Below are 57,671 nucleotides of genomic sequence, written 5' to 3'. Positions count from 1 at the left end.
TATTTTGCATTTTTTCAAGACTGATAATCGCTTCTTCTGCCATTTGACCTTTAACTGATAAAATTTCATTTTTTTGTTCAGAATTATCTAAAATTACACTACCTCGTAACAAGATAGGTAAGATTATCACCGCTGCAATCAATGATATTAATATGATACCTGTCGCAATAAAGACCAGTTGATAACGTCCATTAATTGTCATTGGAATAGATAAAACACCAGCTAGAGTGATAGCTCCTCTAACGCCAGCAAATGTTGAAATTAAAAGATCTCTGGTTGAGTATGCCCTAAATGCAAGAGGTCTCTTAGTTCCAAAAGGCATCGTTGGCATATGTTTCATTGACCATAACCAAGCAAATCTAGTTCCCATCAATACAGCAAAAACGAATAAAACAATTAAACATAGTTGCCATACCTCAATTGAGGTATCAATTTGGTTTTCTACAAAAGTATTATTAAAAATGCTTGGTAGTTGAATACCTAATAAAACAAATACAAATCCATTAAACACAAAGGTTAACATTGACCATGTACTATCTGATTGCAAACGTGCAGTTAAAGGTGCGTTTCGCATCATACCAGAATGATTGACTGTCATACCTGCGCTTACTGCTGCTAAAATACCAGAGCAATGACATTCCTCAGCAATGATATAGGCGGCAAAAGGTAGTAAAAATAGTAATACTATTTGAATAGCGGGATCATTGTGAGTAAGCTTATTTATTTTACGCAAGATACGTGCATATAACCAAGTAAATAAAACACCAATAGCTAATCCACCAATAGCAACTACAAAAAACTGGACACTAACATCAAAGATATTGAATACTGCATCACCAACGGCAATAGCAATAGCAAATTTTAAAGAAACCAAACCTGAAGCATCATTCATCAATGCTTCACCTTCGATGATTTCCATCTTTTCTTTTTCAATACGACCTTTACCTACAATTCCACTTAATGCTACGGCATCTGTTGGCGATAAAACTGCGGCTAATGCAAATGTTGCAGCTAGATCGATTCCTTTTGGTAACATCCAATAAAGTAAATAACCAACAGCTACAATTGTTATTACAACTAAAACTAGCGCTAGCCCAACAATTTCTCTAACATTGTGCACAAAATCTTTTACCGATGTTTTGCGCCCATCGGCAAAGAGTAAAGGTGGAATGAATAAAACAAGAAATAACTCTGGGTCAAATTTGACATAAACTCCAAAGGCAGCCAATATACAACCTAATAATATTTGCATTAGAGGCAATGGGATTTGTATTGGTAGCATTTTAATAACAACACCAGAAAGTGATACAATTAAAACTAGTAGTAAAATTATTGAAAAAAGATCCATAGTTCCTCTTTTATTTATCCTATAATCCTATTGTTTACATTGATTATATCGGATCTTTAACTAAATTTCAGTTGAAAATTTCATAGATTTATCTAAATTTTACTCAGATACAATTATTAACCAAAAAACAGTAGTGTAATTGAAAGGTATTTTGAATGGAAAATTGGCAAAGAGCATTTATACTACATACTCGTTCTTATACTGAAACTAGTTTATTAGTCGATCTATTTGTTGAAAATATCGGAAAAATAAAGGTATTAGCTAAAGGTGCTAAACGAAAAAGCTCTGCCTTGAAAGGTATGTTGCAACCTTTTACTCCACTTATTGTGCAATACTCAGGCCAAGGTGAAATAAAAACATTGCGTCAGGTTGAAGCTATGTCGCTTGCATTGCCATTGGTATCTGTTTTTTTGTATAGCGCATTTTATTTAAATGAACTATTACATCGAGTTTTAGTTGCAGAAGCAGAAATGCCAACTCTTTTTGATGATTATCTAAAAAGTCTGCAACAATTAGCCCAACAGGTTCCTGCTGAAAATGTGTTGCGAGCTTTTGAATTATCGTTATTAGAAAATTTAGGATATCACGTTGATTTTTTTCACTGCTGTGTAACTGGCGATGACATTGTTAAATCGATGCATTATCAATATCAATCGGAAAAAGGATTTATCAGTAGTTTATTACAAAATAGCATCAGCTTTACTGGCGAGCAGGTTTTAGCTTTAGGAAAACGTCAATTTGATAATATCGATACGTTAAAAGCAGCTAAACGCTTTACTAGGATGGCGTTGAAACCTTATGTAGGATCAAAACCATTCAAAAGCAGAGAGCTATTTCTAAAAATTTAGTTTTGCTAATTTGGCTGCTCGATTTAAAAGAGTTATTAAATTCATTTCGATGTTGAATTAAGTAATATATCAAGCTGATTAGCAAATTTTTCTCGGTCTTTGCTGGAAAATGGAGCTGAACCTTTAGATTGTATTCCACTTGCTCGCATGGTTTCCATAAAATCTCTCATAATTAATCGTTCTTTAATTGTATCTAGTGTATATTGTTCACCTCGTGGCGTGAGCACTAATGCATTTTTATTTAAAACTTCAGATGCAAGTGGAATGTCTGAGGTAATAACTAAATCATTTTTTTGAACCGACTCAATTATTTTTCTATCTGCTACATCAAATCCTTTTTCAACTAATAAAGTTTTAATATAAGGTGACAAGGGGATAGTTAAACATTGATTTGCAATTAATGTTGTATTTATTGCTTTTCGATTTGCAACTCGATATAAAATCTCTTTAATTGGGTTAGGGCAGGCATCAGCATCAATCCAAATATTCATAGCATATGTGTTCATATTATAAACTTTTATTAGTTAATGATTATAACCTTTGTTATACAAAAATAATCATTTATTTGTAAAAAAGTTTCCGGTAACTATGTGTTTTAGTATATTTATTAAGCTCATATAAATATGATTCTTTCTATTTTAAATCCAGATGATAAGTGGTAGTATATTCGACCTATTTTTTAAGTAAGCAAGTGCGCTTTCGTGTGGTGCACCACTGTTATAAGGATTTGTTATGCCAATTATTACTCTTCCTGACGGAAGCCAACGTCAATTCGATAAACCCGTTACTGTTTTAGAAGTTGCTCAAAGTATTGGAGCAGGTCTTGCTAAAGCTTGTATAGCAGGGCGTGTAAATGGTGAACGTAAAGATGCTTGTGATGTCATTACTGAAGATGCAACATTAGCTATCATTACAGCTAAAGATGAAGATGGGCTTGAAATTATTCGTCATTCTTGTGCACATTTATTGGGTCACGCAATTAAACAACTATGGCCTAATGTACAAATGGCAATTGGTCCAACAATTGATAATGGCTTTTATTATGATGTTGATTTAGATCACTCTTTAACTCAGGAAGACCTTGATGCACTAGAAAAACGCATGCATGAATTGGCTAAAAAAAATTATGAAGTAAAAAAAGAAGTGGTTAGTTGGGAGCGCGCTAGAGAAGTTTTTTGGGAGCGACATGAACCATATAAAATTGCTATTTTAGATGAAAATATTCCAAAAGATTCAAAACCAGCACTTTATCATCACGAAGAATATATTGATATGTGTCGTGGACCACATGTACCTAATATGCGTTTTTGCCATCATTTTAAATTGCAAAAAATTGCTGGAGCTTATTGGCGCGGTAACAGTGATAATAAAATGTTACAACGTATTTATGGAACAGCATGGGCAGATAAAAAACAACTTGATAGCTATTTACAATTTTTAGAAGAAGCGGCTAAACGAGATCATCGTAAAATCGGCAAGCAACTAGATCTTTATCACATGCAAGAAGAGGCGCCTGGTATGGTGTTTTGGCATAATGATGGTTGGATTATCTTTCGTGAACTTGAGGTTTTTGTTCGCACGAAATTGAAAGAATACGATTATCAAGAAGTAAAAGGTCCATTTATGATGGATCGTGTTTTGTGGGAAAAAACAGGTCACTGGGGTAATTATAAAGAGTTAATGTTTGTTACTTCTTCTGAAAATCGTGAATATTGTATTAAACCAATGAACTGTCCAGGACACGTACAAATTTTTAATCAAGGCTTAAAATCTTATCGTGATTTACCATTACGTATGGCGGAATTTGGTAGTTGTCATCGTAATGAACCTTCAGGATCTTTACATGGTTTGATGCGCGTTCGAGGTTTTACACAAGATGATGCACATATCTTTTGTACTGAGGATCAAATTCGCAGTGAAGTAAATAGCTGTATCAAAATGGTTTATGATACTTATAGTACTTTCGGTTTTAATGATATTACTGTTAAATTATCAACCCGTCCTGAAAAAAGAATTGGTAAGGATGAAACTTGGGATCTTGCTGAAAAAGATTTAGCTGAATGTTTAACAGAAAATGGCATTGAATTTGAATATTTACCAGGTGAAGGCGCTTTTTATGGTCCAAAAATCGAGTTTACCCTGCATGACTGTTTAGGTAGAGCATGGCAATGCGGTACAGTTCAGCTTGATTTTATGCTACCTGAACGTTTAGATGCGACTTATGTAGGTGAAGATAATGAACGTCATGTCCCGGTTATGATTCATAGAGCTATTTTAGGTTCTATGGAGCGTTTTATGGGTATCTTGACTGAAAACTGTGCAGGATTTTTCCCTACTTGGCTTGCTCCATTGCAAATTGCAGTAATTAATATTACCGATAATCAAGCTGAATATGCCAAACAATTAACCGCACAATTACAAAAAGTTGGCATTAGAGCAAAAGCGGACTTGAGAAATGAGAAAATAGGGTTTAAAATTCGTGAGCATACTCTAAAACGTGTTCCTTATATGTTTGTTTGTGGAGACAAAGAAATGGAATCGGGAACAATTTCAGTTCGAACTCGTCAAGGTAAAGATCTTGGTAGCTTTGAAGTGAAACATGTTATAGAATTGTTGCTTAACGAAATTCATAGTCGTTCATTAGAACAAATGAATTAATGATAAATTAATTTGGAGGAATGAGATATTAAAGTCAGTAAACGAATTCAGTCAACACGAGCACATAAAATCAATGATGAAATTACAGCTCGTGAGGTGAGGTTAACCGGCGTCGATGGTGAGCAGCTCGGTATAGTAAGCTTAGATGAAGCTTTAAAACAAGCTGAAGAAGCAACTTTAGATTTAGTTGAGATAAGCCCTAATGCAGAGCCACCTGTTTGTCGAATTATGGATTATGGCAAGTTCCTCTATGAAAAGAGTAAAGCAACAAAAGAGCAGAAGAAGAAGCAAAAGGTTGTTCAGGTTAAGGAAATTAAGTTCCGACCTGGTACAGACGAAGGCGACTATCAGGTAAAACTCCGCAGCCTGATTCGCTTTCTTGAAGATGGCGATAAAGCTAAAGTAACGTTACGTTTTCGTGGTCGTGAAATGGCTCACCAACAGTTAGGTTCTGAAATGCTTGATCGTATTAAAAAGGATTTAGCTGATTTGGCGATTATTGAATCTTATCCAACTAAGATTGAAGGTCGACAAATGATTATGGTGCTAGCGCCGAAGAAGAAATAATGGTTCAACAAGCTAGATTTTGATACTATTGAAAGCTACACCATTATTTTGTTTTTATTAACAATGCGAAGTGGAAATTAATAAAATGCCTAAAATTAAAACTGTAAAAGGCGCAGCAAAGCGCTTTAAAAAAACAGCTTCTGGTGGCTTTAAGCATAAGCAAGCTAACAAGAGTCATATCCTAACTAAAAAATCAACTAAGCGTAAACGTCATTTACGTGGTTTGACTACTGTGTCAAAAGGCGATTTAGGTTTAGTCACTGCGTGTGTTCCATACGTTTAAGTTTTGATTAATTATTAGAGGATATAGTTTATGGCTCGTGTTAAACGTGGTGTTATTGCTCGTGCACGTCACAAGAAAATTTTAAAACAAGCAAAAGGTTATTATGGAGCTCGTTCACGTGTATATCGTGTTGCTTTCCAAGCTGTAATTAAAGCTGGACAATATGCTTACCGTGACCGTCGCCAACGTAAACGTCAATTCCGTCAATTATGGATTGTTCGTATCAATGCTGCAGCTCGTCAATGCGGTCTTTCTTATAGCCGATTTATCAATGGTTTAAAGAAAGCGTCAATTGAAATTGATCGTAAGATCTTAGCTGATATTGCTGTATTTGACAAAAATGCATTTGCTGCATTAGTTGAAAAAGCAAAAGCAGCACTATAATAGCTTTATAAAAGCCGAGTTATCTCGGCTTTTATCATTCAATTTTAATATGTTAAGAGTAAATTTATTATGAATATAGTTATTTTTTGTTTCTTTTTTGGTTTCTTTAGCAATACTAACTCGTGAGGCAAAGAAAAAACAAAAAATAATTATAAAAGCCTCAAAAGAGGCTTTTTTTATGCAATAAACACAATAAGCAGGAGAACTGTATGTCTCAATTAGTTGAACTGGTGAATAACGCCAAATCCGCTATTGAAAGTGCTAATGATATTAATTCGATCGAACAAATTCGAGTGGAATATTTTGGTAAAAAAGGCTATTTTACAATGCAAATGGCTTTTTTACGTGATGTTCCTGCCGATGAACGTCCATCTGTGGGTCAAAAAATCAATGATGCAAAGCAAGAAGTTGTTCAGCTATTGAATCAAAAGCGCAATTATTTAGAGCGTCAGGCTCTTAATGCAAAACTAGCCAATGAAACAATTGATATTACATTGCCTGGCAACTCACTTGAACTAGGCGGATTACATCCAGTTACAAAAACAATTAATCGATTAGTTGATTTTTTTGGTGAACTGGGTTTTGTTGTTGAAACCGGTCCAGAAATAGAAGATGACTACCATAATTTTGATGCATTAAATATTCCTGCTCATCATCCTGCTCGTGCAGATCATGATACATTTTGGTTTGATGCAAAACGCTTATTAAGAACGCAAACTTCAACAGTACAAATTCGCACAATGGAAAATCAAAAACCACCCATTCGAATAATTGCTCCTGGAAGAACATATCGAAATGATTATGACCAAACACACACACCAATGTTCCATCAAATGGAAGGTTTGCTGGTTGATAAAGATATCAGTTTTACACATTTAAAAGGGTTATTGCATGATTTTCTACACTGCTTTTTTGAAGATAATATGGAAATACGCTTTAGGCCGGGTTACTTTCCATTTACAGAACCATCGGCTGAAGTTGATATTAAAGCTAAAAATGGTAAATGGCTAGAAGTCTTAGGCTGCGGAATGGTTCATCCTAATGTATTACGTAATGTAGGCATTGATCCTGAAGTTTATAGTGGTTTTGCATTTGGTATGGGGATAGAACGATTAACTATGTTACGTTACGGTGTCACTGATTTGCGTTCTTTCTTTGAAAATGATTTACGTTTTTTAAAGCAATTTAATTAATTCTGGAGATCAAAACATGAAATTTAGTGAAAGTTGGCTACGTGAATGGATCAATCCAGAAATTAGTAGCGAAACGCTAGCTGATCAATTAACAATGGCTGGTTTAGAAGTTGATGATGTCGAAAAAGTAGCAGGTGACTTTACAGGTGTCGTTATTGGTAAAGTCGTTGAATGTATGCAGCACCCGAATGCTGATAAACTTCGTGTAACAAAAGTTGATATAGGCAAAGAAGAATTACTTGATATCGTTTGTGGCGCGCCAAACTGTCGACAAGGTTTGACTGTTGCATGTGCTACAGTGGGGGCTGTTTTACCAGGTAATTTTAAAATCAAATCAGCTAAGTTACGAGGTGAACCGTCAGAAGGCATGCTATGTTCATACTCAGAACTGGGGATTGCTGATGAACATAATGGTATTATTGAATTACCTGATGATGCTCCTTTGGGACGAGATATTCGTGAATATTTAAATTTAAACGATGTCACAATTGATATTAGTGTAACACCTAATAGGGCTGATTGCTTTGGTATTGTTGGGATTGCTAGAGATATTTCTGCAGTTAACAATATTCCAATGCAAGCACTTAAAGTTAACAGTGTACAGGCAACAATTTCCGACACAGTATCAATAAAAATAGATGAACCCACAGCATCACCTCGCTATTTGGGTAGGGTAATTAAAAATATTAATGTTAATGCTCAAACGCCACTATGGATGAAAGAAAAATTGCGTCGTGGTGGAATTCGTTCAATCGATGCCGTTGTTGATATAACTAATTTTGTATTATTAGAAATTGGCCATCCAATGCATGCATTTGATTTATCGCAGATTGAAAAGGGCATAATTGTTCGTTATGCAAGCAAAGATGAAAAACTGACTTTACTTAATGGTAATGACGTTAAACTTAATGATAAAACTTTAGTAATTGCCGATCACCAAAAAATCTTAGCGCTAGCGGGGATTATGGGTGGTGAAAAATCTGGTGTAACACAAACAACCAAAGATATATTTCTTGAAGCAGCATTCTTCAACCCATTAGTTATAACAGGTAAAGCACGTGAATACGGTTTACATACAGAAGCGTCACACCGCTATGAACGAGGAGTTGATCCTTTCTTACAATTTACAGCAATGGAACGAGCAAGCCAATTATTAATTGATATTTGTGGTGGAGAAGCAGGTCCAGTTATTGATGTGACACATGAAGCTGAACTTCCTGCACAAGCAACTATCCAATTGCGACGTAATAAAATTGATCGCATTATTGGTTATACAATCGAAACACAAAAGATCACCGATATTTTAATTAGACTCGGTTGTGAAGTTGAATATAAAGACAATGTCTGGATTGTAAAATCACCAAGTTGGCGTTTTGATTTGCAAATTGAAGAAGATTTAGTTGAGGAAGTTGCCCGTATTTACGGATATAACAATATCCCAAATGCCAATTTGAAAATTGAATCAGTAATGAAACCGAAACCAGAAAGTCAAATCCCATTACGTAGAGTAAAGGATTTATTGGTTGATAGAGGGTATCAAGAAGCGGTGACATATAGCTTTGTTGATCCAAAAGTTCAGCAAATATTATATCCTGAATATCCAGAAATTAAATTACCTAATCCGATTTCAAGTGAAATGTCAGTTATGCGTTTATCGCTTTGGTCTGGGTTATTAGATGCGATACTATATAACCAAAATCGTCAACAAACGCGTGCCCGATTATTTGAAACTGGTTTGCGTTTTATTCCTGATGAAAATTGTGAATTTGGTGTACGTCAGGAGTTAATGTTAGCTGGTATTGTTACTGGTAATTTATACGAAGAACACTGGCAACTCCCTAAAAAGAATGTAGATTTTTATGATCTTAAAGGTGATCTTGAGTCAATTTTTTCTCTTTTAGGGTGTGGTGATCAAATACAATTTAAAAAATCTGAACTCCCAGCTTTACATCCTGGACAAAGTGCTGCGATTTATTTAAATGATGAGTTATTAGGTCATTTAGGAGTCTTGCATCCAGAAATTGAAAAAAAATTGTCTTTAAATAGTAAAACGCTTGTTTTTGAAATAAATTTAGCTAAAATTAGTAAAAAAGAGGTACCTGTAGCTCAGGATTTATCCAAGTATCCGTCAAATAAACGTGATATAGCTATTATTGTTTCAAATACAATACCAGCAGCGGATATTATTTTAGAGTGTAAAAAAGCGGGTGGTGAGCAACTTATTAAAGTTACTCTTTTTGATGTGTATCAAGGTGAAAATATCAAAGAAGATCAGAAAAGCATTGCTATTAGTTTGGTTTTACAAGATAAATCACGTACGCTTGAAGAAGAAGATATAACTAACATTGTAAGCAAATGCGTTACTGCCTTACAATATCGTTTTAAAGCCCTATTAAGAGAATAATAATATGACATTAACTAAAGCAGATATTGCAGATCGTCTTGCCGAAAAATTTAATATTGATCGACAAGAATCTAAAATCCTTGTAGAGCTATTTTTTGAAGAGATTCGGGTGGCTTTAGAAAAAGGTGAACCAGTTAAATTATCTGGATTCGGTAATTTTACAGTACGAGATAAAAATTCACGCCCAGGTAGAAACCCAAAAACAGGTGAAAGTGTTGATATTTCAGCTCGTAGAGTTGTTACATTTAGACCAGGTATAAAATTTAGAGAGCGTGTTGAGAAAAATCTAGTAATCTAATTCCTGAATTACATACTATCATTTCAAATAATGGCTTTTCTTTTGATATAGCATCTAAAGAAAAGCCGAACAGTTGTGTTATACTAAAAAGTAGTTGTAAAAAATTAATAATTCAAGTATGATACCTCCACTTCAATGGAGGCTCTATGGGTTCTCTTGCAACATTTTTTTGCTCACTAGGTCAGGTCCGGAAGGAAGCAGCCAAAGTAAAATACATGTGTGTGGGATGTAACTGATAGGGTCTCCACCAGCCTCACCAATTTATTATCAAATGTCTTATAAACATATATTATTAATATTTTTGTTTAATAAATGAGCGCATATCAAATAATATATTAAATATACTATCTATTGATAGTTGTATATATATATTATTTTTGCGATCATACGCATTTAACAATCGGGATATTGCGATTTCACTTAATTTAATCATTTGAAAATTAGTATAAATAAAGAGAGAAGATAATGATGCGAGTAGGATTATTTATTTTAACTAACTTAGCTGTTATGTTTGTATTTGGAATCATTCTAAGTATCTTAGGCGTTGATTCACATAGTACGCTAGGTTTACTTATTTTTGCAGCAATATTTGGTTTTGGAGGATCTTTTATATCTCTTCTATTATCTAAGAGAATGGCTTTGAGGTCAGTAGGGGGACAAATCATTACTCAACCTAGTAATAGTCAAGAACAATGGTTACTTGATGTTGTTCGTCGATTGTCAACGGAACTTAATATAAAAATGCCAGATGTTGCCATCTATCATGCTCAAGATGTTAATGCTTTTGCAACCGGCGCAACTAAAAATAGTTCTCTTGTTGCAGTAAGTTCTGGTTTATTAAGTACTATGACTCAAGATGAAGCTGAAGCAGTAATCGGTCATGAAATGAGTCATGTTGCTAATGGTGATATGGTCACAATGACTTTATTACAAGGAGTTCTTAATACTTTTGTTATTTTTATTTCAAGAATGTTAGCATCCGTTGTAGCTCAAGCATTGGATGATCGTAATCGTGGTTTATCACAGTTAACCTATTTCTTGATAGTTATGGTTTTTGAAACCGTATTTGGTATTTTAGCAAGCCTTATAGCTATGTGGTTTTCTCGTTATCGAGAATTTCACGCTGATGCTGGTTCGGCTAAATTAGTAGGCAGTACAAAGATGATTGCCGCGTTAGAAAAACTAAAAACTAGCCATGAACCAAGTGAAGATACTTCAATTTTAGCATTCTGCATTAATGGAGCTAAAAAAGCAAAATTTTCTGAATTGTTTATGTCTCATCCGCCATTAGAAAAACGTATAGAAGCTTTAAGGAATGAAACTTATCGCAACTAAGGCTAGATGATCTATATCAAATTTATATTCAAACACATACTTTCCTGAAAGTTTTTTACAAGTATTATTAATTTTATAATAATGCTTGTAAAATAAAAACCAAATTATTCACTAGTTAGATTTTCAAAGAGTTTATAATGTCAAATCTTGTCACCAATAATAAATTAGAATTGCTTAGTCCCGCTAAAAATATTGAGATTGCACAACAGGCTATTTTACATGGCGCAGATGCCGTATACATTGGCGGGCCAAATTTTGGTGCTAGGCATAATGCTGGTAATTCGGTTAGTGATATTGCCCAGTTAGTTGAATTTGCTCATCATTATTATGCAAAAGTATTTGTAACCTTAAATACCATTCTTCACGATAATGAACTTGAACCAGCAAGACAACTTATATGGCAATTTTATGACGCAGGTGTTGATGCATTAATTGTGCAAGATATGGGCATTTTGAGAATGGATATTCCTCCTATTGATTTACATGCTAGCACTCAAATGGATATAAGGACACCTGAAAAAGCCAAATTTTTATCTGATGTTGGTTTTTCACAAATAGTATTAGCTCGTGAGCTTAATTTAACTGAGATAGCTAAAATTCATGAGCAAATTGATGCAAAAATAGAATTTTTTATACATGGTGCGCTTTGTGTGGCATTTTCAGGACAGTGTTATATCTCACATGCACAGACAGGGCGTAGTGCAAATCGAGGAGATTGCTCCCAAGCTTGTCGACTTCCTTTTACCTTAAAAGATGATCAAGGGCGCATTGTTGCTTATGAAAAACATTTATTATCAATGAAAGATAATAACCAATCAGATAATTTGAACGAATTAATTCAAGCAGGTGTACGCTCCTTTAAAATAGAAGGACGTTATAAAGATCTAAGTTATGTTAAAAACATTACAGCTTTTTATCGTCAAAAATTAGATACTATTTTGTCAAATTCGTCTAATTTACAATCAGCGTCAAGTGGTCGAACTGAGCACTTTTTTATACCAGATCCTCACCAAACATTTCATCGAGGAAGTACAGATTATTTTGTACATGGAAGAAAATCCAATATAGGTGCATTCGATTCACCTAAATTCATTGGTTTGCAAATTGGTGAGATAACTCAAATTACACCTAAAACTATCGATATTAAATCTGAGAAAATATTAACTAATGGAGATGGCTTAAATGTACTAATAAAACGAGAGATCTTTGGGTTTAGAGCTGATAAGGTGGAGAAACTTTCGGCTAATCAATATCGAATTTATCCAAATGAAATTCCTAAGCCGCTTTTTTCAGTTAAATTACCTTATATAGTGAATCGAAATCTTGATCATGTGTGGCAACAAAATTTATTGAAAGCATCAAGTAATCGCAGAATTGGTGTGTCATTTAAACTATATAATATTGAAAAAGGTATAGAGCTAATTGCAAAAAGCGAAGAGGGCGTTTGTGTCAAGGTAGAACTTAATGGGGAATTCGAACTTGCGGAACAACCAGATAAATCATTAAAAAATATTAGAGATAATTTATCTAAATTAGGAAAAACTATATATTATCTTACTGATTTTGATTTAAATTTATCAAAAATTTATTTTATTCCAAGTAGTCAACTAAATCAGCTTCGAAGGAATGCCACTAATGAATTGACGGCTAAAAGATTAACAAGTTATTGTCGCCAAAAACGTAAACCAGAACAAAACCCAGTTCCGTTTTATCCTGAAAATCATTTGAGCTTTTTGGCAAATGTTTATAATCATAAAGCAAGAGAATTTTATACACAACATGGAGTTGAATTAATTGAAAGTGCTTATGAAGCACATGAAGTTAAAGAAGAAGCGCCCTTAATGATAACCAAACATTGTTTACGGTTTGCGTTTAATTTATGTCCAAAACAAGCAAAAGGAATTCAAGGTGTTAAAACTAAAGTTACGCCAATGAAGTTAATTCAAAATAATGAAGAATTATTGCTAAAGTTCAATTGTAAAGCTTGCGAAATGCAAGTATGGGGTAAAATAAAAAAACACATTTTAAAAAAGCCACTTCCTGGAAGTGAGATTATGTTTATGGCAAAAAAATAAGGTATTTAAAAATGGTGGTTTAAGTTCATAATACCAAATATTATTTAACATAATATACATTATGCGAACCACGATAAACGTACGTGAATTCTGTGGATGTAAGCCATAAAATCATGCGTCAATTTAAATTAAGCTACCAAACCCACTAACCCTATAATTAATCTACAAATTAATAATACATAAACAATAAAATCAATAAAATCAACATGTTAAAATAATGTATATTATGTTAAATAATATTTTTTAACGAATAAATATAAATATTAATTAATGAGCAATTGTTGTTTTATTATAAAATATGCTACTCTAATAAATTAATAAATTTTAATTATTTCCTTTCGTTAATATGCAAAATATTTTTAAGACATTACGTTCAAAAAGTTATTCCGTTCCATGTGAATTATGTAGTATGGGATCTTTCTGCATTCCCATGTTGCTTAAAATTAAACAGTATATTAGAAAGAAAAATATCTTATGTTAAAAATGAAATCCTAGCAAAATCTAATACGCCCTTTACTAAATTTTATATTATTCATTCGGGTGCATTAAAAACTTTTGTTACAACTTCTGATAATCATCAACGAGTTAATGGCTTTTATTTACCAGGAGATATTGTTGGTTTAGATTCAATTGCAACTCAAGTGTATAATAATAATATTCAAGCTCTTAGTAATACATTGGTTTGTGAGCTTTATTATGATGAGCTGATGTCGTTAGTTGATACCCAAAAAAATATTAGAGACCTTGTGTTTAATTTGTTAAGCTCTGATATTTATAATTACCAAAAATTAGTATTATGCTATTCTCAAAAAAAGGCTGATGAACGAGTAGCAACTTTTATTTATTCACTTTATCAGCGTTATGAAAAGAAAGGTCATTCTTCATTGAATATTAAGCTCATGATGAGCCGAGCCGATATCGCTAATTATTTAGGTTTAACAATTGAAACAGTTAGCAGAAATTTATCAAAGTTGCAAGAACAAAATATTTTATTAGCTAGAGGAAAATATTTATTTATCAAAAATTTAAACGGTTTAATAGATTTAGGTAATTAGATTTATTTATGTTAAAATAATCAGAATAAATTTTGTAAGGTCTTAATATATGGCAAGTTTAAAGAACACGCTTATTGTAGTTGCTATGTCCCTAACCTCTTTTTCTTCGTTTGCTGCTCAACAATTAACGGAGCAACAAGCTAAAGGTTTACAGTCATTTAAAAGTATAACTATCCGCGGAGCTTTTTATACTGATAGTGATTATATCATGGCAATGTCGAGAGCTGCGGATAAAGAAGGAGCTGCTTCCTTTTATATAACCACAACTAATATCAGTCCTTCTAATGATACTTTAAGGATTGTTTATGCGAAATTATATAAAGCCGATGCTCCTAAAGCAGAAGAACAAGCTGAAAGCCTTCGCAAGTTTGAAGGTATTTATGAATATCCAAAATCTAAAGCCATACGTTTAGAGCCTTTCAACATTGTGCGTATTCGTGGTTATTTTCCCAGTGAATATGATATTAACCAAGCAATTGCTAGAGAAGCATCAGCAAAAGGTGCTTATGCTTATTATATTGATTCACGTAGTGAATTAGGTAGTAATATACAAGTTGCTGCTTATTTGTTTAAGAAAGATGCACCTGAACGTAAACTTCAACCTGAGGATGCAATTCCATATGACTCTGAAGCTGGTCAACAAGCTCTTGCACAAGGTGGTGATGCGGCTATGCAGGTAGAAAAACCTGGCTATTATTCTCCTTCAGCTTTTAATGAAAAATTTTATGCCGATAAATTTAATAATAAAGTAAAAGTCATTAATCAAGCCACACAAAAAGCAACAACTTCTGCAACAACTAATGCTTCTGCATCTCAAGTTACGACGATAACAACTGAGCCACAACGCATTATACGTTACACTGTCACTCTACCCGATGGACGAAAGATCCAAGAATTGAATGATGCAACTGCAGCAAAAATGGTTGCGTTTGATACAATTAAATTCAGAGGTTACTATGTAACTGATCAGGAAATTTCTTATCAAGCGGGTAAACGAGCTATTGATGCTGGGGCCAAGTATTATCATATTGCTAGAATTGCCCATGATTCAAATGGTCCAAATATAACTGTTTTTGTAGATCTGTATCGATAGTTTATATAGACAATCGGGCGCATAAGCGCCCTATTTTTTTGTATGAAGCTATAGTTGTGATTTAACTACATCAATTTGCTGCTTGATGCGTTTTGCTGAAATTGGATATGATGTACCAAGCTGTTGCGCAAATAAATTTACTCTTAATTCTTCAATCATCCAACGGATATCTGTCACTTTAGTGTCCGATCGTTGATTGTTTGGTAAACTATTAATCCAATTATCATACTGATTCTGAACATCTTCTATAATACTCATTGATTGTCTATCTCTTGCTATATTTTGAAATAATTTTTCAATTCTTTTTTCAATTGCCAATAAATATCGAGAGATATCATTCAATCTTCTATAACTTGATTGAGCAACAAATCCTTTATAAACTAATCTATTAAGTTGCTGTTTGATATCTGACAAGGCAAATGCTAAAGATAAATCAACGCGCCCTTTTAACTTTTTATTAATGCTAAAATGCAAAGTTAGTATTGATTCGACTTGCTTAGCAATATCAACAACTATTTCATTAATATGAGTTTTAGTATAATTAAGTAATTGCTGATAATCATCAGTTGAATGTATTGCTTTATTATTTGTTTCAATTAAATAATCAATACCACAAGCGATACAATCATCAATAAGCATTAACACGTTACCAAACGAATTAAAATATAAACTTAATTTCGATTTATTGGGTAATTTTTCATGTAAATACTTGATTGGAGAGGGAATATTAAGCATTAATAAGCGTCTTAAACCTAATTTAGTTAATCTTTGTTGTTCTGATTGATTATCAACTAACTTTATACTTACGGAATTTTGATTATCAATAATTGCTGGATAAGCCTTAACAGTATAGTTTTTTTGTTTTTCTTCATAAACATCAGGAAGTTTTCCAAATGTCCAATCTGTCAAATTATTTTGCTCAATTGAGTTATCTTTTTTATTAATAGTAATAGATGATAAAGCTTGTTGAAGTTGAGTTTTGAGTTGCTGTTTTAGCATATCAAGATCTTTACTTGAAGCAATTTCCTTATTATTACTATCAATAATACTAAAATTCATTTTTAAATGTTCAGGGACTTGCTCTAATTGCCAATTTTCTGATGTAATTTTCACACCAGTCATTTTATGAAATTCATTTTCTAAGCATTCAAGAAGCGGTTTTTCTGTAGTATCTACCCTATCTAAAAACGCATCTGCATAATTTGGTGCAGGGACAAGGTTTCGTCGTAAAGATTTAGGCAATGATTTGATTAATGCAATTATTAAATCTTTTCTAAAACCTAGCACTTGCCAATCGAATCCCTTGTTTTTAATTTGGTTTAAGATATCAAGTGGAATTTTTATAGTGACGCCGTCACGGTTATGACCAATATCAAAGTGATAACTAAGTGCTAGCTTAAAATGATCTTGATACCAGAAATCAGGAAAATCATTTAAGTTAATTAATTGTGCTGATTGCCTGATCAGCATCTCTTTTTGTACATTAAGATAATCAGGATCAGATTTTTGTTTCTGCATCCACCATTTATCAAAATGTCTAGATGAAATAACGGATTTATCTATGCGTTTATCATAGAAATCAAATAATTCATCATCATCAATTAAAATATCCTGACGACGTGATTTATGTTCTAAATCTTCAACTTCATTAATCAATTTTTGATTTTGCTTGTAAAATTTATGACTTGTGAACCAATCACCTTCAACTAATGCATGTCGAATAAACAGAGTGCGACTTAAAATAGGATCAATTTTACTGTAATTTACTATTCTATTAGTAACAATTGGTAACCCAAATAAGGTTACTTTTTCGTTTGCTATTGTTGTGCCCTGCTTTTTAGACCACCTAGGTTCGTTATAGTCATATTTCACTAAATGTTTAGCTATAGGTTCAATCCATTCAGCTTCAATTTTTGCTGCTGTTCTTCCCCATAATCTATTTGTTTCAACAAGTTCACTAGCAATACACCATTTGGGTTGGTTTTTGAAAAGTGCTGAATTAGGAAAAATTGCAAATTTTATATTACGTGCACCTATATACTCACGCTTTTCAAGCTCTTTCATTCCAATATGAGATAGTAAACCGCTTAGTAACGAGATATGTAATGAATTATAATCAGCTTCTTTACTATTAATCGGAAACGCTAATTGCTTAATTGTTTGTCTAATTTGCGTATAGACATCTTGCCATTCACGGATTCGAAGATAATTTAAAAACTCTTTTTGGCATAATCGTCTAAATTGATTCCCTGATAATACGTTCTGTTGTTCTTTAATGTAGTTCCATAAATTAATTAAAGAAATAAAATCTGACTCCTTATCAACAAAACGACGATGTTTCTCATCCGAAGCTTGCTGTTTATCAAAAGGTCTTTCTCTTGGATCTTGAATCGATAAAGCAGCAGTAATTATCATTATTTCTTTAATGCACCCTAGGCGCCTTGCTTCAACCAGCATCCTAGCTAATCTTGGATCAATTGGTAATTGTGCTAAAATTTTACCTATTTCAGTTAAATGATATCTATTCTGTATGGTATGAATTGCCCCAAGTTCCTCTAATAAGCGAAGTCCATCACGAATGTATTTTGAATTAGGTTTTTCAACAAAAGGAAAAGCGGCAATATCTCCTAAGCCTAATGATGTCATTTGTAATATTACTGAAGCCAAATTGGTCCGCAATATTTCGGGTTCGGTAAATTTGGGGCGAGATAAAAAATCTTGTTCATCATATAAACGTATGCAGATACCATTAGATGTTCGTCCACAACGTCCTTTACGCTGATTGGCAGAGGCTTGTGATATTGGTTCAATAGGTAAACGTTGAACTTTAGTTCGGTAACTATAACGACTAATTCTGGCTAATCCCGAATCGATCACATATTTAATGCCTGGAACAGTTAATGATGTTTCTGCCACATTAGTAGCAAGGACAATTCGACGTTTAGTATGTGATTGAAAAATTCGATTTTGTTCTGATGCTGATAACCTTGCATATAATGGCAAAATATCCGTATGACGAAGTTCTAACTTATTAAGTGTATCGGCAAGATCTCGAATTTCTCGTTCTCCTGTTAAAAAGATTAATATATCCCCAAGACTTTCAGTTGATAATTCATCAATGGCATCTATAATCGGTTGAAAATCACAACTTTTATCATTATTATCATCTTCTTTCAGGATTGGGGGACGATATCTAACCTCGACTGGATAGGTACGACCCGATACTTCAATAATTGGAGCCTCATTGAAGTGTTTAGAAAAACGTTCCACATCAATAGTCGCTGATGTTATTATGACTTTTAAGTCTGGACGTTTAGATAATAACTGCTTAAGATAGCCTAAAATAAAATCAATATTCAAACTGCGTTCATGTGCTTCGTCAATAATAATAGTATCATATTGTAGTAAGAATTTATCTTTCTGAATTTCAGCAAGCAATATTCCGTCAGTCATTAATTTAATCAGAGTTGTGTCATTGACATGATCAGAAAATCTGACTTTAAAACCAACTAACTGCCCTATCTCTGTTTTTAGCTCTTCAGCGATACGATTAGCTACTGAACGTGCTGCTAATCGTCTTGGTTGGGTATGACCAATATAGCCTTTGACACCTAAGCCTAATTCTAAACAGATTTTGGGAATCTGTGTTGTTTTTCCCGAGCCAGTTTCACCAGCAATTATAACTACTTGATTATGTTTAATAGCATCATAAATTTCTTGTTTTTTTTCAATTACAGGCAAATTTTGGGGAAAATCAATTTTCTTCGGAAACGATTCTATTCTGTTTTGATAATGTAAGTTAGCTTCTTGTATGGTGGAGTCTATATCAGTTATAGTTTGACTTTTCTTAGCTAATTTTATTATTTTATGCTTATTTAAGAAAGTCATTGAATCAAGATTTTTTAATTGCTGTTGAGATAGCATAGCGTTTCAGATATTTCAATTATAGTTACATTAATACACGATTATAACAAATTTAACCTATTATTAGGAGTTCAAATGAAAAAAACGTTTTTGTTAACTGCTCTATTTATGGCTTTACTGGCTTTATCAGGATGTAATGACTCAAGTACTTTACAAGAGACCGACCTCATGCACCACCGTTTTGTACTCACTAAAGTAAATGGTCAAGATATTCCGTTAGATGATCAAGCAGAGCTTATATTTGGGGAAAATATGACAATTACAGGTAAAATGTGTAACCATTTTTCTGGTAAAGTTACTTTAGACAACGGTAGCATAAAAGGTAGTGGAATTGTGATGACTAAAATGCTTTGTAATGATGATCAATTAAATCAATTAGATTATATTATTGAGAACTTAATTACTGAAGGTACAAAAATCAATTTAAAAAATAATCAACTAACCTTGAAAAATAACAATAATGAACTAATTTATCAACTTAAAGACTTAATGTAAGCCAAATGTTTAGTTGCTATAATTTAGTATGTTATTATAAATAACAAAATATATTAAAGATAAAATACTTTATTTAAAATACTGTTAAGAATATAATAAGAAGAATTTTAAAGGGTTTAACTTATTGATGAAATTATTATATTCTTCAAAGATTTTATGTGATTTTGGTAGCCATATTGAGCTACAAATACCTTTTTTAACCAATAAAACTACCAATGCTTTGCCATTGGTTTTTTTTGCAAAAAGTTGGTTTATCGAATTTTTTAAATTGAATTAAAACATTAACCTTAACATTAAATAAATTACTAAGTAGATACTATTATGAAAAAGACAAAAATTGTTTGTACGATCGGACCAAAATCTGAATCAAAAGAAATGTTAGCAAAATTATTAAATGCAGGCATGAATGTTATGCGTTTAAATTTTTCGCATGGTGATTACGAAGAACATGGCAACCGTATCAAAAATTTACGTGAAGTAATGCAAGAAACTGGTTTAAAAGCAGCTATTATGCTAGACACCAAAGGCCCTGAAATTCGCACTATTAAATTAGAAGGCGGTAATGATGTATCCCTAGTTGCAGGTCAAACATTCACGTTTACTACAGACAAAAATGTTATCGGAAACAAAGACCGTGTAGCCGTAACTTACGATGGTTTTGCGCATGACCTTAAACCAGGTAATCGTGTTTTAGTTGATGATGGCTTAATTGCTATGGACGTTAAAGAAATTAAAGGTAATGAGGTTATTTGTACTGTTTTAAATAACGGTGAACTCGGTGAAAATAAAGGTATTAATTTACCTGGAGTTTCAATTAAATTGCCAGCACTAGCAGAAAAAGATAAAAATGACCTGATTTTTGGTTGTGAACAAGGTGTTGACTTTATTGCTGCATCATTCATTCGGAAACGTTCTGATGTAGATGATATTCGTACTCACTTAAAAGCTCATGGTGGTGAAAACATTAAAATTATATCTAAAATTGAAAACCAAGAAGGTTTAGATAATTTTGATGAAATTCTTGATGCTTCTGACGGTATTATGGTTGCACGTGGTGATTTAGGGGTTGAGATCGCTGTTGAAGAAGTTATTTTTGCTCAAAAAATGATGATCAAAAAATGTAATAAAGCATCTAAACCAGTCATAACAGCAACACAAATGCTTGATTCAATGATTAAAAACCCACGTCCAACTCGTGCGGAAGCTGGTGATGTAGCTAATGCAATTATTGATGGTACAGATGCAGTTATGCTTTCGGGTGAAAGTGCTAAAGGTAAATATCCGCTCGAAACTGTGAATGTTATGGCAACTATCTGTAACCGAACTGATAACACAATTCCAGCATCGTTAGAATTGACATCAAAAGAAGAAAAGTTGAGTATAACTTCAGCTGTTTGCTGTGGTGCTGTAGAAATTGCTGAGCGTTTAAATGCTCCATTAATTGTTGTAGCAACTCGTAGCGGTAAATCAGCTAGGGAAGTTCGTCATTATTTTCCTAGAGCTCGTATTTTAGCATTATCTTCAAGTCAAAAGACAGTTAATCAGTTAGCCGTGACAAAAGGTGTAGAGCCTATTTTAATTGATTCAATTAACTCAACTGACGATTTTTATCGTTTAGGTAAAGAGATGGCTGTGAAAGTATGCGGTTTACAACAAGGTGATATCATTGTGATGGTATCTGGTGCTTTAGTACCAAGTGGAACTACTAACACAACATCTGTTCACCGTATTTAAAACGACATACTTATTATTTGTCCTGAAATAAAAAAGTTAGCTACATGCTAGCTTTTTTTTTTACATAAGATATCCTGTATAAAATACTATTAATAGAATTTGAAAGATTAAAATGATTGAAGAAAAAGTATATTTACCTAAGGAACTAAGTTGGTTATCTTTCAATCAGCGAGTTTTACAAGAAGCTGCTGATAAAAGTAATCCACTTATAGAGAGGATACATTTTTTAGGTATATACTCAAGTAATCTTGATGAATTTTATAAAGTACAGTTTGCCAACTTAAAAAAATATGTACTTATTGAACAAGAACAAGCCAACTCATCTTCTAACTCTAAAAACTTATTACGCCAAGTAAACCAAAAAGTTATTCAACTAGAATTACAGTTTGACCAGCTTTATAATGAACTATTATTAGAAATGGCGAGAAATCAAATCTTTTTGATTAACGAAAGACAACTTTCTTCTTATCAAGAAGGTTGGATAAAAAACTATTATAAACAAAATCTTAGACAATATATTACCCCTATTTTACTCGATAGTCATACCGAACTTATTCAATTTTTAAAAGATGATCATGCCTATTTGGCTGTAGAAATTATTTGTGAAGATAAAACCAATTATGCGTTACTTGAGTTACCGACGGATAATATTTCTCGTTTTGTTTTATTACCGTCAGAAGTTTCAACTAAAAATAAATCGATCATTTTTTTGGATAACATATTACGTTACTGTTTACCCGATATTTTTAAAGTGTTTTTTGATGCCAAAGAATTAAATGCCTATTCTATTAATATTAATAGAGATGCTGAATACGAATTAAACACAGAATTAGACAGTTTGCTTGAACTTATGTCACAAGGTTTAAAACAACGTTTGACTGCTCAGCCAGTTCGTTTTACTTATCAAAAAGATATGCCAAAAGCATTATTTGAGTTATTGATTAATAAATTGTTATTAACTGAACAAGACGCAATGCCAAGTGGACGCTATCCTAATTTTAAAGATCTTGTGAAATTTCCTGATTTTGGTCAAAAAAAGCTATTAAATAAAAAAATTCCAAGCCTAAGCTATAATCGATTTAAACAATTTCGTAATTCGTTTGATGCGATTAAAGATCGAGATGTATTGCTTTATTATCCCTATTACTCTTTTGGACATGTATTAGAGATTATGCGCCAAGCTTCGTTTGATCCATCTGTTACGCAGATTCGCATGAATATCTACAGAGTTGCAAAAGATTCCCGCTTTATTCATGCGGCCATTAATGCTGCCAATAATGGTAAAAAGGTCACTGTAGTTGTTGAATTGCAAGCAAGGTTTGATGAAGAGGCAAATATAAAATGGGCAAAACGATTAATTAGTAGTGGAATTAAAGTTATCTATTCACAACCAAAACTAAAGATCCACGCTAAATTATTTTTGATTGATCGTAAAGAGAATAACGAAATTGTTCGTTACGCCCATATTGGTTCAGGTAATTTTAATGAAAGGACTGCAAGAATTTATACCGATTTTTCGTTATTAACTGCAGATCCTGTAATTACAGATGAAGTTAAAAATGTATTTAATTTCATTGAAAACCCATTTAAACCAGTTTCATTCCATCATTTACTTGTGTCTCCACAAAATACCCGATTGAGATTTTATGAATTTATCCAACAAGAAATAAATAATGCTAAAGCAGGTAAAGTAGCTGGTATCTATTTAAAACTCAATGCAATAACCGATAAAGATATGATAGACCAATTATACCGTGCATCTTGTGCAGGTGTAAAAATTAGAATTGTAGTAAGAGGAACTTGTGTCTTGATACCCAAAATTCCTAATTTAAGCGAAAATATTACTGTCACAAGTATTGTTGATCAGTTTTTAGAACATGCTCGTGTGTATATTTTTGAAAATGATGGGAAAAAAGATACTTATATTTCTTCTGCTGATTGGATGCCTCGTAACCTAGATAATCGTATTGAAGTAGGTGTAAAAATCTTCGATCCAATAATAAAATCAACTATCCATAATATTTTTAATATTCAATGCAATGATAATGTAAAGGCTCGTATTATTGATAAAGATGCAACTAATAATTATGTACAAAGAGGTAATAAGAAAAAAATTAGAGCACAATATGCCATTTATGATTATTTGAATCAGTTAGAAACGGTTGAATAAGGGATTTAAAGTGAATAAATTCAATGAATATGCGGTAGTTGATCTTGGTTCAAATAGTTTTCACATGGTTATTGCTCGTATTATAGATGGTGCTATACAGATCATTTATAAAAATAAAAAAAATATTCATCTTGCCACAGGGCTTAATGCTAATAACCATCTAAGTGAATCAAGCATTATGCGAGGTCTGGAATGTCTTACACTATTTTCCGAAAGATTAATTGGCTTTCCTCCCGAAAATGTTCGTGTTGTGGCAACTCATACATTACGGGTTGCAAAAAATAGATATAAATTTTTAATGGCTGCGGCTAAAGTATTTCCATTTCCTATAGAAATCATATCGGGACAAGAAGAAGCACGTCTTATTTATTTAGGTACTATGACATCAGAACCAACATCGTCAAATGATACTAAATTTGTAATAGATATCGGTGGAGGATCTACAGAAATTGCAATAGGTAGAGGAAATGATCTAAAACCGTTGATTGTTGCTAGTCGCCCTATGGGATGCATAACTTATGCTAAACAGTTTTTTCATGAAAAAAAAATTAACGCTATTTCATTCGAACAAGCAAAGCTTGCCGCCGAACAACAAATTGAAAGCTTGATTAATATTATAAAAAAACAAAATATTACTGTTGCATTTGGTACATCAGGAACCATCAAGTCTATTTATCGTATCTTATTAGATATTGGGGTTTGTGATGGAATTATTACCCAAAAAAGGCTCGATGATTTAATTAGTTATGTTTTAGAATTCAACTCTTTTCAAGATATTGACTACCCTTCACTTTCTAGTGAAAGAAAAAGTGTATTTGTCAGCGGGCTAGCTATATTTAGTGGGGTTTTTAACGCATTTGGGTTAAATACTTTACAATTTAGCCCATGCGCATTACGTGAAGGGGTGCTTTATGAGTTGGTTGGAGGTCTTAATTTCCGAGATATTAGACAAAATACCGCGCAAACTCTTTCTGAACATTACAATATAGACCAACGCCATGCTACGCAAGTCGTTAAAACTGCAAAATATTTATTTTCTCAATGGCAACAACAAGCACCAACATCTATTCCGGCAAGCCTTGAATCTATTTTATATTGGGCTGCTTTGTTACATGAGGTAGGGTTAAAAATTAACTTTTCTTCAGTTCATAAACATTCAAGCTATATTTTACAAAATAGTAATTTACCCGGATTTAACGAAGAACAGCAATTACTTTTGTCTACTCTTGTACGTTACCATAGAAAGACTATCAATATAGATACACTACCCTATTTTAGTTTGTTCGAATACAAACATATAATACCGCTAATGCAAATCCTAAGATTATCTATACTCATCAATAATCAGCGAAACACAGAAATTAATTTACAAGCATTTCGTTTAAAATTAATAAAAAATAAACTAACTAAAGTGACTATAGAAATTAATCGGGAATTTGTTGAAAATAATAAATTGATATTATTTGATTTAGAACAAGAAAAAAAATATTGGAAAGAAATTGAGGATTGGAAACTATCGATTGTAGTCTGTTAATTATAAAAGCCCCTGTAAATCAATTTATATGTAGAAAAAAACGTGTTGTTTACACTTCATAGTAAACTAAACCCACCCTAAATTTTGTATATTTGTAAGTTTGTAACTATTGTGAATACCTCAAACTTAGTACAAGATTCAAGTATAAAATATGGTAATACTGTGTGAGGTTGATAATAGTAGACACAACGACTTAATTACACAATGTGACAGCTAATGGCAATTGAGATTAATTTAGTGGCTTGTAGCTCTCTTGCCCATGTTTTTCGTTGCATTGTGGGCACTACAGCTTTTTTATGATTTCTTCCTGAGGCTGCGATTTTAGATTTAACTCGGCAAGCATTTGTTACTATAGAGAATTTTCTACTTTCTTGCTGTACTATTTTAAGGGATAGTTACAGTTACGGCTTTTGTTTTTCGTTGAAATAATTTCCTAATACCTCAAATTGATTTTTAATTTATTTGCTTTATAATTGGCAAATCTTAAACAACCATAATAAATAAAGGAAATAAAATGAAGAAGACATTAATTGCACTAACAACTTTTGCTTGTTTTTCAAATTTTGCTTATGCTGAAACAAATGAACTTTACCTAGGAGGTCAATTAGGAGCTTCTATAATAAAAGTGAAAAATATTAAGGATACCTTACATTATAATCACGGCACTGTTATCAACGATGGTATTTTTGACTCAATGCATAAAACTAAATTAGCAGGTGCTTTAAATTTAGGTTACAACTTTTCTAATTATGATATTCCTGCACGTGTAGAATTATCTCTTACCTTACGTGGCAATACAGATAAAAAAGAAAATAGATACACTGATTATGAAGAATATCGTCTTCATACTACTCAAAAAGTCAAAGCCCGCATGAATACATTAATGTTAAATGGTTATTATGATATTGATATTGACTCACCAATTACTCCATTTATTGGTGCGGGATTTGGTGTTGCCTTCACTAAACTAGAAAATAGCCATAAGGAAAAATATAACGTTTCTGTTGATGGTGTTGATTATGAACGTTCATTATCAAAAACAAAAACAAAGTTTGCATGGAATGTTGCTGCTGGCGTAGCTTATAAGTTGAATAATAATATGGTTGTTGATTTCACTGCTCGTTATGTGGATGCAGGTAAAGTAAACATCAAAAAACATAATGAATACTATCGAACTAATGCTAGTGCTGAGCTAAGTTCAATTGATTTATTAGCTGGTGTTCGCTATAGCTTCTAATTAATAAACTAAAAAAACAATGGCTCTTTTTAGTTTAGTTACCAATATTATCGCTACATTTCTTGCTACTGTTAATATGTAGAAAAAAACTGGGTTATTTACACTTCATGGTTAAGTAACCACTCCAAAACCCCATAAGGCGTTTTTTCTAAAATCACCTTATGGGGGTTAACAAAATTATAATAATTAATCAATTAAGACTTAGTCTTCACCTTTTGAATCACTATATACTTGTTGATTATGCCGTATTTTAATCCAAAGTTGGTATTACTCTTTTTACTTTTCCATTCATTTGTAAGCAGCAAGTTTAGTTGATTTTTGAAATACGGTGGTTATTATTACTGTAAACAACCCGAGTAATTCCAGCATGGCTTGCCAAAGAAACGTGTAATTGATAATAAAAGCTCTCATCTAAAATTAAATGAGAGCATTTATATTTAGCTTTTAATTAAGCAACACCTGGAATGGTGAAGTCCATAATAAGCAATAAGGTTGGTAAAATGAAGATAGATAAAACTGTTGATGCAAAGAAAATGCTTGATGCTTGTTCTTGCTCAACATTCCAATTGTAAGCCAAAATAACCGCTGTTGATGCCGTTGGCATTGCCAATAAGAAAACTAATTCTTCTGCTTCCATACCTGTTATGCCAAATAGATATACGGAAATAAGTGCAACAATTGGTGTAATAAAACTTTTCAACACAACATTAATCATTAATGGTTTAGATAATTTCAATTTAACACCATGAATACCAACACCGACCGCAATAAGTGAAATGAAGTTACAGGCATTTGACATAATATCAAAAGTGTTAAACACAAAATGTGGTAGCCATTTAGTTCCATCGGTAACGCTCACAATTAACCCTAAAATAACGGCTAAAAACATTGGCTTCATAAGTGAATTTTTTACTGCACTAAAGATCATACCACCGGTGACTTTACCACCAGACAATTTAGTATCACAAAGTTCTAATAAAAATATTGTCATTGGAATCAATGATAATGCAACAACAAAATTAGCAATCGCAACGGAAATAGTTGATGCGGCTCCTAACATTAACGTCAAGAAAGGAACACCCATCCCCCCCATGTTTGGAAAACAGCATAGCATTGCATTCATAGCTGTTGACTTTAACTCTTTATGCAAAATGTATTTATTGGTTAAAAAACAAATTATCCATAAAAATGACATAGTACAGAAAAATGCAATCATCCAAATCCCATTGAATATTTGCGATGGCTTAGCATGAGACGTATGCACAAAAAGTAAAGCAGGAAAGACAAAGTTTGATACCAGTCCTGATAATAATTTTTTAGAATCCTTCGAAAAGATCCCTTGCTGCACACATAACCAACCAAGAAAAATTAACAAAAAAACCGGAAGACAAGAACTAACAACTTGCCCAACTGCTGACCAGATCAGATTCATTTTTTAAAACTCCTAAAATAATATTACTAAAAATACAAATTCGGTAAATGGTCGGTAACTTCAGATTAGATATTATATTTATAGACCTAGCTAAAATAAGTGGGTAACAAAATCGAATATATTTATTACATGTAAAACAATATTCTTCGTTGTTGAAACTTGATATTATTAAATGCGATTTCGCACTCATTATGTTTAATTAAAGACATTCTTTAATGAAAACCTTTGTTATATTCAAATGTAAAATATAGTAACTTAGGTATTATTATACTTATTCTTTTCGATCTTGTGTAAATCAAGATCTACTAACTGTCTTAAAAACTCAAAAAAACATTAAAACTTTGCTCTAAACTTGTTAATAATAGAGTTTTATTTCTTTAAAAAACAATCAATAAGAAAATATAAAACATGAGTGTTAAATTATAGTAAAAATTAATATTGCACTAAAATTTCTTAAATGCTGTTTTTTTATAACGTGTTATTCATTATAAAAAAACATACCTATTATAGATAATAATTTGATTTACTTTATTTATATAGAATTACTGCCACAAAGCCTTATTATTGATATTCATATAATGACAATAAATCTTGAAAACAATATATAGTAAAGATTGTTTCTGAATAATCAATTAATAACTAGCATAATGTAAATCATTTCTGTGTTATTGTAAAATCAGTAATACATTTGACTATTTTTTGTCTAAAGATTTTTTACATATCAAATAATAACTGTTATGTTTTAACTAACTGATCATTGATAATTTTTTAGTTCGCTAACTAAAAAATCGATTAAACATCGAGTTCGGAGCGGTAATAATTTACGGCTTGGATAAACGGCATAAATATTCAAATCCTCGACTTTATAATTCAACAAAACACGAACTAAACGGCCTATTTTAATATCTTTACCAATAATAAAATCAGGTTGCAACGAAATACCACCTCCTTGTAACATAATTTGGCGGCAAGTATCGCCATTATTACAATAGATATTCGCTTTTAAATTCACCGAGTAATGGGCATTGTCTTTATAAAAATGCCATTGCTCTTTTTTAGCCCACTGACTATACATCACAATTTTATGATTCAACAAATCATCAGGATCATTCGGCATGCCATATTTAGCAATATAATCAGGCGACGCGGCGGCTATGATTTGCGTAGTTGCCAACTTACGGCTAATCAGCGACGAACTTTCTAGCCGACCAATTCGAACAGCAAGATCGTAGCCCTCCTCAAGCAGATCAACCACACGATCTGACAACGTAATATCTAGCTCAATTTTAGGGTATTTATTGATAAATTTTTGCCATAAAGGCGCCAAATGCAAAATACCAAAACTAACAGGCACATTAACCCGAAGAATACCTTGTGGACTTGCATGATCTAAAGTGAGGCTATTTTCTGCTTCTGTAGTAGCATTAATAATGGCTTTAGCTTGCAAATAAAAAATTTGCCCCTCATGGGTAATGACCATTTTGCGAGTTGTACGTTGTAACAACCGAACTTGCAAGCGATTTTCTAATGCTTGAATATAACGTGACACTGCCTGCTTAGACATATTTAACTTAACTGACGCATCAACAAAACTATTACAATCAACTACCGCCACAAAAACCATCATTTCTAGTAATTTATTAGATCTATCCATCTACCTTTCACCAACACCAAACAATTGTCCCACTTATTTTGACAATAAATCACATAATAGCTTATTTATCTACAAAATAATAACCATTATCATAAACAAATGGTGCTAACCAATCACAATAATTAACTTACAGGAAAAATAAAATGAAACAATATCAAACAGATCTAGCTTCACTCATGTTACGAATTGCCTTGGGTGTCATGTTCTTGGCGCACGGTTTTACTAAACTACTCGTCTTTACTCCCTCAGGTACTGCGCAATATTTTCAATCACTTGGCTTTCCTTGGTTTATTGGTTATTTAGCCATTATGTTTGAAATTGGCGGCGGTTTGTTATTGCTTTTAGGTATTTTAACCCGCATTGTTAGTTTATTGGCAGTGATTCAAATGATTGTTATTACATTTATTCACTCAGTGAATGGTTGGTCATTTAGTAACGCAGGTGGCGGTTGGGAATATCCTGCCTTTATGGCGCTAACAGCACTCAGTTTAGCATTGCTAGGAAGTGGTCGCTTTAGTGTATTAGCTAAATATTTGGCGTATTAGAGGGGGAGATATTAGTTGTTTTTTTGACAAAACAGTTGAATAAAAACCTCAATAAAATAAATACTTTTTCTGTCTGATCTTTACTTAGGGTTGAGTGGGTTAGAAGAGTAAAAGGCTCGGTTTGTGATCGAGCCAATTTAGATTGTTTATAATTATGTTATCGCTTTTTTGGCATCCATTATCCATAATCATTTAATTACAATGCTATAATTTATAAAATAGCCAGTTTGGTTTGAACAAACATTTCACAACTTACAACCGATGCAAAATTGGTTAAGGCAGACATAAAGTTGTTATGTACCACTTGGGATGGAATCGTTTTACCATCAAATTCGAGATCACAAGTTGTACAAGCATCGTGGATTAATATCGGTTGATAACCTAGTTCGGATGCGTGACGTGTTGTTGAGTCAACACACATATGGCTCATCATTCCACAAATAACCATCTGCTGGATCTGTTCTTGTTGTAATTTTTTTTGTAGCTCAGTTTGATAAAAACTATTAGGGAATGTTTTTTTGACAAGATACTCATGCAAGTTACCAAGCGGTAACAAACTTGGATGAATTTCAGCGCCTAAACTTCCGTTAGCAAAAAAATCCGCATGAGGATCAGACTTTATATGCTGAATATAAAAGATCGGTAATTGTTGTGCTCTAAAGTGTTTTTGTAGTTTTAAGGTATTTTGTAAAGTTAATTCTGTATTGTTTAAAGTAAATTTACCCGTTGGGAAATAGTCATTTTGTACGTCGATAATTATTAACCCTTGTTTCATTATTTTGTCCTTAAATTATGTTTGAGTTGATAATTATGCGATAATTACGCTATCTGTTACATAATGAATTGAAAGTATTATTACTTACCTACTTTCAAAATGAAAAAGATAAACAAGTATGGATAAAAAAGATCGCGCTATTTTAGATGAACTTAAAAAAAATAGTCGTCAATCATGGAAAGAAATTGGCGAAAAAGTATATTTGTCAGGACAGGCTGTTGGACAGCGAGTTCAAGAATTGTATGATAATCATATTATTGAAAAATTTACTATTAAAGAAAAAACAAATCAGCTTCAGTTTATAACGATTTATATGAATTCAAATCAATTCACCTCGTTCGAAAACATGGTCATGTCGTTTAAAGAAATCATCGAATTTTATAAAATCACAGGCGATGGGTGTTATTTTATAAAAAGTGAATTTACAGACCAAAACTTACCACATTTTTTAGACAAACTTGAGCTCTATTGCCGTTATAAAGTTAGTCATCAGTCAAAAGTGATTAAATAACGCTATTTTAAAAATTTACACCTAAACTTGTTGACTATTTTTTGTATAAAGATTTTTTACATAAAAAACAAAAAAAAGTTGCGAGCAAATAAATTCTGTTATATTTTGTTCAGTAGCTTTAATTATCAACTCAGTTAAAGGTTTTTTATTTTTATGAATTGTTTTTGCGTTTTTATTACTAATGCTATTAGTACACATCATCATCACCATCATTCCTGAATAGTCTTCGGGCGATTGGTGCTGGAAGACTTTGGTCTTCCGGTGATATCGCAAAAGCAAGCAGAAACCCTCGGAAGATCAAACTTCCGAGGGTTTTTTGTTTGTAGTTTATAAATTTTTAGATAACTTTGGAGAAAGATATGTTGGATAATTCGCGTTTACGCATTGCTATGCAAAAGTCAGGTCGATTAAGTGACGAATCAAAAAAGTTACTTGCCCAATGTGGTATTAAAATTAATCTTCAAGAACAGCGTTTGATCGCTTTTGCTGAAAATATGCCCATTGATATCTTGCGTGTTCGTGACGACGATATTCCCGGACTGGTTATTGATGGCGTTGTCGATATTGGAATTGTCGGCGAAAATGTTTTAGAGGAGGAAGCATTAGATAGGCAGGCCGAAGGCGAAGATCCACAATTTAAAAAATTGCGCAGTTTAGATTTTGGTGGCTGTCGGTTGTCGATCGCAGCACCTCGTGATTTTGAGTATACAGGACCAGAATGTTTAAATGATTTGCGTATTGCCACCACTTACCCTCACCTGCTCCGCCGTTATCTTGCTCAATATAATGTTAACTTTAAAACATGTTTGCTTAATGGTTCGGTCGAAGTTGCCCCTCGGGCTGGACTTGCCGATGTAATTTGCGATTTGGTTTCGAGTGGTGCAACGCTTGAGGCCAATGGACTAAAAGAGATCGAAGTTATCTATAAATCAAAAGCCTGCTTAATTCAACGTCAAGGTGAAATGTCGCCAATAAAACAGGCGTTAATCGATAAAATCATGACACGCATTCAAGGCGTTATTCAAGCTCGTGAATCCAAATATATTATGCTCCACGCCCCTACTGAGGTGTTAGATGATATTGTTGCGCTATTACCGGGTGCCGAAAATCCAACCATTTTACCTTTAACAGGCGAGCAAAATCGTGTTGCGCTACATATGGTGAGTAGTGAATCTCTTTTTTGGGAAACCATGGAAAAATTAAAAACATTAGGCGCAAGTTCAATTCTTGTATTACCAATTGAAAAAATGATGGAGTAATAATATGAAACTCTCTTATTGGCAACAATGTGCTGACGATCAACGCAGGAAACTACTTACTCGCCCAGCAATTAATGCTTCGGATTCGATTAGCAAAGCAGTGGCAGATATTTTAGTACAAGTAAAACTGCACGGCGATGAGGCACTAAAAGCATTAAGTAACAAATTTGATAAAATTCAAATTGAGCAAATAAAGCTTACACAAGAAGAAATAAAAACCGCCGCAAATCGTGTTAATCCTGAATTAAAACAAGCCATGCAATTAGCGGTTACCAACATTGAAAAATTCCACCAAGCACAAGCCTATCAATCCATTATGGTCGAAACAATGCCGGGCGTAAAATGTCAGTTAGTAACGCGCCCTATTGATTCAGTTGGGCTTTATATTCCGGGTGGTTCTGCCCCTTTATTATCTACTGTGTTAATGCTTGCAACACCTGCTAAAATTGCCGGTTGTCGTCAAGTTATTTTATGTTCACCACCGCCCATTGCTGATGAGATTTTATATGCCGCACAGTTGTGTGGTGTTAGCGAGGTTTATCAATTAGGCGGCGCGCAAGCCATTGGTGCAATGGCACTAGGTACCGAATCGGTTCCTAAAGTTGATAAGATCTTTGGTCCAGGCAATGCCTATGTTACCGAGGCTAAACGACAAGTTAGCCAGCGACTTGATGGCGCTGCAATTGATATGCCAGCAGGTCCGTCTGAAGTGCTCGTGATTGCGGATAGTTCAGCAAATCCTGCTTTTATTGCTGCCGATCTTTTATCACAAGCGGAGCATGGTCCTGATTCGCAAGTGGTGTTATTAACGCCTGATGAAGCTATTGCTCAGGCTGTTTCGCAAGAAGTGGATAAACAGTTAGCCGAGCTTTCTCGCCAAGGTATTGCTAAAAAGGCACTGCAAGAAAGCCGTTTGATTGTCACGAAAGATTTGGATGAGTGTGTGGCAATTAGTAATTGTTATGGTCCTGAGCACTTAATTATTCAAACTGCGAATGCGGATGAATTAGTTGAGCAAATTACTAGTGCTGGCTCGATCTTCTTGGGTGATTGGTCACCGGAGTCAGCAGGTGATTATGCATCAGGAACCAATCATGTATTACCAACTTATGGTTATACAGCCACATATTCTAGTCTTGGGCTTGCTGATTTTCAAAAACGTATGACGGTGCAAAAATTAACACCAGAAGGATTAAAAGCAATAGGTAATGCCGTTGAGCTTATGGCAGAGGCTGAACAACTAACCGCTCATAAACAAGCAGTTAGTCTTCGTCTATCAGTATTAAATTCAACAAATCAAAAATAGGTGGCTAAAATGGATATCAATAAATTAGTTCGAAAAAATGTTCAGCAATTAACACCTTATCAATCTGCTCGGCGAATTGGTGGTCAAGGCGATGTGTGGCTAAATGCAAACGAGTATCCCGTTGCTCCACATTTTGACTTGACCGATCAAACCTTAAACCGTTATCCAGAACCACAGCCTGAAAAAGTAATTCAGCGTTATGCACAATATGCAGGGGTTAAAACTGAACAAGTGATTGTTAGCCGAGGAGCTGATGAGGCCATTGAGCTTTTAATGCGTGCATTTTGTGAGCCTCAGCACGATAGTATTTTATATTGCCCACCAACTTATGGCATGTACCAAGTGAGTGCTGAGACATTAGGTATTAAAACTAAAACCGTGCCAACCACTTCTGATTGGCAGCTTGATCTTGAGGGTATAAAACAAAATATTGATACTGTAAAACTAATTTATGTCTGTTCACCAAATAATCCGACCGGTAATTTAATCGATTCTGATGATATCAAAGCTTTACTTAATATTGCCAAAGATCGTGCTTTGGTCATTATTGACGAGGCTTATATTGAGTTTTCGCCTGAATCTAGTGTCGTTAGTTGGCTTAATGACTATCCTCACTTGGTGATTTTACGAACATTATCCAAAGCCTTTGCTTTGGCTGGATTACGTTGCGGTTTCACCATTGCTAATAAACCTGTGATCGAAGCCTTACAGAAGGTTATTGCACCATACCCTCTAGCAACCCCCGTTGCTGATATTGCAGCTCAAGCATTGAGTAAAGATGGTGTGAATAGCATGAAGCTACATGTGATAAATTTAAATAATCAAAAGGAAAAATTTGCCAATTTACTTCGACAATTGCCAATTGTCGAAAAAGTTTATCCAAGTTATTCCAACTATTTGTGTGTTAAATTTCGACATGATAAAGATGTATTTAATATTTTATGGCGCCAAGGTATTATTTTACGAGATCAAAGTAGATCTATTGGGCAACAAAATATTATTCGTATTACCATTGGAACCCAAGCAGAGTGCGAGGCAGTCATTTCTGCGCTCAAAACAATTAAATAGGAGCAAAAATGTTACAAAAGTACTTATTTATTGATCGAGATGGCACACTAATTACTGAACCTCCAGTTGATTTTCAGGTTGATCAGTTTGAAAAATTGGCTTTTGAACCTAATGTGATCCCAGCCCTACTCAAGCTACAAACTGCGGGATACCATTTAGTGATGGTCACCAATCAAGATGGGCTCGGGACTAGTAGTTATCCACAGGCTGACTTTGATGGTCCACACAATCTGATGATGCAGATTTTTAAATCGCAAGGTGTTAATTTTGAGGATGTCTTAATTTGCCCACACTTTCCAGAAGATAATTGTGAGTGTCGTAAGCCGAAAATCCAATTAGTTTTGCCATATCTTACTAGTGGTAAATTAGATAAACAAAACAGTTATGTTATTGGTGACAGGGTCACAGATATTCAATTGGCTGAAAACATGCAAATCCAAGGATTACGATATCATCCTGAAAATTTAAATTGGGACGAAATCGCCCAACGATTAACCACTAAAGATCGTTATGCAAAAGTTGAACGCAATACCAAAGAAACTAAAATACTTGTTGAAGTGTGGCTTGATCGCCAAGGTGGCAGTCAAATTAATACTGGAATTGGTTTTTTTGATCATATGCTCGATCAAATTGCGACTCATGGTGGAATTAAACTCAATATCCAAGTTGATGGTGATTTACATATTGATGATCATCATACCATAGAAGATACTGGACTAGCTTTAGGAGAGGCACTAAAAATAGCACTCGGTGATAAACGTGGTATTACCCGTTATGCCTCTGTTATCCCTATGGACGAGTGTTTGGCCAGATGTGCAATAGATATTTCAGGACGCCCTTATCTAAAATTTAAAGCAGAGTTTACTCACCCTAAAGTTGGCGATATGAGCACGCAAATGGTAGAACATTTCTTTTACTCAATAAGTTATGCTATGGCTATTACATTGCATATTGAAACAGAAGGCGATAATGATCATCATAAAGTAGAAAGTTTATTTAAATCTTTTGCTAGAACATTAAAACAAGCCATCAAAATTGAAAGTGACCGATTACCAAGCTCAAAAGGAGTGCTATAAATGAAGATTGTCATCCTCGATACTGGCTGTGCTAATCTATCTTCGGTCAAATATGCCGTGCAACGATTAGGTTATGATCCAATAATTAGCCTTGACCCTGATATCGTGCTCAGCTCAGATAAGTTGTTTTTACCTGGAGTAGGATCCGCAAGTTCAGCAATGGAAAAATTAAAAGAGCGTCATTTAATTGAACTTATCAAAGTCTGTACTCAACCTGTATTAGGGATCTGCCTTGGTATGCAACTTCTAGCCGATTATAGTACCGAAGGACATGTTAACACATTGGGAATTATTCACGAAAAAGTTAGAGAAATTCCTGATTGTGGTTTACCTTTACCACATATGGGGTGGAATCAGGTTTCACCTAAAGCCGGTCATCATCTATTTCGAGATATTCCTGATGATGCTTATTTTTACTTTGTACATGGATACGCGATGCCATTATGCTCAGCAACAATAGCAGAAACCAATTACGGCGAAAGCTTTACCGCAGCCGTACAAAAAGAAAACTTTTACGGCGTGCAATTTCATCCCGAGCGTTCTGGCTTAGCCGGTGCAAAATTGCTAAAAAACTTTTTGGAGATGTAACTATGACAGCTTTTCCAATAATCATTCCTGCACTTGATTTAATCGATGGTTCCGTTGTGCGATTACATCAAGGTGATTATAAGCAAAAACGTGATTATGGCAACGATCCACTTTTACGCTTACAGGATTATGAAAAACAAGGTGCTAAACTGTTACATCTTGTTGATTTAACAGGTGCGAAAGATCCCCAAAAACGCCAAATTTTACTAATACAAAATCTGATTAATGGTGTGCAAATACCGGTTCAAGTTGGTGGAGGAATTCGTACTGAAAAAGATATACAATCATTGCTATCTGCCGGCGCTGCTCGCATAGTAATTGGTTCGACAGCTATTAAGCAACCCGAATTGGTCAAACAGTGGTTTTCAAAATATGGTGCAGAAAGGCTAGTATTGGCTCTTGATGTCCGCATTGACAACCAAGGAAATAAATATGTCGCTATTCATGGGTGGCAAGAAGATTCCTGTCAGACACTAGAACAAGTGATTGATGATTACCTTCCTTATGGCTTAAGGCATGTATTGTGTACAGATATTTCCAAAGATGGCACACTCAGTGGCTCAAACGTTAAGTTGTATCAGGAAATTAGTCGTAAATACCCACAGATTGCTTTTCAAGCGTCTGGCGGAATTGGTCAATTGAGTGATGTCAAAGCACTGAAAGACAGTGGTGTTAAAGGTGTCATTGTTGGCCGTGCTTTACTTGAAGAAAAATTTACAGTTCAGGAGGCAATTTCATGTTGGCCAAAAGAATAATTCCCTGTTTAGATGTTCGCGATGGACAAGTGGTTAAAGGTGTACAATTTCGTAATCATGAAATTATTGGAGACATAGTCCCCTTAGCAAAAAGATATGCAGAAGAAGGCGCAGATGAGCTCGTTTTTTATGATATCACCGCTTCGTCAGATGGCCGTGTTGTCGATAAAAGTTGGATCGCAAAAGTTGCCGAAGTGATTGATATCCCTTTTTGTGTTGCTGGTGGTATTAAAACGGTTGAAGATGCAGGTCAAATATTAACCTTTGGAGCTGATAAAATTTCGATTAATTCCCCTGCCCTTGCTGATCCTAGTTTAATTACACGGCTTGCAGATCGTTACGGAGTACAGTGCATTGTAGTTGGCATTGATAGCTGGTATGACAAACAGTCAAACAATTATCATGTTTATCAATTTACTGGTGACGAAAAACGTACCGTTGCCACAAAATGGAACACTCTCGACTGGGTACAGGAGGTACAAAAACGTGGTGCAGGTGAAATTGTTCTTAATATGATGAACCAAGATGGTGTTCGTAATGGATATGATATTATTCAACTAAACGCCGTTCGAGAAGTATGCAACGTGCCACTAATTGCTTCAGGCGGTGCTGGTACTATTGAGCATTTTTTACAGGCATTTAATGAAGCACAAGTTGATGGAGCATTAGCTGCCTCAGTTTTTCATAAACAAATTATTAATATTGGTGAACTTAAACAATATTTGGCACAGCATGGAGTAAATATTCGATTATGTTAACGCAAAATTGCAATACCCAATTAGATTTACAACAACTCAATTGGCAAAAAGTGGATAATTTAATGCCGGTCATTATTCAGCATTATGTTTCGGGCGATGTGTTAATGCTTGGCTATATGAATCAAGAAGCGTTAGCACAAACACAAAATAGCGGCAAAGTCACTTTTTATTCACGAACCAAACAGCGCCTTTGGACAAAGGGTGAAACTTCTGGCAATTTTCTTAATGTTGTGAGTATTTCAACGGATTGTGATAATGATACGTTATTGATTTTAGTTGATCCAGTTGGCCCAACTTGCCATACCGGCTCAACAAGTTGTTTTGCTTCGACTAAAACTCAATGGGGATTTTTATTTGAATTAGAACAGATAATTGCAGGGCGTAAAAATGCCGATCCTAAATCATCATATACCGCAAAACTGTATCATGACGGCACTAAACGCATAGCTCAAAAAGTGGGAGAAGAAGGCGTTGAAACAGCCCTTGCAGCAACAGTTCATGATAGCGAGGAACTAAAAAATGAATCTGCCGATTTAATTTATCATTTATTAGTTTTACTCCAAGACCAGAATCTGTCTTTACAAGATGTCATTGGTATTTTAAAAGCAAGACATAAATAGTTATAACTCATCCAAAGTGCGAGTTATGTCGCACTTTGTTTCAATTTTTTATTCTCATAAAAAAAGATAGAATAAATTAGTAAACCGGTAATTTAACCCCGTTAAACATCGTTAATACTTCGGAATTGTTTTCACATAACATAAGTTTGTCTATAGCTTGTCGATTCAAATGAGGCGAAAACTGACTGATAAAATCATACATATAACTGCGTAAATATAATGAGCGAGGAAAAACGATATAGGTCGTGCTGTAAGGAAAAATATGTCCAGCATTAAGTACAACTAAATCGTCATCTGAAGTATTGATCACCGCCATTTTTGCCACAATACCAACGCCGACACCTAATTTAACATAAGTTTTAATTAACTCGCCATCCGTTGTGCTAAAAACAATATTAGGTGATTGGTTAGCACGCAAGAAAGCTTGATTTAAATCTGAACCATCATTAGAAAAATCATAACTAACTAACGGATATTTTGAAAGCTCTTCAATCGAAATTAATTTACTTTTGGCAAGCGGATGATCTTTCATCACAATCACAGCTTGGTTCCAGTGATAACAAGGTAAGGCTATCATATCATCGCTAAGCTGTGAGATATCGGTCACAATAGCAAATTCAGCCAGACCTTCTTGAGTTTGTAAAATACATTGAGGAGAAGATCCTTGCTCCATATGCAATGTAATACTTGGATATTGCTGCATAAACTGTTGAATCACAACTGGCAATGTATAACGAGCTTGAGTATAGGTAGTGGTAATTGTTAATGAGCCTTGATTTGGTTGACTAAACTCTTTGGCGATAATCTTAATATCATTGGACTTATTGAGGATCTCTCGGGCAAGAGCAATGATTTTTTCACCAACCGGTGTGATTTGAGAAAGGTGTTTACCCACTCGAGTAAATATCTGAACGCCGAGCTCGTCTTCTAATAATTTTATTTGTTTGCTTATACCGGGTTGAGAGGTATACAGTTTTTCGGATGTTAGCGATACATTGAGGTCGTTATTTGCGACCTCAACAATATAGCGTAATTGTTGCAATTTCATAACACTCAAACGCTCCTTTAACTGTATGCCTTTCTTCCTTTTTAATAACATTACAAAAGGAAGAATTGCTAAGGTAAGTCATTTCACAGCTTAGCGCAAAAGAATAATTATTTTATACTAAAACGCATACTTTCCTGAAAGTTTTTAACAAAATTCAGACGTGCCTACCTACTTTTTGCTATTGATCCATTTGCCATCTACATATTGCATCACCCAACCTGTCGATTTTCCATTAACTTCAGAAGTAACATATTGTTGTTTATTTTTACGGCTAAAACGAACAATTGATGGATTACCATTAGGATCTTTATTTGGTGCTTCGGTCAAATAAATGAATTTTTCGGGTAAGCGCTCTTTAAAACGTTGTAACTCTTCTATCAAAGGTGCGCGTGTTTCTCTTGATTTTGGAAAATTATGCGCCGCCAAAAAGATGCCCGCAGCACCGTCACGTAATACAAAATGTGCATCTGACTTGGTGCATTTTAGTTCAGGTAGATCAACTGGGTCTTCTTTTGGTGGTGCAACATCACCATTTTTTAAGATCTTACGCGTATTTTTACAATCAGGATTAGTACAGCCCATATATAGGCCAAATCGCCCTGATTTTAAATGCATTTCTGAACCACATTTTTCGCATTCAATAATTGGCCCTTCATAACTTTTAACCTTAAAGTTACCTTTTTCAACAATAAAACCATCACAAATCGGGTTATTGCCACAGATATGCAGTTTTCTTTCATTATCAAGTAGATAACTATCCATAGCCGTGTGACATTTTGGACAGCGTTTACGGGCTCTTAAAGCATCAGTTTCTGCTGTTTCAGCTTCTTCTAGAATATTTAATGTTTCGTGCTCAGGAATTAAGTTAATGGTCTGTTTACAACGCTCTTTAGGTGGCAACGCGTAGCCTGAACAAGCTAAAAATACACCGGTACCAGCAGTCTTAATACCCATTTCACGCCCACAATTTGGACATTTAATTTCAGGTGTTAGCACTAATGGATTAAGCTGCATTCCACCTTTATCTGGTGCTTGTTCAGCAACCTCAAGATGCTGACTAAAGTCACTGAAAAACTGATCCAGCACTTCACGCCATTCTTGTTTTTTATGAGCAATTTCATCCAGAGCATGTTCCATACGTGCTGTAAAATCATAACTCATTAGATCATTAAAGTTTTCACTAAGTCTATCGGTAACAATTTCACCAATTTTTTCAGCATAAAACCGACGATTATCTAAACGTACATAACCACGATCTTGTATTGTCGAAATAATGGTTGCATAAGTCGATGGTCGCCCAATTTCTCGCTTTTCAAGCTCTTTAACAAGAGATGCTTCGTTATATCTTGCTGGTGGTTTGGTAAAATGTTGATTTGGATTTAAGTTAATTAAATCAAGCTTATCGTTTATCGATAGTGATGGTAATATTTTATCTTCATTATTTTTGGCTAGCTGTGGCTGCACTTTAGTCCAACCATCAAAACGCAATGTCCGACCTTTGGCTTTTAAAGTAAAATCACCTGAATTAACCGTAATTGTTGTTGAGTTATATTCAGCCGATGTCATTTGGCAAGCTACAAATTGGCGCCAAATTAGTTGGTATAATTTAGTGGCATCAGCTTCAACATCACTAAGATTATCAGCTAAGATAGTAACATCTGATGGGCGAATCGCTTCATGTGCTTCTTGCGAGTTCTTTTTACTACTGTATACATTAGCCGATTTTGGTAGATATTTATCGCCAAAATTTTTACCGATATAATCACGTACCATCGCTAACGCATCCTGACTTAAATTGGTCGAGTCAGTACGCATATAGGTAATGTAACCTGCTTCATATAATCTTTGAGCCAACATCATGGTTTTTTTAACACCAAAACCAAGACGAGTACTTGCTGCTTGCTGTAAAGTTGAGGTAATAAAAGGTGCTGTTGGATTACTTTTAGTTGGCTTTTGTTCAATATTAGTTACTTGATATTGGTTTTTACTAAGTTCAGCTAGCGCAATATCAATGGCAACTTTATCTTTAGGTTCGAATGCTTCGTTTTTATAATGAGTAACTTGCAAACTTAATGGCTCATTTTTAGCCGTGTTCAAATCAGCAAACAGATCCCAGTATTCTTCAGGAATGAAAGCATGAATTTCGCGTTCACGTTCAACAACAAGGCGTACAGCAACAGATTGTACACGACCAGCTGATAACCCCCTAGCAACCTTTTTCCAAAGTAATGGCGATAGCATAAAGCCAACTACCCGATCCATAAATCGACGTGCTTGCTGGGCGTTAACACGATCCATATCAAGCATCGATGGTTCATTAAAAGCATTTTTGATCGCCGTTTTGGTAATTTCGTTAAAAACAACACGACGATATTTGCTATCTTCACCACCTATCACGTCTTTAAGATGCCATGCAATGGCTTCCCCTTCTCTATCTAAATCGGTTGCAAGATAGATCATGTCAGCATCTTTAGCCAGTTTTTTCAGTTCAGATACTACCCTTTCTTTACCTGGTAGAATTTCGTAATGCGCTTTCCAACCGTTATATGGATCGACGCTCATGCGATCAACCAAGACCTGTCTTTCTGAACGTTTAACTTTTTTATCTGCTTTATCTTTTTTGTCTTTTGTTGATTTTTCAGCTCGTTGGCTACTACCACTCACAGGTAGATCGCGAATATGACCTACACTTGATTTAACCACGAAATCTTTACCAAGATATTTATTGATCGTTTTTGCTTTAGCTGGTGATTCGACAATAACAAGGGATTTTCCCATAATTAAACCTTTCTATTCTGTTGTTTGTATTATTTACTATCAATATTTACATCTAAGAGTGATAGTAAATCATCTTTAATTGTTGATACTTTCGTTGCATATTGTTCTTTCTGCTCTGCATCTTCAATTAATTGAGTAATGGTTTGTGACAACGTGCATCCACGGCGTTTAGCTAAATTAGCCAATCGTTGCCAGACTAAAAATTCCAAATCAATGGATTTTTTCCGAGTATATTGTTGTTCTGCATTAAAATGGCGCTTTCGCCTTGCCCGAATAGTTTGCTTCAGGCGATTATCTAAGTCAGGGTTTAAATGCTGTTTTATCCAATCAACAACACCAGTTGGGTTATGTTCTAACAACAATAACTCATTGACCGCATGTTGCGCAGCACTTTTTTCAATATAGCGTGTAATTAACTCACCTTCTAAGTGTCTCTTAACTAGATAGTTCCATTTCCAACCGCATTCAAGGTTTTCTAGCTGTTGATATTTCATCCGTTCACCTTGTGACGCTGTAACTAAATAGCTATTTGTAGCATAATCTGCTCACACAATAAAGAAAATTATTGCGTTTGACAAATTTTTTATAAATCTGTTATCGTGAGCCTTTCATTTCTATCTTTATTTAAGGAATCCTACATAATGGTTAAAGCTGATGTTATTTATATTAATGGCTATATTTACACCGCAGATAAGCAAGACAGCGTGTGTGAAGCTATCGCAATTGAAAATGGCTATATTATTGCAACAGGCTCCACGCAAGAAATAAATAACAGTCACTATGTTGATAATCATACAATAATTTATGATTTGCAAGGTAAAACAATGATGCCTGGCATTATTGACTCACATTTACACACCTTTTGGGGTGGCATGCAATTATCATCATGTAATTTAAATTACCAAAGTTTAACTATTGATGAGACTTTAGCTATTATCCAAGACTATTTAGATAAAGATAATCCCAATCATAACGCTAATTGGTTGCAAGTCTGTGGTTGGTTACGCCAAGAAGTGTTGCCAATTGGTACAGATATTACTCGTTTTGATCTTGATAAACTCAATACAAAACGCCCTGTTATTTTGTTTTCAAATGATTGCCATACTTTGGTTGCTAACAGTATAGCATTAGAGAAATTTGGTTTAGATAGAAACACTCCAGAACCATCGGATGGTAAAATTGGTCGTACTGATGACGGCGAATTAAATGGTATATTAGAAGATGCCCCAGCCATGCGTGCTTTTGATAGTATTTCTAAATTAACTGATGAACAAGCACTTAATATTGCTAAATTATCGCAAGCAGAATTAAATAAACAAGGCGTTACTGCTGTTATGGATGCTCGAATTACTGAAACTCAAGCCGATGCCTTTTTAAGACTACAGCAACAAGATGGGCTTTCTATCCGCCTGTTCGGCGCTCGGGAATTGCCACCTGATGATGTGTCATCAATTGCCGATATTCCAAATGTCATTGAGAAAGTAAAACAGTTTGCCACTCGTTATGATGATAAAAACTGGCAACCTAAACCAGGCATTAAAATATCACATACTAAGTTATTTGTAGATGGCGTAATGCAAGCACCTTTGATGACGGCACGATTACTTAAACCATATCAGTTAGAAAACGAAAAAGATCGTTACGGTGATCTTTATTATTCCACTGAAATGTTAGATGCATTAATACTTGAATCCGCAAAAGCAGGTTTTCATCCACATATGCATACTGTTGGTGAAGGGGCAATTGAAGTAGTACTTGACGCTATTGAAAAAATGCGAAAAGCCTTACCTGATGCAGATATCCGTCCAAGCACTGCACATAACGAACTAAGCGCAACACACCAGTTTGCCAGATATAAACAATTAAATGCTTGCGTAGTATTTTCTTTTCAGTGGGCTGGTTGTAGTTCAGCAATGGTTGAGCAGTATCAAACTCTATTTGGTCCAGAACGTTATAATGGATTAGAAGCGCACGGGCAATACATTGATGCTGGTGTAAACTGTGCATTTGGTAGCGATTGGCCAATTGATCCTTTAAACGAATGGTATGATTTCCAAATTGCTATGACTCGACAAATTGATGCTGATCATCCACGATTAGACAGCGATCGTAATTTAACTATTACTGAAGTATTGCGTAGTGCTACTATCAATGCTGCATATGTATTAAATCAAGATGAATATATTGGTTCAATTGAAAAAGGTAAATTTGCTGATTTAATTATTTTAGATCGCAACCCATTTACCATACCAACTAATGATATCCAAAACGTTAACGTGTTAACAACTATTGTTGGCGGTAAAACGGTTTATCAAAATGATGTAATTTAAAATTTAACTTTTTTATGTCAAATTACTACACCACAATTATTAGTGGTGTAGCATAAATAATTATCCAAGCTTTAATCAACTCCAATTGCTTTTGCTTTTTCTGTTTCCCCGCTGTCGTTTTTGTGAAATGTAAGATAGCAGCAATAATCAATACTCCGATAAACATATCAATCACATACCATATAGCTCCTGACCATACCTCATAATTCCACTAAAGATCAATACAATAATCTATACTTATTTCATAAACTGATTTGTTAAATTAGTATTTCTGTTGCTACTCATATGTAAAAATAGAAATTCAAAGTTTTAACTAACCCGTTTAAATTAAATAGGTCTTAATTAACAGCTAAGATACTTTAAAGTTTATAATTTGCCCGCTTTAATATTTTTTACAAAAAATTAGCTTGCATAATTATTATAATATGGCAGAATTCCCTGCCGCTTTAAGCGGGTAAAAAGGCAAAACTATACTTAGTAGTTTTTTATTGTTTTTTGGGACAGAGGAGCAAAGTAAGTCATGTCCGCAATAAAAATGAAACGAGTTTTAACCACACCTGCATTAATTGCATTTGGTTTAGCTTATATGGTTCCTTTAGGGATCTTTACCACTTATGGGGAAGTAACTGTTAAAAGTAATGGACACTTACCTATAGCCTATATCATCACCCTTGCCATGATTTTTTTCACTGCATTAAGCTATTGTCGTATGGCAAATAAACTACCTATTGCTGGTTCTGCTTATTCTTATGTACAACGTACTTTTGGTGGAAAAGCTGGATTTTTGGTGGGTTGGGCACAAATCCTTGATTACCTATTTTTACCAATATTAAATTATTTGGTTTTAGGTATTTATCTTAACGAAGCATTTCCTAGCGTTCCTGCTTATGTATTTGTACTTGGGTCATTGATTGGGGTTAGTCTCTTAAATTATCTGGGTATTAAGTTGATCAATTCGGTAAATTTCACCTTAATTATTGTTCAGATGATTTTTATTGGATTATTTATATTTTTCACTTTTGCTAATACCCATTTAACCCCAGAAGTGATAATAAAACCACTTAAGATCAATGCTGATGATTTTAGCGGATTAATGTCAGGAGCCGCAGTACTTTGCCTTGCTTTTTTAGGCTTTGACGCGATAGCAACGTTGGCAGAAGAATCCAATGATGCAAAAAGATCTCTGCCTAAAGCCATTATTTGGACAGTTCTTATTGCTGGCTGTATCTTTTTGGTTGTCTCTTATTGTGGTCATCTGATTTTTCCTATGTGGAGTAGTTTTGTTGATAACCAAGATACGGCAAGCCTTGATGTGATGCACCACCTTGATAAAATCAATCGTATAGAATTTATTAGACAAATTAGTAACAATTTTATGTACAATTTCTTCCAAGCGGCATATCTAACTGGCGTCTTTGCATCGGCAATGACTGCACAGACTAGCGTATCACGGATTTTTTATGCAATGGGACGTGAAGGCGTGCTACCTAAACAGATCTTTTATAAAATTCACCCACGCTTTAGAACGCCTTATTTATCGATTATCTTTGTCGCTTGTTTTTCATTACTATCATTAGTATTAGATCTTAGTTTAGTTTTCTCAATGATAAGCTTTGGTGCATTAGTGGCGTTTACTTTTGTCAATCTATGTGTGATCAAAAGCTACCTTAGTGGTAATACAAAAACAGCATCAATGCTATTTAAGTATGGACTATTACCTGCAATTGGCGTTTTGCTTTCATTGTGGTTGTGGACAAGTCTTGATGCAACAGCGATGATTGTTGGTTTAGTTTGGTTAGCAATTGGGGTTATTTATTTAATTTATCTAACTAAAGGTTTTACCAAAACGTTGCCTTCAATTGATCATAGCGAATTGAATTCAATAATTAAAGATTAACTTAATCTTTTTAAATTAGGTCTACTTAAAAGTATCTAGTTACGCCTTTCAAAAAACAACTCCGTCGACCTAAGTCGACGGAATCAAATAAAAAATAATTATTAGCTAGCTAATGTTGTAATTACTCACCAAAACCTGTAGCAAATAATTCACGGATTTCTTCCATTGCTGCTTGTTCATCTTCACCATCACAGATGATTTCTACAGTTGAACCACCTTTAACCCCAGCACCAAGTAAACCCATCATACTTTTTAATTTAATTGCTTTATCATTATAAACAAGCTCAATTGATGATTTATAACGACCAGCTAATTTAACTAGAGTTGTTACAGGGCGAGCATGCAAGCCCGTTGAATTTTTTACTACCATTTGCTCTTTTAACATAATAAAGTCCTTATTTATATTTTAAAGTTAAAACTATAACTGTATTTATATCATAAATTAAACGATTTTGCTCTTTTTTTGCATGTGAATTTGTATAATTTAGATAAACTAGTTTGCTTATCTAAAGTTAATATTAAAGTTAGACCCAAAAATAACGTACAAGATGAAAAAAGATCGGTGCAGCAAAACAAACAGAATCTAAACGATCGAGCACACCACCATGACCACTAATTAAATTTCCCCAATCTTTTATACCTCTAATACCATCAATGGCATTAAGTGCCATACGGATAAACATCCATATTGGAATAAGAAAAAAAATCCATTGATATTTGGCTAATACTCCAACAATGAAAGCGATAAAAATCGATCCAAATCCAGCTATTAATGTTACTTGATTGGCTGTAAAATTTGCTTTATAAAGAGCATTGGCATATGGTCTAAGTAATGCTTGAAATTTTGGTTTTAATTGATAAATTGACAACACAACTAACTAATCCTCCTTGTAAATGCATTACTATGAATAATTTTATACATTATCACATAACCATAAGCCATTATAGTTATTAAACAATACGTTGTAATTGCGTATACTTTAATGAGCTAACCATAAAATGTAAACGATTTAGCACGTTTACTTCTCCTGCCCCATCATCAAAATCCAAATACAATAAATTAAGTTTAGGATTCAAGTCACGCATACGTTTTTCAACACCTTTTGAAACCACATGATTAGCAATACAGCCAAAAGGTTGCAAACTAATGACATTGTTAATACCATACTCAGCAAAACTCATGATGCCTGCTGGGATCAACCAGCCTTCTCCAAATTGGTTACTTAAATTAAGAATTTGTTCAGCTTTTTTTGCTATATCACGGATATTATGAAATGGTTGATAATATTTAAAATTAGCCAGAATTTGATTAGTTTTATCAATATAACGTTGTGCAATCTTCTCAAAAAAGTGTAATAAATAGGAAAGATACCTTTTTGATTCAAGGTGATTATCAATATTACTATCAAAATTTACAAAGCCTTGAACAAAAAATTCGAGCATTGGAGGTATCACTGGCTCAATGCCTTGATCAATTAACCAATCAATACTGTGTTGGTTACCAAAATTATTATATTTAACATAGATTTCACCTACAATACCAATTTGTGGGCAATTTTTGTTTAGAACTTCTACTTGGTTAAAATCAGCAACTGCTTCGGCTAATAGTGTATAAATTGCTTTATGACCTTTATACTGACTAATAGCCTGCTCTAATTTTCTTATGTAAAGATCCTTGAGTTGATCAACTTGTTGTTTTATCTTTGCTCTAGGCGCTACAGCGTAATACATTTTAGCTAATGAATCAGTAAACAACATAGCAAAAAAAGAAGTTGGCAGTGCTTTAAGCCAATTAATTTTAAAACCTGGCTGTTCACTCTGATTCATGTTCTTAAGACTAAGTGATATGATTGGTATATCTTCAAAACCATTACTAATCATGGCCTTTTTAATTAATGATAGATAACTACTTGCACGACACTGTCCCCCTGTCTGAGTAATTCCAATCGCAACTTCGTCACGATTATACTTACCAGATTGAAGAGCTTTGATAATATCGCCAACAATAATGGTTGCTGGATAGCAAATCTCGTTATTACAATATTTTAATCCCCACTCAACCGAAGTTTTATCTGGTTTTGGCAATGTTTCTAGTTTATAGCCCAATAATGCAAATACTGACGGTAAAATTGGCGAATAAAAGTCAGAAAGAAACGGAGCTAGTATCGTCCTACGCTGTTTATCTTGTTTATTAAAAATAGCTATTTTTTTACGTTCAACAGATTTTAATGGCTGTTGGTGATTCATACGGATGGATTCAATTATTGACCGCAAACGTAAGCGAACGGATCCCGTTGCTGAAATTTCATCAACACGAATAATCGTACAGGTTTTGCCTTTTGATTCTAATATCGCCTTACATTCATCGGTGACAATCGCATCAGGTCCGCAACCGAATGAATTGAGTTGAACGAATTGAATATTATTTGCTTGTTGTGCCACAAAGGTTGCCGCAGCATATAAACGATTTGGATAACTCCACTGTGAACAAATTTGTAGTTCTGGTGACAATTGATTGATCGCTCCCAATACCGAATCTTCAGTAATCACATCGCAACCAAGTGCATTTAAGATTTCGGGAGTTTTATGGTTTATTAAACTGTCACTATGATAAGGGCGCCCCGCTAAAACAAATACATAACGTCCTGTTTGTTTAGCATTATTTAAGACCTCAATTGCTTTATTATAAAGTGATTTTTTAAATTCAGATTGAGCAATTATTGCACTAGAAAATGCTTTCTCTGCCACAGCTTTATTAATACCTAACGAAGTTAAATACTTAATACAGCCTTTTTTAAGTAATTTAATATTGGTGAAATTAATAACCGGATGATCAATTGGCAAGCCATATTTAATTTCGGGATTAATCGCACTATTTACCACTTCAGCATAACTACTGACTATTGGACAGTTATAACTATTCACAGCATTATCAAACTGCGCAGACTCAAAAACCACCATGGGCATAAAAATACGATCAACCTTTTGTTCAATAAGTTTCATAATGTGCCCATGCACCAACTTAGCAGGAAAACAAACACTATCAGACATGACTGTTCCTGCCCCTTTTTCATAAATAGCATTGGTCGAAAATGGCGAAAGAGTAACTTTAATGCCACTGTGAGTTAATAACGTATGCCAAAAAGGAAAATTTTCGTATTGCCCTAACACTCGCGGAATGCCAATATTAATTTTTGCATCAGAGGTTGAAATTGCAATACGATCAAATAACAACGCATTTTTATAATCAAACATATTAAATGAATTGTTATCTTTTTGAGGATTATTACTTAAAAAACGTTCACATTTATTGCCTGAATAATAGCGTTGCCCATTAGCAAAACGATAAATTACAATATCGCATTTATTTTCGCACCCTTTACAACGCGAAGGTTTAGCTTTGTTATCTTCGGCTTTGTATAAATTGTTTAAACCAATAAATGTTGATGCTATTGGATTTTGTTGATAGTGATTTTTTGCTACTAATGCTGAGCCATAAGCCCCCATTAATTCAGGTATATTAGAACTCGTAATTTGTGCACCAGTTAATTGTTCTAACGCTCTAAAAACTGCTGGATTTTTAAAAGTTCCTCCTTGTACCACAATATGATCACCTAGTTTTCGCATATCGTGGAGTTTTAATACTTTGTGAATCGCATTTTTTATGACTGAAAAAGCCAACCCAGCTGAAATATCACCAACAGTAGCATTCTCGCGCAAAGCTTGTTTAACTTTAGAATTCATAAAAACAGTGCATCGTGTACCTAAATCGCAAGGGCTTGTTGATTTACAAGCCGCATCAGCAAAGTCGATCGTATTAAAATTAAGTGATTTAGCAAATGTTTCAATAAACGACCCACATCCTGATGAACAAGCTTCATTAAGTTCAATATGATTAACAACACCATTGGATATAAAAATAGCTTTCATATCTTGGCCGCCGATATCCATTACAAAACTTACCTCATGATCGATATGTTTTGCAGCGGCAAAATGCGCCATCGTTTCAACAAGTCCATCGTCAAAAGCAAAAGCTGCTTTTAATAGCTCTTCGCCATAACCTGTAACACCTGTGCGAGCAATAACAATGTTTTTACTTGATGATGCAATTTCTTGCTTTAATTGTGTTAAACCTTTGCTTAAAGCACCAATAGAGTGACCATTATTTGGTGCATAATAGGTAAAAAGCAACTCATCATCTTCACCAATTAAGGTAATTTTTGTAGTTGTAGATCCACTATCAATACCTAAAAAAGCGTTTTGTTTTTGATAATCAGCTAGCTTAATTTTAGGAATTTCAATATATTTTCTTTGTTTTTTCCAATCATCAAAAGGCAATAATTTATTAAATAATGGATTTAATCTAAAAAACTGATTAGTGGTTATTTTTGTTGAGGCATTTAATTTTGCAATAAAATCAGTAATTGAAAGTTCAGTACGATCCAAAAGATGAATTGCAGCTCCCCAAGCCGACAATAACGTGGGGTGTTCAGTTTTTACAATTTGATCTTCAGTTAGCTTTAAAGTCTCTAAAGCCGCTTTACCAAGTGTTGGAATAAATGAAAATGGTCCACCAATTAACATCACTTTTGGTACAACGTCATAACCACGCGCTAAGGTGTTAACTAACTGAATACAAACGGCATGCAAAACAGAATATGCGATATTTTCTTTTGAAACGTTACGACTAATCAGATTTTGGACATCGGTTTTAGCAAAAACACCACAACGAGAAGCGATTGGGTAAATTTGGTTGTGATTTTGGGCGAGAAGATCGAATTGTTGAACTGGAGTATTAAGTAACGTTGCCATCTGATCAATAAACGCCCCAGTTCCACCAGCACAACTGCCATTCATACGAATATCTGGTGGACGATCTGGGAAGAAGAAGATCATCTTACTATCTTCTCCCCCTATATCAATCAATGTTCTTACTTCGGAATATTTTCGTTGCACAACTTCTGAAGCAGCTACCACTTCTTGAATAAAAGCAATCTCTGCTTTTTCCGAAATCCCCATTCCTGCCGAACCAGTCACTTTCACCGACAAGATAATATTATTGCCAAGTTTTTGTACTATCTCATCTAATAATCGCAACACAGTTGCTATAACATGGGTATTATGGCGAACATAATTGGTATACACAAAGTTATCATGCTCATCAAGTAACACACATTTAACTGTTGTAGAACCAACATCCAATCCTAACTTATATAGTTTTGACATAATAAACTCACATTTAGCAAGAATATAGCTAACTATTAAAAAATTAATTTTATTTTTATAAATGACAATTATAGCTAAATGTTTAAATTTTTTAATAGTTCTGTTTAAAAAATATCTCTCAGTAGATAATAACAGTGTCAAAAAGTTTCCGGTAACTATACGTTTCAGTATATTTTTATAAATAAATGTTACAAGTCCTTCCCTAATCCTTGCTTAGCTATCGCAATCACATTTTTCAAATCAACACCTTGTGCTTTGGCAGCAAAAATACAACCGCAATAACATTGACGATACACATCATACTCCTTGCATAATTCAATAGAGCGTTTATAACCGTTATTTTTTTTGAAATCAGAAGGTAGATAATTGACCGAAAAGATCTCTTGAATTTCAAACCCCAGTTCGTTTATTTTTTGGCTATTCTTTTTAGGGCTTAGTGTTAAAGCACTTGCAAAATAGTCAAAGCCCAATTCTTGTGCTTTAATTGCGGCCAGATCTAATCGCATTTTGTAACAAATATGACAACGCTCGCCGCCTTCGGGCGCATCACGCAAATGACCAACTTGTTTAATAAATTCTGCTGGCTGATAAGGTGCTTCTAAGAATTGAACGTTATTACCTGTTTTTTGATTAAAGTCAGCAATAAATTTCTGTTGCACCACACTACGGTGCTCATATTCAACTCTAGGATGGATATTAGAATTAGCAAAATAAATCGTAATATCTGCATATTGTGCTAAATACTCTAAAACATAGGTACTACAAGGTGCACAACAACTATGAATTAGTAACTTTGGTCGAACTGATTCTGATTGCCAATTATTAATCACTTCTTTTAAAACAGAATCGTAATTTACTTTATTATGTGGATTTAATTTTTCGAGAATATTTTTAGCATTAATTAACATGAGGACTCATTTATTTTGTTTTCTATTTTTTGGGGTCTAGCTAACTAAGATCTTAGTCGGCCAATTATGATATAGCTATACACACTAACCTTCAAGGAAAAAACCAAAATTCTATATCTAAATTTATGAAACTGACATATTTTTATATATAACAAATGAGGTTTATCATAAAGCTAAAAAAGAAATTCAAACATATTAATACAGCTGCAAATTAGTGCCATTGCTGACGTTGTTGTATCAATCAATTTTTTACTTGATTATTTATAATAAATGAACTATTGCTAATTTAATTTTCTCTCTTAGCATTTGTCGATTTTATCTTTTGAACATAACGTTTTTCTAAAATAAATGCGATACAAAAATAGACAATGGTTAATATCCACAAATGCCAATATTCCTGACTAAATTCGGAAAAACTTGCTCCCATTTGATTTATTTTTACTGACCCAACTATAGCTGGTACAGCTGGAAATATATAGCCAATAAAATGGAACAAAGGAGGCATCAATTCTTTTGGCCAAGATAATCCTGTAACAAAAAAGATAATCATACTTGACGGTATAATTAAGCAAAATACATCACTTACCGTATGGACAAAATGTGAAACAACTTTACCTAATAACGAAGTGGACAAAATAAAAGGAAGAATAAATAGTAAGGAAACAGATAGATGACTTAGGCACGGTAAGTCATACCAATAGTTAGCAAATACGGTATAAATAATAAAATAGATTAAATAAAGTACTAAATAAGTCAATAATTTACCAGAAAGCAGTAATAATGCCGATGAAACCGTGTGATTCTGTTTATTAACAAAGGCTATTTCAAAATCAGAATTTTTACTAAATAGACGGCATAAAATACTACCGATAAATAATGTCTGATTTAAGATCAAAATAAAAGCGGCTGGAATAATATAGGTTGCATATCCTGATTGAGGATTAAATAAACTAATTAACTGGCTATTAAAAGGAGAAACATTATTATTTGCCACTGCAGGATCGACACCTTGCGCTATTTTGCGTGAAATTGAAATTTTAGCGCCAAAATTACTGGCAACGGTATTAATGGCGGTAGCAACATTACTATAAATTAAAATATAGCTCGCATCGCCATAATATGACACTGGGCTAGTTTTTCCTTCTAATATATTCTTTTGAAAACGGTAAGGTATGAGTACAACTCCATATATTTTACGTTCTTCGATAAGTTTTTTAGCCGTTTCTAAGTCTGCAATATGTAAGTCTATATTGATGGACTTATTAGCATCAAGTTGTCGTACTAGATCTCGACTGTAATTGGTATGATCTTGGTCAATAACAGCAATAGGAACATCTCGGATTGCTTCATGTAAATAAGGTTGTGGGTAAAAGATGAAATAGATAAATATTCCCACAAACATAACGCTAACTATCGCTTTGGTTTGGAAAATTCGTTTTAATTCATCATAGGAAATTAATAGTAAAGATTTAATCATATCAACCGCCTACGGATCTTTCGTAAAAAAAGATAAACAAGAATAGCCATAACACTTAATTGGATCACTAAATAAACAAACGGTTGTAAGGAAGTTACTATATTTGGCGATCTTAATGTTTGATCAAGACGAATTTGTATATACCATGTTACAGGTAATAAAGCACTCCAAATATAAGCAAAGGTATTCATTGCAATCCGAGGGAAAATAAGCCCAGTAAATCCAAACGCAGGTGATGCTACTAAGCTTGCAGTGCCATAAGCTTGTGCTAGTGTTGATCCTGTTAAACCAAAGAAAATGCCATACAAACATGAAGTCAAAATAAAGCCTATATCACCAAGTATAAGCAATATTAAATGTCCATTTAAAGGTAAATTAAAATTAGCAATTAAAACGGTATCAAATAGAATCAAGCAAAATAAAAAATAGATAAAATAAGGAATAATGCGTCCTAATAAAAAGATAAAAATATTATGATTAGCTAATTTTAATATTTGCTGATACCCCGTTCCAGTAAAACGATCACGAGTAATACTAGTAACCATGGCCATCATAATAATGATTTGTAATATAGTAGGAATTAAACCACTAATTAACGTATATAGATAATTTAAAGTTGGATTATATAAAGGATGTAAACTTGTCGGTATAGTTTGCATTTGGCTTTGTGCAACTGGTGAAGCAATTCCTTTTTCTAATAATCCTTGCAATACTATTTGACTATTTGCTGTTTTCAATGCGGAACTCATCGCCCGAAAAATAATCGTTCCAGCTGACATATACTGATTATTATAAAAAGCGACAACTTCTGGCTGATGACCAGCTATAAGATCTTTTTCAAACTCATGCTGAATGAAAAGCACAGCATAAACATCACCTTTAATCAACGCATGTTTAGCTGAGGTAAGATCTTGATAACGTTCAGCTACCTGTAGCTGAGGTGAAGCAGCAACTTGTTGAATCAATAAGCGAGATGATTTGGTTGTATCTTGATCAACAACAGCAATAGGTACCTGAGTAATAACACCGGCATGGTACATATAAACAAATAAAAAAATAAATAATAAAGGATAGATGAAAACTAATAAACACAAAATACGTTGTTTAATTAATTTACGAAGTTCCCATCCAATTACTTGAAATAGCCGGTGATACATTAATATCGTTCCTTTTTGTCTAAAATCTCGATATTATTCAAGCTAGCGAGATTGCCACTTTGTAGTAACACTCATTCCTGGGCGGAGACCTGACACTTTATTAATTGGTTTAGCACGCATTTCAAAAGTCTTTAAGTCAAAATCACCCGTTGCTTTAGTCGCCTGCCAATTCGCATATTGACCTAAAGCATTTAATACAGTGACTTTAACATCTATAATCTGATTATTTAATGCCGGTACTCTTACTTGAAACGTATCACCAACTTTAAGGTTTCCCAGCAAATCTTCACGTATATTAAAAGTAAACCAAATATCATTTAAATCAATAATAGAATAAAGCGGAGTACCTGGACTGTATAATTGCCCTGTTTCAGCAACTCGAGTCGTAATTTGACCGTTAATTGGAGAAAGTAAAGTTAATTCATTAACATCAGCTTTTACTTGCGCCAATGCTGCTTCTGATTGTTCAACTTGCACATCGGCTAATTTTTTCTGTTCTACACTGCTACCGTTTTCGGCTAGTGATAAGTTAGCTTTAGCGGCTTCATAAGCTTTAATGGCCGCTTGATATTGATTAAAGGATTCATCATAGCTTTGCTTTGAAACAGTGCCATTTTTAGCTAAGCGATTAATTCTTTCATAGCTAGTTTGAGCTAAATCTAAATCTGATTTAGCTTTATCTAACTGCGCTTTTTGCACATCAATTGTTTCTGGTCTAGTGCTATAAGTATTATCACGACTCGCCATTGCTACTTTTAATTGCGCTTCTGCTGTTGCAAGCTGAGCTAACAATGCAGGATTTGAAAGAGTAAGAAGAACTTCACCCTGCTTAACATCGTCACCAACATCATAATTAAATTGATTTACTCGACCTTGAACTCTGGCAGCAACATCAACACGATTAGATTCAACTTCACCTTGCAAAATAATAGTACTAGGTTGATAAGCAAAATATATAATAACAACCATAGCAATAACAGCAATGATCGCTACAATCAAAGAAAAACGTTTTTTATGCATAAATTGGGCTTATAAAGGTTAAAGCAAAATTGCAATATTAGTATTGAAAATAATATAAAGCCAAAAACTTAAATACGCAATAAAATATATACTGTTATATGTGTTAACGATTAAAAAATATTTATCCTTTGTTAGGGATTGTTTGTAACTATCCCCTAAAATAGTACAGCAAAAAAGTAGAAAATTCTCTATGATAAAAGAAAAGGGGATTTAATTATGAAAAAAATGACTGAACATCAAATTGTCGCTATTTTAAAAGAAGCTGAAGCGGGTATTCCGGTTAAAGAACTGTGCCGTAAATATGGCATGGGTAATTCAACTTTCTATAAATGGCGAGAAAAATACGGCGGAATGGAAACTTCGGATATCAAACGCTTAAAGGAGCTGGAGGCTGAAAACCGCAAGCTTAAGCAGATGTTTGCCGAACTGAGCTTAAAATCCCAGCTGCAGGAAGAAATAATAAAAAAGCTTTAGTGCCCGCAAAGGCACGTAAAACGTGGGCACAGCAACTACAACAAAATCATTCAGTTACTATTGCTATGAGTTGTGCCATTGTTGGCTTAAGCCGTTGTGCTTACTATTATCAACCTAAGTTACAGGATGATTCGGTGATTGTTTCGGTATTGAATGCTATCACAGACCGGCATTTACGCTGGGGCTTTCCTAAATGTTTTAATCGTATCAAAAAGCTCGGCTATAAATGGAATCATAAACGGGTGTATCGGGTGTATTGCCAATTAAAGCTTAATCTCAGGATAAAGCGTAAACAGCGCATTCCTCCACGAAGCCCAGAAAGACTATCAGCACCCAATAAACAAGGTGAATGTTGGTCAATGGATTTTATGAGT

General features: G+C 34.0%; 47 protein-coding genes, 1 other RNA gene and 1 other annotated feature (1 of these 49 running past the window's edge). Of the genes, 32 read left to right on the top strand and 16 right to left on the bottom strand.

Going from position 1 to position 57,671, the window contains the following annotated elements; genetic code table 11:
- On the bottom strand, nucleotides 1–1,348 hold the 5' portion of the coding sequence (locus A9G32_RS08265) for a Na+/H+ antiporter (RefSeq protein WP_065590948.1). It extends 284 nt beyond the left edge of the window; 1,348 of the gene's 1,632 nt are visible here — the first part of the coding sequence; its start codon is at nucleotides 1,346–1,348; its stop codon lies off the left edge, out of view.
- 155 nt (nucleotides 1,349–1,503) lie between these two features.
- Here A9G32_RS08265 and recO point away from each other — a divergent pair, with 155 nt between their 5' ends.
- A complete protein-coding gene (gene recO / locus A9G32_RS08260; RefSeq protein ID WP_065590949.1) occupies nucleotides 1,504–2,196 on the top strand; it encodes a DNA repair protein RecO in 693 nt (230 codons plus the stop codon).
- Nucleotides 2,197–2,237: 41 nt separating this feature from the next.
- Here recO and A9G32_RS08255 read toward each other — a convergent pair whose 3' ends face one another.
- Nucleotides 2,238–2,687 (bottom strand): YaiI/YqxD family protein, encoded by a 450-nt coding sequence (locus A9G32_RS08255; protein ID WP_065560286.1) that lies wholly within the window; start codon nucleotides 2,685–2,687, stop codon nucleotides 2,238–2,240.
- Nucleotides 2,688–2,928: 241 nt separating this feature from the next.
- Here A9G32_RS08255 and thrS point away from each other — a divergent pair, with 241 nt between their 5' ends.
- From thrS to A9G32_RS08195, 12 genes are all read left to right on the top strand, one after another.
- Nucleotides 2,929–4,854 (top strand): threonine--tRNA ligase, encoded by a 1,926-nt coding sequence (gene thrS / locus A9G32_RS08250; protein ID WP_065590950.1) that lies wholly within the window; start codon nucleotides 2,929–2,931, stop codon nucleotides 4,852–4,854.
- 27 nt (nucleotides 4,855–4,881) lie between these two features.
- Nucleotides 4,882–5,421, top strand: coding sequence for a translation initiation factor IF-3 (gene infC / locus A9G32_RS08245; RefSeq protein ID WP_065590951.1), 540 nt, complete (start codon nucleotides 4,882–4,884; stop codon nucleotides 5,419–5,421).
- A gap of 85 nt (nucleotides 5,422–5,506) precedes the next feature.
- Entirely contained in the window at nucleotides 5,507–5,704 is a 198-nt protein-coding gene (gene rpmI / locus A9G32_RS08240; protein ID WP_034913143.1) for a 50S ribosomal protein L35, read from the top strand.
- Between the two features lie 30 nt (nucleotides 5,705–5,734).
- Nucleotides 5,735–6,088, top strand: coding sequence for a 50S ribosomal protein L20 (gene rplT / locus A9G32_RS08235; protein WP_024496189.1), 354 nt, complete (start codon nucleotides 5,735–5,737; stop codon nucleotides 6,086–6,088).
- Between the two features lie 209 nt (nucleotides 6,089–6,297).
- Nucleotides 6,298–7,281 carry a phenylalanine--tRNA ligase subunit alpha gene (gene pheS / locus A9G32_RS08230; RefSeq protein WP_065590952.1) on the top strand — a complete coding sequence of 328 codons (984 nt, stop codon included), beginning with the start codon at nucleotides 6,298–6,300 and terminating at the stop codon, nucleotides 7,279–7,281.
- A 16-nt stretch (nucleotides 7,282–7,297) separates the two neighbouring features.
- On the top strand, nucleotides 7,298–9,685 hold the full coding sequence (gene pheT / locus A9G32_RS08225) for a phenylalanine--tRNA ligase subunit beta (protein ID WP_065590953.1): 2,388 nt from the start codon (nucleotides 7,298–7,300) through the stop codon (nucleotides 9,683–9,685).
- A 4-nt stretch (nucleotides 9,686–9,689) separates the two neighbouring features.
- Entirely contained in the window at nucleotides 9,690–9,983 is a 294-nt protein-coding gene (locus A9G32_RS08220; protein ID WP_034913150.1) for an integration host factor subunit alpha, read from the top strand.
- Between the two features lie 145 nt (nucleotides 9,984–10,128).
- An RNA gene (gene ffs, locus A9G32_RS08215) (signal recognition particle sRNA small type) lies at nucleotides 10,129–10,224 on the top strand.
- A 224-nt stretch (nucleotides 10,225–10,448) separates the two neighbouring features.
- Entirely contained in the window at nucleotides 10,449–11,318 is an 870-nt protein-coding gene (htpX, locus tag A9G32_RS08210) for a protease HtpX (RefSeq protein WP_065590954.1), read from the top strand.
- A 137-nt stretch (nucleotides 11,319–11,455) separates the two neighbouring features.
- Nucleotides 11,456–13,393: a peptidase U32 family protein gene (locus A9G32_RS08205; RefSeq protein WP_065590955.1), complete on the top strand. Its 1,938-nt coding sequence runs from the start codon at nucleotides 11,456–11,458 to the stop codon at nucleotides 13,391–13,393.
- A 395-nt stretch (nucleotides 13,394–13,788) separates the two neighbouring features.
- Complete coding sequence (locus A9G32_RS08200) at nucleotides 13,789–14,448, top strand: helix-turn-helix domain-containing protein (protein ID WP_065590956.1); 660 nt, start codon at nucleotides 13,789–13,791, stop codon at nucleotides 14,446–14,448.
- 49 nt (nucleotides 14,449–14,497) lie between these two features.
- Nucleotides 14,498–15,541 (top strand): YdgH/BhsA/McbA-like domain containing protein, encoded by a 1,044-nt coding sequence (locus A9G32_RS08195; protein WP_065590957.1) that lies wholly within the window; start codon nucleotides 14,498–14,500, stop codon nucleotides 15,539–15,541.
- A gap of 48 nt (nucleotides 15,542–15,589) precedes the next feature.
- On the opposite strand, the gene hrpA is transcribed toward A9G32_RS08195, so the two are convergent.
- Nucleotides 15,590–19,429, bottom strand: coding sequence for an ATP-dependent RNA helicase HrpA (hrpA, locus tag A9G32_RS08190; protein ID WP_141672790.1), 3,840 nt, complete (start codon nucleotides 19,427–19,429; stop codon nucleotides 15,590–15,592).
- Between the two features lie 111 nt (nucleotides 19,430–19,540).
- Here hrpA and A9G32_RS08185 point away from each other — a divergent pair, with 111 nt between their 5' ends.
- The 5 genes from A9G32_RS08185 (at nucleotide 19,541) to A9G32_RS08165 (ending at nucleotide 26,635) form a co-directional block, all read left to right on the top strand.
- A complete protein-coding gene (locus A9G32_RS08185) occupies nucleotides 19,541–19,960 on the top strand; it encodes an META domain-containing protein (RefSeq protein ID WP_065590958.1) in 420 nt (139 codons plus the stop codon).
- Nucleotides 19,961–20,281: 321 nt separating this feature from the next.
- Complete coding sequence (pykF, locus tag A9G32_RS08180; RefSeq protein ID WP_065590959.1) at nucleotides 20,282–21,694, top strand: pyruvate kinase PykF; 1,413 nt, start codon at nucleotides 20,282–20,284, stop codon at nucleotides 21,692–21,694.
- Between the two features lie 112 nt (nucleotides 21,695–21,806).
- Nucleotides 21,807–23,864, top strand: coding sequence for a polyphosphate kinase 1 (gene ppk1, locus A9G32_RS08175; RefSeq protein WP_065590960.1), 2,058 nt, complete (start codon nucleotides 21,807–21,809; stop codon nucleotides 23,862–23,864).
- 10 nt (nucleotides 23,865–23,874) lie between these two features.
- Nucleotides 23,875–25,398: a Ppx/GppA phosphatase family protein gene (locus A9G32_RS08170; RefSeq protein WP_202983904.1), complete on the top strand. Its 1,524-nt coding sequence runs from the start codon at nucleotides 23,875–23,877 to the stop codon at nucleotides 25,396–25,398.
- A gap of 514 nt (nucleotides 25,399–25,912) precedes the next feature.
- Nucleotides 25,913–26,635: an outer membrane protein gene (locus tag A9G32_RS08165; RefSeq protein ID WP_065590962.1), complete on the top strand. Its 723-nt coding sequence runs from the start codon at nucleotides 25,913–25,915 to the stop codon at nucleotides 26,633–26,635.
- Between the two features lie 448 nt (nucleotides 26,636–27,083).
- Here A9G32_RS08165 and A9G32_RS08160 read toward each other — a convergent pair whose 3' ends face one another.
- Nucleotides 27,084–28,067: an AEC family transporter gene (locus tag A9G32_RS08160; RefSeq protein ID WP_065590963.1), complete on the bottom strand. Its 984-nt coding sequence runs from the start codon at nucleotides 28,065–28,067 to the stop codon at nucleotides 27,084–27,086.
- Between the two features lie 754 nt (nucleotides 28,068–28,821).
- A complete protein-coding gene (locus A9G32_RS08155) occupies nucleotides 28,822–29,721 on the bottom strand; it encodes a LysR family transcriptional regulator (RefSeq protein WP_065560092.1) in 900 nt (299 codons plus the stop codon).
- A gap of 143 nt (nucleotides 29,722–29,864) precedes the next feature.
- On the opposite strand from A9G32_RS08155, the gene A9G32_RS08150 reads away from it, so the two are divergent.
- The gene (locus A9G32_RS08150; protein WP_034913068.1) at nucleotides 29,865–30,266 is read left to right on the top strand and encodes a DoxX family protein; all 402 of its coding nucleotides are present in this window, start codon (nucleotides 29,865–29,867) and stop codon (nucleotides 30,264–30,266) included.
- 211 nt (nucleotides 30,267–30,477) lie between these two features.
- On the opposite strand, the gene A9G32_RS08145 is transcribed toward A9G32_RS08150, so the two are convergent.
- Complete coding sequence (locus A9G32_RS08145) at nucleotides 30,478–31,041, bottom strand: cysteine hydrolase family protein (protein WP_034913065.1); 564 nt, start codon at nucleotides 31,039–31,041, stop codon at nucleotides 30,478–30,480.
- Between the two features lie 118 nt (nucleotides 31,042–31,159).
- On the opposite strand from A9G32_RS08145, the gene A9G32_RS08140 reads away from it, so the two are divergent.
- The 9 genes from A9G32_RS08140 (at nucleotide 31,160) to hisIE (ending at nucleotide 38,982) form a co-directional block, all read left to right on the top strand.
- Nucleotides 31,160–31,552 (top strand): AsnC family transcriptional regulator, encoded by a 393-nt coding sequence (locus A9G32_RS08140; protein ID WP_065590964.1) that lies wholly within the window; start codon nucleotides 31,160–31,162, stop codon nucleotides 31,550–31,552.
- A gap of 197 nt (nucleotides 31,553–31,749) precedes the next feature.
- Nucleotides 31,750–31,873 (top strand) — a sequence feature (His leader region).
- A gap of 38 nt (nucleotides 31,874–31,911) precedes the next feature.
- A complete protein-coding gene (hisG, locus tag A9G32_RS08135; protein ID WP_065590966.1) occupies nucleotides 31,912–32,811 on the top strand; it encodes an ATP phosphoribosyltransferase in 900 nt (299 codons plus the stop codon).
- Between the two features lie 4 nt (nucleotides 32,812–32,815).
- Nucleotides 32,816–34,117: a histidinol dehydrogenase gene (gene hisD / locus A9G32_RS08130; protein ID WP_065590967.1), complete on the top strand. Its 1,302-nt coding sequence runs from the start codon at nucleotides 32,816–32,818 to the stop codon at nucleotides 34,115–34,117.
- A 9-nt stretch (nucleotides 34,118–34,126) separates the two neighbouring features.
- Nucleotides 34,127–35,185 carry a histidinol-phosphate transaminase gene (gene hisC / locus A9G32_RS08125; RefSeq protein ID WP_065590968.1) on the top strand — a complete coding sequence of 353 codons (1,059 nt, stop codon included), beginning with the start codon at nucleotides 34,127–34,129 and terminating at the stop codon, nucleotides 35,183–35,185.
- Nucleotides 35,186–35,193: 8 nt separating this feature from the next.
- A complete protein-coding gene (hisB, locus tag A9G32_RS08120) occupies nucleotides 35,194–36,261 on the top strand; it encodes a bifunctional histidinol-phosphatase/imidazoleglycerol-phosphate dehydratase HisB (RefSeq protein WP_065590969.1) in 1,068 nt (355 codons plus the stop codon).
- Nucleotides 36,262–36,849 carry an imidazole glycerol phosphate synthase subunit HisH gene (gene hisH / locus A9G32_RS08115; protein WP_065590970.1) on the top strand — a complete coding sequence of 196 codons (588 nt, stop codon included), beginning with the start codon at nucleotides 36,262–36,264 and terminating at the stop codon, nucleotides 36,847–36,849.
- 17 nt (nucleotides 36,850–36,866) lie between these two features.
- Complete coding sequence (gene hisA / locus A9G32_RS08110; protein WP_065575555.1) at nucleotides 36,867–37,604, top strand: 1-(5-phosphoribosyl)-5-[(5-phosphoribosylamino)methylideneamino]imidazole-4-carboxamide isomerase; 738 nt, start codon at nucleotides 36,867–36,869, stop codon at nucleotides 37,602–37,604.
- Nucleotides 37,586–38,362: an imidazole glycerol phosphate synthase subunit HisF gene (hisF, locus tag A9G32_RS08105; protein ID WP_065590971.1), complete on the top strand. Its 777-nt coding sequence runs from the start codon at nucleotides 37,586–37,588 to the stop codon at nucleotides 38,360–38,362. The genes hisA and hisF overlap by 19 nt, the downstream gene beginning before the upstream one ends.
- Nucleotides 38,356–38,982 (top strand): bifunctional phosphoribosyl-AMP cyclohydrolase/phosphoribosyl-ATP diphosphatase HisIE, encoded by a 627-nt coding sequence (hisIE, locus tag A9G32_RS08100; RefSeq protein WP_065575539.1) that lies wholly within the window; start codon nucleotides 38,356–38,358, stop codon nucleotides 38,980–38,982. The genes hisF and hisIE overlap by 7 nt, the downstream gene beginning before the upstream one ends.
- Nucleotides 38,983–39,058: 76 nt before the next feature.
- Here the strand turns inward: hisIE and cysB are convergent, their stop codons facing one another.
- From cysB to matP, 3 genes are all read right to left on the bottom strand, one after another.
- Complete coding sequence (gene cysB / locus A9G32_RS08095; protein WP_065590972.1) at nucleotides 39,059–40,030, bottom strand: HTH-type transcriptional regulator CysB; 972 nt, start codon at nucleotides 40,028–40,030, stop codon at nucleotides 39,059–39,061.
- Between the two features lie 168 nt (nucleotides 40,031–40,198).
- Nucleotides 40,199–42,808 carry a type I DNA topoisomerase gene (gene topA / locus A9G32_RS08090; RefSeq protein WP_065590973.1) on the bottom strand — a complete coding sequence of 870 codons (2,610 nt, stop codon included), beginning with the start codon at nucleotides 42,806–42,808 and terminating at the stop codon, nucleotides 40,199–40,201.
- A gap of 29 nt (nucleotides 42,809–42,837) precedes the next feature.
- Nucleotides 42,838–43,302: a macrodomain Ter protein MatP gene (gene matP, locus A9G32_RS08085; RefSeq protein ID WP_065590974.1), complete on the bottom strand. Its 465-nt coding sequence runs from the start codon at nucleotides 43,300–43,302 to the stop codon at nucleotides 42,838–42,840.
- A 147-nt stretch (nucleotides 43,303–43,449) separates the two neighbouring features.
- Here matP and A9G32_RS08080 point away from each other — a divergent pair, with 147 nt between their 5' ends.
- A complete protein-coding gene (locus A9G32_RS08080; protein WP_065590975.1) occupies nucleotides 43,450–45,138 on the top strand; it encodes an amidohydrolase in 1,689 nt (562 codons plus the stop codon).
- Nucleotides 45,139–45,658: 520 nt separating this feature from the next.
- A complete protein-coding gene (locus tag A9G32_RS08075; RefSeq protein ID WP_065590976.1) occupies nucleotides 45,659–47,035 on the top strand; it encodes an APC family permease in 1,377 nt (458 codons plus the stop codon).
- Between the two features lie 121 nt (nucleotides 47,036–47,156).
- On the opposite strand, the gene A9G32_RS08070 is transcribed toward A9G32_RS08075, so the two are convergent.
- From A9G32_RS08070 to A9G32_RS08040, 7 genes are all read right to left on the bottom strand, one after another.
- Nucleotides 47,157–47,420: an HPr family phosphocarrier protein gene (locus A9G32_RS08070; RefSeq protein ID WP_065590977.1), complete on the bottom strand. Its 264-nt coding sequence runs from the start codon at nucleotides 47,418–47,420 to the stop codon at nucleotides 47,157–47,159.
- Between the two features lie 139 nt (nucleotides 47,421–47,559).
- Nucleotides 47,560–47,907 carry a phosphatidate cytidylyltransferase gene (locus tag A9G32_RS13465; RefSeq protein ID WP_065590978.1) on the bottom strand — a complete coding sequence of 116 codons (348 nt, stop codon included), beginning with the start codon at nucleotides 47,905–47,907 and terminating at the stop codon, nucleotides 47,560–47,562.
- Between the two features lie 79 nt (nucleotides 47,908–47,986).
- Nucleotides 47,987–52,261, bottom strand: coding sequence for an acyl-CoA dehydratase activase-related protein (locus tag A9G32_RS08060; protein ID WP_065590989.1), 4,275 nt, complete (start codon nucleotides 52,259–52,261; stop codon nucleotides 47,987–47,989).
- Nucleotides 52,262–52,449: 188 nt separating this feature from the next.
- Nucleotides 52,450–53,169, bottom strand: a complete 720-nt coding sequence (locus tag A9G32_RS08055; RefSeq protein ID WP_065590979.1) for an epoxyqueuosine reductase QueH — start codon at nucleotides 53,167–53,169, stop codon at nucleotides 52,450–52,452.
- 286 nt (nucleotides 53,170–53,455) lie between these two features.
- Nucleotides 53,456–54,646, bottom strand: a complete 1,191-nt coding sequence (locus A9G32_RS08050; RefSeq protein WP_065590980.1) for an ABC transporter permease — start codon at nucleotides 54,644–54,646, stop codon at nucleotides 53,456–53,458.
- On the bottom strand, nucleotides 54,643–55,803 hold the full coding sequence (locus tag A9G32_RS08045) for an ABC transporter permease (RefSeq protein ID WP_065590981.1): 1,161 nt from the start codon (nucleotides 55,801–55,803) through the stop codon (nucleotides 54,643–54,645). The genes A9G32_RS08050 and A9G32_RS08045 overlap by 4 nt, the downstream gene beginning before the upstream one ends.
- A 42-nt stretch (nucleotides 55,804–55,845) precedes the next feature.
- Nucleotides 55,846–56,823, bottom strand: a complete 978-nt coding sequence (locus A9G32_RS08040; RefSeq protein ID WP_065590982.1) for an HlyD family secretion protein — start codon at nucleotides 56,821–56,823, stop codon at nucleotides 55,846–55,848.
- A gap of 216 nt (nucleotides 56,824–57,039) precedes the next feature.
- Here A9G32_RS08040 and A9G32_RS08035 point away from each other — a divergent pair, with 216 nt between their 5' ends.
- Nucleotides 57,040–57,297 carry a transposase gene (locus A9G32_RS08035; RefSeq protein WP_034909955.1) on the top strand — a complete coding sequence of 86 codons (258 nt, stop codon included), beginning with the start codon at nucleotides 57,040–57,042 and terminating at the stop codon, nucleotides 57,295–57,297.
- Nucleotides 57,297–57,671, top strand: a 375-nt coding sequence (locus A9G32_RS08030; RefSeq protein WP_141672893.1) for an IS3 family transposase, incomplete at its 3' end; no start/stop codon positions are given. The genes A9G32_RS08035 and A9G32_RS08030, both read left to right, overlap by 1 nt.

It is taken from the genome of Gilliamella sp. Gris3-2 (assembly GCF_001690345.1).
GTDB lineage: Bacteria > Pseudomonadota > Gammaproteobacteria > Enterobacterales > Orbaceae > Gilliamella > Gilliamella bombi.
This window is presented reverse-complemented; position numbering and strand designations above follow the sequence as displayed.

Coding starts and splice junctions, on each gene's coding strand:
- recO (WP_065590949.1), top strand. CDS start 1,504: ATGGAAAATTGGCAAAGAGCATTTATACTACATACTCGTTCTTATACT.
- A9G32_RS08255 (WP_065560286.1), bottom strand. CDS start 2,687: ATGAATATTTGGATTGATGCTGATGCCTGCCCTAACCCAATTAAAGAG.
- thrS (WP_065590950.1), top strand. CDS start 2,929: ATGCCAATTATTACTCTTCCTGACGGAAGCCAACGTCAATTCGATAAA.
- rpmI (WP_034913143.1), top strand. CDS start 5,507: ATGCCTAAAATTAAAACTGTAAAAGGCGCAGCAAAGCGCTTTAAAAAA.
- rplT (WP_024496189.1), top strand. CDS start 5,735: ATGGCTCGTGTTAAACGTGGTGTTATTGCTCGTGCACGTCACAAGAAA.
- pheS (WP_065590952.1), top strand. CDS start 6,298: ATGTCTCAATTAGTTGAACTGGTGAATAACGCCAAATCCGCTATTGAA.
- pheT (WP_065590953.1), top strand. CDS start 7,298: ATGAAATTTAGTGAAAGTTGGCTACGTGAATGGATCAATCCAGAAATT.
- A9G32_RS08220 (WP_034913150.1), top strand. CDS start 9,690: ATGACATTAACTAAAGCAGATATTGCAGATCGTCTTGCCGAAAAATTT.
- htpX (WP_065590954.1), top strand. CDS start 10,449: ATGATGCGAGTAGGATTATTTATTTTAACTAACTTAGCTGTTATGTTT.
- A9G32_RS08205 (WP_065590955.1), top strand. CDS start 11,456: ATGTCAAATCTTGTCACCAATAATAAATTAGAATTGCTTAGTCCCGCT.
- A9G32_RS08195 (WP_065590957.1), top strand. CDS start 14,498: ATGGCAAGTTTAAAGAACACGCTTATTGTAGTTGCTATGTCCCTAACC.
- hrpA (WP_141672790.1), bottom strand. CDS start 19,429: ATGACTTTCTTAAATAAGCATAAAATAATAAAATTAGCTAAGAAAAGT.
- A9G32_RS08185 (WP_065590958.1), top strand. CDS start 19,541: ATGAAAAAAACGTTTTTGTTAACTGCTCTATTTATGGCTTTACTGGCT.
- pykF (WP_065590959.1), top strand. CDS start 20,282: ATGAAAAAGACAAAAATTGTTTGTACGATCGGACCAAAATCTGAATCA.
- ppk1 (WP_065590960.1), top strand. CDS start 21,807: ATGATTGAAGAAAAAGTATATTTACCTAAGGAACTAAGTTGGTTATCT.
- A9G32_RS08165 (WP_065590962.1), top strand. CDS start 25,913: ATGAAGAAGACATTAATTGCACTAACAACTTTTGCTTGTTTTTCAAAT.
- A9G32_RS08160 (WP_065590963.1), bottom strand. CDS start 28,067: ATGAATCTGATCTGGTCAGCAGTTGGGCAAGTTGTTAGTTCTTGTCTT.
- A9G32_RS08155 (WP_065560092.1), bottom strand. CDS start 29,721: ATGGATAGATCTAATAAATTACTAGAAATGATGGTTTTTGTGGCGGTA.
- A9G32_RS08150 (WP_034913068.1), top strand. CDS start 29,865: ATGAAACAATATCAAACAGATCTAGCTTCACTCATGTTACGAATTGCC.
- A9G32_RS08145 (WP_034913065.1), bottom strand. CDS start 31,041: ATGAAACAAGGGTTAATAATTATCGACGTACAAAATGACTATTTCCCA.
- A9G32_RS08140 (WP_065590964.1), top strand. CDS start 31,160: ATGGATAAAAAAGATCGCGCTATTTTAGATGAACTTAAAAAAAATAGT.
- hisG (WP_065590966.1), top strand. CDS start 31,912: ATGTTGGATAATTCGCGTTTACGCATTGCTATGCAAAAGTCAGGTCGA.
- hisD (WP_065590967.1), top strand. CDS start 32,816: ATGAAACTCTCTTATTGGCAACAATGTGCTGACGATCAACGCAGGAAA.
- hisC (WP_065590968.1), top strand. CDS start 34,127: ATGGATATCAATAAATTAGTTCGAAAAAATGTTCAGCAATTAACACCT.
- hisB (WP_065590969.1), top strand. CDS start 35,194: ATGTTACAAAAGTACTTATTTATTGATCGAGATGGCACACTAATTACT.
- hisH (WP_065590970.1), top strand. CDS start 36,262: ATGAAGATTGTCATCCTCGATACTGGCTGTGCTAATCTATCTTCGGTC.
- hisF (WP_065590971.1), top strand. CDS start 37,586: ATGTTGGCCAAAAGAATAATTCCCTGTTTAGATGTTCGCGATGGACAA.
- hisIE (WP_065575539.1), top strand. CDS start 38,356: ATGTTAACGCAAAATTGCAATACCCAATTAGATTTACAACAACTCAAT.
- cysB (WP_065590972.1), bottom strand. CDS start 40,030: ATGAAATTGCAACAATTACGCTATATTGTTGAGGTCGCAAATAACGAC.
- topA (WP_065590973.1), bottom strand. CDS start 42,808: ATGGGAAAATCCCTTGTTATTGTCGAATCACCAGCTAAAGCAAAAACG.
- matP (WP_065590974.1), bottom strand. CDS start 43,302: ATGAAATATCAACAGCTAGAAAACCTTGAATGCGGTTGGAAATGGAAC.
- A9G32_RS08080 (WP_065590975.1), top strand. CDS start 43,450: ATGGTTAAAGCTGATGTTATTTATATTAATGGCTATATTTACACCGCA.
- A9G32_RS08075 (WP_065590976.1), top strand. CDS start 45,659: ATGTCCGCAATAAAAATGAAACGAGTTTTAACCACACCTGCATTAATT.
- A9G32_RS08070 (WP_065590977.1), bottom strand. CDS start 47,420: ATGTTAAAAGAGCAAATGGTAGTAAAAAATTCAACGGGCTTGCATGCT.
- A9G32_RS08060 (WP_065590989.1), bottom strand. CDS start 52,261: ATGTCAAAACTATATAAGTTAGGATTGGATGTTGGTTCTACAACAGTT.
- A9G32_RS08055 (WP_065590979.1), bottom strand. CDS start 53,169: ATGTTAATTAATGCTAAAAATATTCTCGAAAAATTAAATCCACATAAT.
- A9G32_RS08050 (WP_065590980.1), bottom strand. CDS start 54,646: ATGATTAAATCTTTACTATTAATTTCCTATGATGAATTAAAACGAATT.
- A9G32_RS08045 (WP_065590981.1), bottom strand. CDS start 55,803: ATGTATCACCGGCTATTTCAAGTAATTGGATGGGAACTTCGTAAATTA.
- A9G32_RS08040 (WP_065590982.1), bottom strand. CDS start 56,823: ATGCATAAAAAACGTTTTTCTTTGATTGTAGCGATCATTGCTGTTATT.
- A9G32_RS08035 (WP_034909955.1), top strand. CDS start 57,040: ATGAAAAAAATGACTGAACATCAAATTGTCGCTATTTTAAAAGAAGCT.